At 54.9% G+C, this 41,158-nt stretch carries 26 protein-coding genes; 23 read left to right on the top strand and 3 right to left on the bottom strand.

Annotated features, from left to right (window positions below; genetic code table 11):
• Positions 1-176: 176 nt before the first annotated feature.
• From JS541_RS13295 to JS541_RS13265, 7 genes are all read left to right on the top strand, one after another.
• Positions 177-620, top strand: a complete 444-nt coding sequence (locus JS541_RS13295) for a hypothetical protein (protein ID WP_214374978.1) — start codon at positions 177-179, stop codon at positions 618-620.
• 39 nt (positions 621-659) lie between these two features.
• A complete protein-coding gene (locus JS541_RS13290) occupies positions 660-1,208 on the top strand; it encodes a hypothetical protein (RefSeq protein WP_214374977.1) in 549 nt (182 codons plus the stop codon).
• A gap of 69 nt (positions 1,209-1,277) precedes the next feature.
• Positions 1,278-1,814 carry a hypothetical protein gene (locus tag JS541_RS13285; protein WP_214374976.1) on the top strand — a complete coding sequence of 179 codons (537 nt, stop codon included), beginning with the start codon at positions 1,278-1,280 and terminating at the stop codon, positions 1,812-1,814.
• Position 1,815: 1 nt separating this feature from the next.
• A complete protein-coding gene (locus tag JS541_RS13280) occupies positions 1,816-2,148 on the top strand; it encodes a hypothetical protein (protein ID WP_214374975.1) in 333 nt (110 codons plus the stop codon).
• 70 nt (positions 2,149-2,218) lie between these two features.
• On the top strand, positions 2,219-6,571 hold the full coding sequence (locus tag JS541_RS13275) for a hypothetical protein (protein WP_214374974.1): 4,353 nt from the start codon (positions 2,219-2,221) through the stop codon (positions 6,569-6,571).
• A 22-nt stretch (positions 6,572-6,593) separates the two neighbouring features.
• Entirely contained in the window at positions 6,594-7,364 is a 771-nt protein-coding gene (locus tag JS541_RS13270; protein ID WP_214374973.1) for a hypothetical protein, read from the top strand.
• Positions 7,365-7,488: 124 nt separating this feature from the next.
• The gene (locus tag JS541_RS13265) at positions 7,489-8,784 is read left to right on the top strand and encodes a phage tail tip lysozyme (protein WP_214374972.1); all 1,296 of its coding nucleotides are present in this window, start codon (positions 7,489-7,491) and stop codon (positions 8,782-8,784) included.
• Here the strand turns inward: JS541_RS13265 and JS541_RS13260 are convergent.
• The 3 genes from JS541_RS13260 to JS541_RS13250 all read right to left on the bottom strand — a co-directional run bounded on the left by JS541_RS13260 (position 8,781) and on the right by JS541_RS13250 (position 11,568).
• On the bottom strand, positions 8,781-9,713 hold the full coding sequence (locus JS541_RS13260; protein WP_214374971.1) for a hypothetical protein: 933 nt from the start codon (positions 9,711-9,713) through the stop codon (positions 8,781-8,783). The two genes, JS541_RS13265 and JS541_RS13260, sit on opposite strands and share 4 nt — an antisense overlap.
• Before the next feature lie 114 nt (positions 9,714-9,827).
• On the bottom strand, positions 9,828-10,232 hold the full coding sequence (locus JS541_RS13255) for a hypothetical protein (protein WP_214374970.1): 405 nt from the start codon (positions 10,230-10,232) through the stop codon (positions 9,828-9,830).
• Positions 10,233-10,605: 373 nt separating this feature from the next.
• Positions 10,606-11,568: a replication protein RepA gene (locus JS541_RS13250; protein WP_214374969.1), complete on the bottom strand. Its 963-nt coding sequence runs from the start codon at positions 11,566-11,568 to the stop codon at positions 10,606-10,608.
• A gap of 645 nt (positions 11,569-12,213) precedes the next feature.
• On the opposite strand from JS541_RS13250, the gene JS541_RS13245 reads away from it, so the two are divergent.
• From JS541_RS13245 to JS541_RS13170, 16 genes are all read left to right on the top strand, one after another.
• The gene (locus JS541_RS13245) at positions 12,214-15,657 is read left to right on the top strand and encodes an FtsK/SpoIIIE domain-containing protein (RefSeq protein WP_240539373.1); all 3,444 of its coding nucleotides are present in this window, start codon (positions 12,214-12,216) and stop codon (positions 15,655-15,657) included.
• A 60-nt stretch (positions 15,658-15,717) separates the two neighbouring features.
• Positions 15,718-16,419 carry a hypothetical protein gene (locus JS541_RS13240; protein WP_214374968.1) on the top strand — a complete coding sequence of 234 codons (702 nt, stop codon included), beginning with the start codon at positions 15,718-15,720 and terminating at the stop codon, positions 16,417-16,419.
• A gap of 2 nt (positions 16,420-16,421) precedes the next feature.
• Positions 16,422-18,302 carry a cell division protein FtsK gene (locus JS541_RS13235; RefSeq protein WP_214374967.1) on the top strand — a complete coding sequence of 627 codons (1,881 nt, stop codon included), beginning with the start codon at positions 16,422-16,424 and terminating at the stop codon, positions 18,300-18,302.
• 42 nt (positions 18,303-18,344) lie between these two features.
• Entirely contained in the window at positions 18,345-21,167 is a 2,823-nt protein-coding gene (locus JS541_RS13230; protein WP_214374966.1) for a hypothetical protein, read from the top strand.
• Positions 21,168-21,595: 428 nt separating this feature from the next.
• Positions 21,596-22,048 (top strand): hypothetical protein, encoded by a 453-nt coding sequence (locus JS541_RS13225; RefSeq protein ID WP_240539372.1) that lies wholly within the window; start codon positions 21,596-21,598, stop codon positions 22,046-22,048.
• Between the two features lie 118 nt (positions 22,049-22,166).
• Positions 22,167-23,081 carry a PD-(D/E)XK nuclease-like domain-containing protein gene (locus JS541_RS13220; RefSeq protein ID WP_214374964.1) on the top strand — a complete coding sequence of 305 codons (915 nt, stop codon included), beginning with the start codon at positions 22,167-22,169 and terminating at the stop codon, positions 23,079-23,081.
• Positions 23,082-23,106: 25 nt separating this feature from the next.
• Positions 23,107-23,409 carry a hypothetical protein gene (locus tag JS541_RS13215; RefSeq protein ID WP_214374963.1) on the top strand — a complete coding sequence of 101 codons (303 nt, stop codon included), beginning with the start codon at positions 23,107-23,109 and terminating at the stop codon, positions 23,407-23,409.
• Positions 23,410-23,564: 155 nt separating this feature from the next.
• Positions 23,565-24,584: a hypothetical protein gene (locus JS541_RS13210; RefSeq protein ID WP_240539371.1), complete on the top strand. Its 1,020-nt coding sequence runs from the start codon at positions 23,565-23,567 to the stop codon at positions 24,582-24,584.
• A gap of 359 nt (positions 24,585-24,943) precedes the next feature.
• On the top strand, positions 24,944-26,383 hold the full coding sequence (locus JS541_RS13205) for a hypothetical protein (protein WP_214374962.1): 1,440 nt from the start codon (positions 24,944-24,946) through the stop codon (positions 26,381-26,383).
• Positions 26,384-26,490: 107 nt separating this feature from the next.
• On the top strand, positions 26,491-27,321 hold the full coding sequence (locus tag JS541_RS13200; protein WP_214374961.1) for a hypothetical protein: 831 nt from the start codon (positions 26,491-26,493) through the stop codon (positions 27,319-27,321).
• 167 nt (positions 27,322-27,488) lie between these two features.
• On the top strand, positions 27,489-30,848 hold the full coding sequence (locus JS541_RS13195) for a hypothetical protein (RefSeq protein ID WP_214374960.1): 3,360 nt from the start codon (positions 27,489-27,491) through the stop codon (positions 30,846-30,848).
• A 183-nt stretch (positions 30,849-31,031) separates the two neighbouring features.
• Entirely contained in the window at positions 31,032-33,392 is a 2,361-nt protein-coding gene (locus tag JS541_RS13190) for a SpaA isopeptide-forming pilin-related protein (protein ID WP_214374959.1), read from the top strand.
• 91 nt (positions 33,393-33,483) lie between these two features.
• Positions 33,484-34,368: a sortase gene (locus JS541_RS13185; RefSeq protein WP_214374958.1), complete on the top strand. Its 885-nt coding sequence runs from the start codon at positions 33,484-33,486 to the stop codon at positions 34,366-34,368.
• 179 nt (positions 34,369-34,547) lie between these two features.
• Positions 34,548-37,952, top strand: a complete 3,405-nt coding sequence (locus tag JS541_RS13180; RefSeq protein ID WP_214374957.1) for an FctA domain-containing protein — start codon at positions 34,548-34,550, stop codon at positions 37,950-37,952.
• Positions 37,953-38,098: 146 nt separating this feature from the next.
• Positions 38,099-39,475: a choice-of-anchor A family protein gene (locus tag JS541_RS13175; RefSeq protein WP_214374956.1), complete on the top strand. Its 1,377-nt coding sequence runs from the start codon at positions 38,099-38,101 to the stop codon at positions 39,473-39,475.
• A gap of 63 nt (positions 39,476-39,538) precedes the next feature.
• Positions 39,539-40,891 (top strand): choice-of-anchor A family protein, encoded by a 1,353-nt coding sequence (locus JS541_RS13170; protein WP_214374955.1) that lies wholly within the window; start codon positions 39,539-39,541, stop codon positions 40,889-40,891.
• Positions 40,892-41,158: the final 267 nt, after the last annotated feature.

Genomic DNA, 41,158 nt, shown 5'->3' with positions numbered 1-41,158 from the left:
CAGCTCGCCGAGTTCCTTCCTGACCCTATCGGCTATACGCGCCACCTTGCCCGTTCTCATACCTTCATTGTAGCTACTCGGTAACTACGACGCAAGTCAAAAAGTCAACCTCGGTCTAACAGAGCCTAATGTTAAACTGTTATTGTCCACATAAACTAGTTGTCCAAGGAGACAAAATGAACCAGCAGCAAACCCTCCGCCGCGTCTCCAGCCAGCCACGCGGCATCGAACACCACCCGCAAATGTTCAACCCGGCCGAACGAAGCCTCATCGCCAACGGGCTTCTCTCCTATGATCCGAACCGGAAGAACCTCAAGGTCACGAAGACCGGCTGGAAAGCGTTGGACACCGACAATTTCGAAACCGTCGTCGAATCATTGTTGGATTACCCGTGGAGCGAGGAGGCTCGATATCAGGGTGATTCGACCGAGGATATGGCGCATATTCTCCTGTTGGATTCCGCCCGCAATGAGGTGGCGGCGTTGCTTGTGGAGAATGTTCTGGGTGATGTCACCGTGTATTGGAGCACTCCATCGTCGGATCGGATTGTGGCGTATCATCCGTTTTTCTGTGATTTCGACATGCTGAAGTGGCGTGAGTGGAACAGGCAAATATGCTGATGTTACACTGTTAGCATCCACATATTTTGGAGGCGAAAAATGGCAAGGCGAGCAAAAATCATCGAAGGCAACACCCTCATGATCAGAATCGGATACGCTCCAAGAGCAGGAAGCCCCTACTTCCCACCATTGGACATCCTCACCGAATACGTTAGATTCTCCAACGCGCACGGCGGTCGAATGATGTGGGTCGACTCCCGGCCCGCATGCAGTCCAGACAAGACGAAAACACTCACCAACATCATCTTCTTCTCCAGCAAAGTGGAATTCGCAGTACTAGGGGAAATCGCCGACGCCGGAACCGGAAGCGTGCCGCCGCTCGGAGCCTATCAGGTGCCAGAACCATGGAACCGGTTCAAGGAACGATACTGGTACAAGCTCGACAACCTACGCGTCCTGTCGAACCTGTGCTTCGAAGACTACGAGTCCTTTGCGATCGCCCAGACGAAAACCCCTGACGTGACCGGATACAAGATCGAGGACGTGGTTCCGTTGACGCAGGAACTGGCCTACAAGCGCCGGACCGGGGTCTTTTACATTCGCCCGTTGACCAAGAAAAAGGAAGACTCTGCGGTCGTCGAAGAATAAAAACCCTGTTATGTTAAACTGTGAGCAGCTGCACATTATAGGCTTTGCAAACGAAAAGGAGACAAAACGATGAGCCTCATCAGCAACCGTGCCGTCTTCTGCCGGTTCCGAGGACAATCACTGCCGGTAGGAAGACAGACTATCGGCTTCGACAAGAACACGAGAATACGCTACAACTGGCAGGACGGGGATTCGCCATCCTACTTCGATCTGCTGCTCGACCATGCGAACAAGCATCATGGACGACTGCTGATCCCGTTCAACAATGCGATCAGCATCAAAAACGTCCAATTCTGCTCCTCGTTCATCCTCTGGAGTTCCAACGGACAGTGGATCATGGGCAGGATTCGCAGCGCCGGCCAAGGTTATGTTCCCGGCATGGACGATGGAGACGGATACACTACGCCGGAGAACATCATCGTCTCCCAGGCGAATCTGTGGGTCAAACTGTCCGACGTGACCGGCGGCGACTCCGATTTCCCGTTGGACGACTACACGTATCAGGCGTATGAACCCGGTGTCGGCCCCAAGCCCGTGGTCAGTCTTCGGGAGGCGTTGAAACGGTCTAACTTCAACGTGCTGTTCATCAACAGAAAGGACGACTGACATGCCCACGTCGCAGATACTCGGCATTCGCAACACTGCGGAAGTCACAAGAAAACTCGATGATCCGATCGAAACCGTCAGCCTTGACGGGGAGCCGCTTCTGGCTAGAGCATTATGGATCAGGTTCGAACGCCACATCAACAAAGGTTGGACGCTCAGCGACGCGAAAGTGTCCGTCGCCAAACGCAAAAGCCTGTCGGACGCTTGGCGTGACACCTACTATTACTATCCGTTGGATAAGCTCACGGTCAACGACGCCCTGCAACATCAGATAGACGAACTGCATGACATCATCACCGAGGATTCCAAACGGACGGCCTGCACCAAACCGTGATACTGGACGAATCCTAGGAATTTACCAATCCGAGGCATTCCCCTGCTCCGCGCATTTCTAGCGTGGGAGCATGACCTCCGTAAAAAACGACGAACATCCGGAAAGCTTCATCAGTCCGGCCAGCGAATACGGTTTGCTTCGAGCCGCGACCCCGGACCGAACGGTCTGGTTGTATGCGCGCATCCCTTGGAGCGCCGCACTGTTGGATGGTGCGAACGATAAGAAACGCGAGGAAGCGGCGAACCAGTTCGCATCATTCTTCGACGGTCTGGCCGGACAGGTGTCGGTCGCCGGCATGAGATACCGGTATCTGCTGCAAAGCGAATACCGTGAATTCCACCTGTTGACGGGAAGCATGCCGGTGAACTACATGCCTCCCGCAGGTGAGGGAGATGCGGAACTCCGTCAATATCAGGCTCGATATTACCGCACGTTGAAGGTCCGCAAACAGTTCGCGGTGATCGGCGTACCGTTGAAACTCATCGGAGAAACCGGTCGGCAAGGTCGGAAGAAACCGTTGCTGCAACGGTTCACGACCGGGTTCGACCGGTTGTGCTATTCGATCGCGAACGGGTGTCCGACCTTCGAGGAATATTTGCCGGACGCTCATGTGATAGAACAGATCATGTTGAAAGCCGGTTTGGAACCGTTCACGCTCATGGAGGATCAGGAGCGTGAAAAGCTCGTAGCCATGATGGAATCATGGTGGGTGAGTCGAGCCAACGCGTCCGCTCTGCCGATCATCGCGGAAAACGATCATGTGCATTTCTTCCCCGACTCCAAAGTCTGTCAGGAGGCGAAGAAGAAATACGATGACGGGATCGACTGCGCCGACTGGGGTATTCGCGAGGAGTATCCGGCCACATTATGCTTCGCCCGCACCTCTGAATTCAACAGGGATAAAATCTCCGACCCGTCGAACCTGTGGGTCGCTCGGCTCATGGAAGTTGGCAACGCCGGTGGTGCGAACGCGATCGCCACGTCCATTCGAGGCAAGGTGGAACCGGCGAAGATCACGGCGGACACGATTCGTCGCAACTATCGGACGATCCGCGACTCCATCAACGAACGGTACGACAAGGGGCGGGAAGCCTCCGGGGATATGACCGAATTGGAAGGACGGCTCGAATATAAGCGCAGTCTTTACAATTCACCGGACATGCCTCCCACGTTGATTGATTTGAGTATTGCGACCTGTGTCGCCGGGAACGCGCAAATGGCGATCGACAGCCTGTCCGCGATCCCGAACATCGAGTTCACGAATCTGACCACCGCCAACGAACAACTGTTGGCGTTCAAAAGCATGCAAGCCTGTTCGCCGATCCGTATGACACCGTATGAGATTCACTGGTCGGCAACCTGCGTATCCGGCAGTGGAGTCAGTAGCATGGCTCGAGGCGGCGACAATTGGGGTGCATTATTGGGGTTGAGTGAGGCGAACCGTCAGCCTTTGTATATTGGCACGACCACGGTGCAAGACAAGGACATGAGACCCATATTTGCAATAATCGGTGACACGGGAAGCGGCAAGCACTTAGCTCTTACAACACCCACCCCGATGCCACCTCAGCCCAACTATCCCAACGGTTCCATTATACCATTCGGACAGGTGCAAGAAGGTGATTATCTTTACGGAAGAGACGGAAAACCCTATCAGGTGAAACAGCTTCATCCGATCGTCTCAAAAGACACGTACCTTGTCACACTCAGCGACGGACAAAGCATCATCGCCGGAGGCGACCACCTGTGGACGGTCAGCAGTTTCAAGGACAGAAACGTTCCGAGGAAAACCAAGCATCGTCAATCCGTGGAACGATACGAGACGATTGCAAAACTCGGCGTCACCCTCCGGAAGGAAGGCGAACGGTATCCTGAAGATCAAACCATGACCGCCAAAGAACTGGCTCATATCATCAAACCGATTCTTGGCGAGTGGATGGGTGACAGTCGGCCTGAATCATGGGTGACATCCGCTTTGCAGATGATGAGTTTCCCCAGCAAGAAGGAAGCTCGGGAAATCCAAACGAAGGAAAGCGGGGAAGCGTATTCTCATACCCAAAACCGTCGCAGATATGATCCAAAACAAGCCTTGACAACGCTCATCGAACATTACGATCATGTCGCAAAATACGGTCCGAGATGGCAAGAACAGGCGCGTCAACGTACCCAAATCCTCCATTCGCATCTTGACGACGATTTCCAACAAGGACTCAGTGTCGGCGACATCCGTAAAATGCTCGGAGAAAAAGCCCCAAGTGAGTTTTCAATCAACGCCATCATCGCAAAACTGACGCCCGTATCATTCTGGGACAAAAATATAAGGAAAATGCCTACGAGAACCGGCCAAAGACGGGTGACGGTATACAACGTGAAAGACGCGTTGAACGCGATCTCCTTACGGCTCCTGCAACGATACGGTGAGGAAAAACCGAACACCGATTACATGGAGCAGGTAGTTTCGACCAAGGAGATGCTGGCTGCCGGCCTTGTTGAAAAGCAGGGCGGTCAGGCGAAGTGGGCTATTCATGTTCCGACACCTGTCGAGAATCCGGAGATGAGACTGGCGATTGACCCGTATCTTCTTGGCGCATGGCTGGCTGACGGGTCGAAGGGTGCTCCGACGTTGACTTCGGATGCGACGAAGGGTGATCTGGATTATTTGGCTGATCGTTTTTTGGCTAAGGGTTTTCCGGTTACTTTGCAGTCCGATGGGAAGTCCCTGTATGTCAGGAATTTCGAGGGGAAGCTTCGTTACGCCGGACTGTTGAAGAACAAGCATATTCCGGAGAAGTATTTCTTCGCGAGCGTCGAGCAACGGTTGGAGTTGGTTCGCGGCTTGCTGGATCAGGATGGGGCCATCGACGCTAAGGGGAATATCGAGTTCTCTCAATCGATCGAACATGAGAACATTATTCGCGGCATGGTAAGACTGCTTCGCTCCTTGGGTATCGTGGTGCATGAGCCGAAACGTGCGATAACGACATACACGAGGAATGGCGAACGTCATCAGGCGCAGGATCGTCTGCGTCTCCAGTTCACTACGAATCTTCCGGTGTTCAGTCTTGAACGCAAGCGTATGTTACTCCCCAAAACTTTGCGGGAGACTCAACAATGGTTGTACATCAAAGACATTCAAAAGATCGAAGACAATCCGTGCCGTTGTATCACTGTCGGCAGTCCGGATCATACGTATCTGGTAGGAGATTACATTCCAACCCATAACACGATGGCTGCGTTCAGCTTGTTTTTACAATGGTCGAAGATCATGTCCCGTAACGGGAGCGGCAAAACCCCGTGCATTTACATCAACCCGAAATCCGGAGACGATCTAGAAGACGCGACCGAATCTCAACATGGTGTAGTCATCCGACTCGACCAGGACATTGCAAACGGCACATTCGACCCGCTTCTCGTAATGGAAAACATCGAAGAGGCGAAGGAGATGGCTGCCATCATGCTATCCGACATCCTCAATCCAAAAGGAGAAGACACAAACATGGAATTAGCGATCGCCGCCATGCTAGATTACGGAATCCAGCATGGCGCTCGCTGCTGTGGATTGGCGATCAGTACCGCCGCGCAAGCATATGTGCGGATGCAGCAGGCTGGTAAAAATCCAGCGAATATCGGTTTGCCGGATAACACGGTAGAAGTGTACCGTCATGTTCGTCTTGCATTGAGTCACTATCAGTCGATGCGGTTGATTCTCGGAACAAGCAATGAAACGCAATCGTTGCGTATCAGTCAGAATTTGACGTTGATCAATGCCGGGACTCGTTCGTTGGTTCCTGAACCGAATTCCGAACAGACTGTGCCGGGTCGCATCCAACAGTGGGTGCTTCGCATGGTCGTGTTGGGAGCTGGAGCTGCTGTTCGTGGCCGTGATGGCATGGTCGGTTTGGATGAGGCTTGGGTTGCCATGGGTAAAGGCAAGGGTGCGTCCAAAACGTTGGAACAGTGGGTGCGTATGGCTCGAAGTCAACGGTTCACCCCAGTGTTGGCGTCGCAGAAGGTGCAGGAGTTCATTGATGCTGGTTTGACCGGTGGTATTAGTCGTGCGCTCCTGTTGGCGTTGGATAATCCGGATGAGACGAACGGTACCGTCAGTCCCGCCAAATCCGCGTTGAGATTGTTGAACATCAGTGATCCGAGCGGCCACATGCTGTATCGCATGGGTTTAGGTGATACGAAGGACAACAACGAACCTCAGCCGATGAGTTTGAAACGTCTCAAACGGAAGAATCCGATCACCGGTAAGGAAGAAACCGTTCGTGGTGCGGTCGCGTATTTCAAGGATGGTTCCAAACAGCCGGTGCCGGTTGAGATCATTATTCCTCCGGATTTGTTGAAGGAGATTTCCACTACGGCTACGGACAAGATCGCCCGTGAGAAAAGAAAGGAACAGGCTGATGGCGTACAGTGACATGTTCGAAAGGAATCTGCCCATGTCTCCGACCACTGGGGATACGAGCGTGTTGACACCGTTGGACGAACAGGATGAAGTGTCGGCCGACGTGTCGGATTTCGTGATAGACGGTGATGTGACCCAATCCGACAGTGAGGGGATTCTCGTGTTCGACCGGTTCACGAGCGGCCTCCCCCTGTTGATGGAACGACCCAGCCGGTATACGAACCGATTGCAGGGGGCGGCGTTCAGCATGTTCCGTCCTCCGGCTGATGATAAGAACGGTGGCTTGGAAAACCGGATACTCTGGTCGCCCAGTATCGCGTTCCCGTTCTTTCTCCTGTTCGGTGACGAAAAGTTCAAGGATCAGGACGTGTTGAAATACCCGTTCCTGCATGTCCCGTCGAATCATCAGCCGACCGATGACACGGATTTGACCGTCTACGCGTTGACGTTGTACGCATTGTATACGGCGACCGGCTTGTTGGGCGAAACCAATGATGGGGCTATTCTCACCTACGGGTTGGAGGATCCGTTCGAAGTGACCGACGCTGACGCATGGGATGCTGCCGATGATTGGGCGCGTACCGTGACTCCCCTGTTGTCTGATTTGAACAAGGCACGCTTGTTGGGGTTCGCGTTGAAGGATGTCGAACATGAGGCTGCGGCGTTGAACGTCCTGTTCTACCTGTGGGGTGAGTCTCGTCCTCAAAACGAGTTGATCGACGCAGGCAGACAGGCGGCGGACTTGTTGGCGGGAGAGTATGACGTGTTTTTGGATCAGGAGTTCAAACCGTTTCAGGAGCATTAGAATTTTTCTGCTGTGATTGTTTTCCTCTCTAATCTTCCAATGGAAAAGAGCGGAATCAATTCAAATGTTACGGAATCATACGGGTAAAGTTCCGTAACATTCCAAAGTCGGAAAGGTGAGCGCGTTGAAACATCCCAAAGCGAAAATCGCGATAGCCGCAATCGGCGCGCTCATGACCGTCAACCTGTTGACCATGATCATGACCACCACGATGATCACCACCGTTCTCTCCAGCTACCAGTCGACAGCATCCAACGACGGATCATCCAATACGCAGGAAACCTCCGTCTGCACGTCGAAAACCGATACGAGCCTACCCGACGCGTCCGAAACGGACACGGTGAAAAAAATCGGCACAATGTTCGCAAACAAAGGATATTCCAAAGCTGCCACGGCAGGCGTCTTAGGAAACCTGTATGCGGAAAGCGGGTTGAACCCGTTGTCGGAAAGCCATGACGGCGGATATGGTATCGCGCAATGGACGCCACGGTCGAAAATCAGGGAATGGTTGGACGCGCATCATCATACGGATGTCACCGACTCCGATCTGAACGGTCAGGCGTTGATGCTCGCCGAAACCGTGGAGAACGGGTTCAACACGTATTATGTGCCCACCATTGAAGCCGCCGGATATGAGGTGCCCGGCGGCAGCCTCTACCGCATGTGGACGGAAGCAGCGGACGCGAAAACAGCTGCGATAGCGTTCATGGCCGGATATGAGCGTCCAGCATGGGAATACCGGAACGAGGACACTCGAGTAAGCATGGCCGATAAGTATTATGCGGCGTTAAGCTCGGTCACGTTCAAAACGGCGGACGGTACGGCATCCGGTGCTACGAACAGTGGAACCTCCACGACGATCCCCGCATCATGCAGCGACGGTTCGAATGTGGAAGCCGGCACCGTCGGTGATATTCCTGAAAACCAACGCGACTTCGGTTGGATGTGCTCTTGGGGTGGCATCTGCCAAGACGGCGACGGGTTGGATGGTGAAGGGGCCACGAAAAACTTCTATCATGCGAACGTGGGACGCTATCAGTGCGTCTGGTATGCGTGGAACCGTCTCGCCATGATCCATGGAGGCGGAGGATGGACGTGGGTGACCGGCAACGGTGGAGACGTGCATGTCAACGTGGCTGGCATGTCGAACATCGGATGGCAGGTGTCGGACACTCCGAAAGCCGGTGATGGGGTCAGCCAATACGGTGGCGCGTTAGGCGGCACCGGTACTTACGGGCATATCGCCGTCGTGGAGAAAGTAGAAACCACTAGCTCCGGATGGAAGATTCTGATCAGCGAAGGCAACTACAATACGGACGGCAACGGTCCTTGGAACGGGTTCAACACCAGATGGTTGGATTCAACCCAATTCCAAGGAGCCGGCAACGTGTTCTTCCGCAACACGAAATGGGAGCGTTAATGAGAGAGTAGCGGGCAATCATCCCCGTACTTCTCCTTGCATTCCTGCATCAGCTTGTCACCCTGCTCTTCCGTGGTGGTCATTGAAATACCATTCCACAGACTCCAATCAACCGTCCCGTTCATATCCCCCATCGTGCCGGGAGTGCGGAGAATCTTCGTGATCCCATCATTCTGCAACCCCGTGTAATCCACGGTTCCCTTGACCGGAATGGCAATACGAGTGGAACCGTCCGCCAACGCTTCGATCATGTCACGATTCCAATCATGCAACCACGGGCTGATCCACCAGTAATCCGTATTCCCGTTTTCGATCTTCGTGATCTTCCCCTTGTTGACCGTGATCGTATCCTTGATCTGATAATCCTTCCAAGCGGGAGTGATCGCCGCATACCCGTTGCCGATGAACGAATCGCCACGAGTCAACAGGATGGATCGTACGGTGCCGGTCACTTCAGCCTGATCATCCGACAACTGGTTAACCGTAGGACCGTCACCCCAACGGGAACCATACGCCCACGCCTGCAAATGCCACCATCGGGCGGCGTTCGGAGCCTGCTCGCAAATATACATGCCCTTATTCTGCCCGTCGGGACACACAGGGTTCGGACCGTTCGGACCTTTCACCGTGATCACAGACGGGTCAACGTATTGACTGATCGGATTGGTTTTCTCATCGATATCACCACGCAACTGGGTGAGCACGGTCGAAGCATCCTGTTTCGCATACGAGCCGGCTTCGACTGTCGCGTCACTACCCCAGTCGCGCATGGCATGCTCGAGTTTGATGATGGTTTGCAGATCCTCATCGGTCAGCTTATACGTTGACTCCTCCGCTTTCCCACCGGCATCGGACTGGCTACTCCCCTTATCCGACGTGACGGTCTTCTGCTGTTGAGACTGCTCCTGATGTTCCTGACTGGCAGTCACCGACTTCCGCCAAAAACTCCAACCCAACACAAGAGCCGCCACGAGTACGACACCCGTGACGGCCATGAGAATACGCTTAACCCGACTGTTCACCCGAAACCTCCAGCTCTTCTATCACCACTCATCGGAAGTATACGCGAAACCGAACACGATAATCGCCGTAATCAAATAGACGACCAACGCGGCAAGCAACCCAAGCTTATTCGGATAATTGACATACAAGTCAACCGGAATGAACGCTCCAGCCACAAGCTGCACCATTGCGGCGATCCACGGCTTCTTCTTCAACACCAAGTGGATCAAGTACAGGATGCCGGCTTCCATTCCAATGATCAACGGAATACCGATCAGCAGAACCAGCCCACCGGCGATCCAACCCGGCAGATAGAATCCGATGAAATTAATAGCCCCTACGACTTCGAAACCCGTCGGAGAGGTAAGAAAATCACCCAACAGGATCATAATCGCAAGGAACGTGAACAGAATGAACGTGCCGATCATTCTAAGTAGGGTCTTCATGTGATCACCTCCTGATGGTCTATCTCGTTTGTGACGACTCTACATTTATGTGGACAATCACAGACTATCAGGAAAAGAAACAGAAGAAGATCACGACCGCAAAGAAGAAAAAGTTGGAGGAGTATATCCCCACGAAAGTGGGGTAGCTCACCGGGTCTAAGGAAAAATCCCGCGACTCCTTGGTTCATCCCCACGAAAGTGGGGTCATGTTCGCTCCATCACTAATGACGCAGGGTTCATCCCCACTAGCGTGGGGTGATGTCCAAGGCACGAGGATGTCACGATGCAACGGTTCATCCCCACTAGCGTGGGGTAGTAACTCCTCCAAACATCTTCCCATTCTAGCCTAGAATCTAGACCATCCCATCAACAATCAAAGATCAAAACCAATCGCCCGCGCCGCAGCATTAAAAGCTTCCCGAGCATCCGCCGGAGTTGAAATCTCCTTCAACCCCTCGACGTACGCGCCTTCCGAATCGGTCGTATCGACACGAACCAGCTCATCATCGGACGGGTCCCAGTTGATTTTGTTCTCCTGATATGGGATGGTGACGCCCTTACTGTCGTACCGGATCACATAGGTTGGGCAGATTTCGATAAGCTTGTCGATTGCTACTTTGAACTTCTTCCGGAACGTTTTCATCGGAAGACCCGTACCTTCGAACTGGAGATAAAGCGAGTCCCAAGTAATGAGAATGTCTCTATGAAGTTTTCTCAACGCGTTCAGACGGTAACGGAACCAAAGATACAAGTCGATCGAACGTGGTGACTTCCCAAGTTGCTTGATGACACTGTTGTCCATCGGGACGCTGGTGGAGACCAACTCGTCCCAGAAGTCCTTGGCGAACACGATCATCACCCAACCGCCTGCAACAGGATTGGCAGTAAGCGTGCGTTCGGCGATTTTCTTCGACTCGGAAGCATGGAAGTCAAAATCCGGTCGCGTGACATCCTTTGATACAACCACGAACATCTGACTCAAATTCTTTACCGTACGCTTGATCTCTTCCAAAGTCGGGGGATTACACGTCAAGCCTGTTTGACGACAGAATTCACGGAAACTGGAATCAATGAGAACGGCTCGCGCACCCATTTTGACCTTGGGATCATGTGTTGTGATCATACGCTGGATATACAAAAACAAAACGCGAGGGATCTTTCCGTAAACCCAGCTTTCCGGCTCGGCAGGAGCGATTGTGACGCTAATTGAGCCGTTGGTTCGTCGAATAAAACTTGTGGTTGGCTTAGAGATAGGGAAAAGAGGAATCTGCGTCATCAGCGACGGCGCAAAGGTTAGATTTTCGTCTTCGATACGCTTGGTGATAGAATCAGTCATTGTAATCATCCTCCTAACGATGATTGCCATATGCCCGGCTGGTGGTACAGCGCGGGCATTTTTGTCTGTCATATTGGATTGTATCACCGATTCGTTGTCGTGTATTTTTTGTTTGAAGGATCGGATCGGATCTGACTTTCTGCCACCATCTGACTTACTGCCACCCTGCATAATTCTGTCACCAACTGTTGTTTTACCCCCGAAAAACGAGGGGGTGCAAACCAGCCAAACTAACGTTTTGACATCATGTCAAACATGGTTTTTCCCCCCGCTACCGCCATCTTGGGGTGCATAATTCTGTCACCCTTCTGCATAATTCTGTCACCCTTCTGCATAATTCTGTCACCCTTCTGCATAATTCTGTCACCCTTCTGCATAATTCTGTCACCGGAATACCCTCTCAGCCTTACTGGCAGTAGGGCTTTCAGATCCGCAAGATATAAGCAAGTTATATATCAAGATAAATCAAGTTATATAAACTACGCGCGAGAAAAATTTTTCTCGCTTTGAAGCTCGCCGTTCCGGTCGACCACCCAACCGAACTGATCAACCAAACGCATTAAGAACTTACCCTCTCCTTCAACCACTATCTTTCTTTTTCAATTCAGCCCGCCCGGGGAAAATTCATTCCCTAGCGTGTAAATCATGACCAAATCGAGAACCAGTCGCAGTCGAACCAAGCAGGAGTCGACGCCGATCCCGCCGAGCCTGTGGTTGGGTGTGTTCATCCTGTTGAGTGTCGCCGCATGGTGGATTCGACTGCCGATGATGCCCGTCCTATGGTTGGGCATACTTGTCGCCGGGTTGACGGCTCGTCGTCCTGAAGCGGCGACGAAGCGTAAAAGCGATTCGCCTGATCCTCGAGCGTTGGCCCGATACCACAAGTGGAAGGATATGCTCGCCGGTTTCGCCCCGTCGAAGGATTGGCTGTCGGTTCATCGCATCTCATGGTGGATGGGTATCGCCGTCGGTTTGATGGTCAGTGCGAACGCGCGTGCCGGGTGGATGACCGTAGTGAACATTCTGTTCGGCTGGCTGGTTGCGATGGGTGTCCGGCAGATGGGTGATCGGAAGGTTGATCGCCGGCACGTGTATTCGGGTGTGAGTATTCCCGCCGTGTACGGTGCAAAGACTCCGATCTGGGTGAAACTGGTTGTCACGATCATCCCCATCCTCCTGTTGGTCGTGTTGGCGTTCGCGATGATGGTAGGTTATGCGCCCGCATCCACGATGATCGGACTCCCGTTGCTCGTGTTTCTCCTGCTCGCGTGGAAACTGTGCAAGAACGCTCAAGCCGCGTATTGGCGTGATCTGGTCAAATACCAGCAGTTGTTGGACAAGTGGACTGCCACCGGTGACTTGCAGAAAGCTTGGGAAGGCGTGTGGTTGACGCAGGTCAGCAAGATCGGCGCTGACGGCAACAAGATGATCATTCTGCGCTGCCGGTTCGAGAACAAGCCGGATGACAGCATGATCGAACCGGGTATGGAAACGTTGCATCGTAGCAACGCGCAAGTGTTCAAGCTTGGCGTCGAACCGGTGAGGGCCGTTACGAGTCCGTCCGGTTACAGTTTCGCCATGTTGCTGCCGGCCCGGCAGAAGAAGAAGGGTGAGTTCGCGTTCGACCCGTCGAGTGTGCGTCTCGTGTTGGGGCGTGATGAATCGTGTGTGCCGGAAGCTACATCCCGTCAGGCGGGTGAGAAGCTGGCTTCCCTTGTGGCGGATATCGCGTATGCGCGTACCGCTCAAGTGTGGAACAAGCGCAGTCCGTTGGTGGAAGCGCATGACGTGTCCGATGATCCCGAACAGGCGGCTTGGCTGTTGCAATTGCATTGCCCGCCCGAAGGTGGTGATCCGATCGACAAGATGGATTTCGACTGGTTGGGTCCGGAATGCTCGCCGGAAGAGACGATGAAGCTGCCGATGTTCGCCGACCTGTCCGACGCGTTCGTGTTGGCCGCCGATCCGAACACCCCGTTGTCGGATAAGGGCAACAAGTGGCGTCCGGATGGGGTGACGTTGAAGAAACCGTTCGCCGACTATATCGCGATCTCTCGCCGGTATAAGGCTGAGCAGAGCGTGTGGGCGGATATTCTGCCGACGAAACTTGGGGTGCCGGTCGCGATCTACGACGGTGAGAAGACCGTGGAATGCGATGGTTGGGAGTTGACCACGCTCCCCCTGATCCTGTCCGCGCCGGCTACGGCTGATGATTATGCGCGTTTCGATTTGAGTCCGTTGGATTACGAGGCGAAGTTTATCGGCGTGATCCGTGACGGTGAGAACGCGCTGCTCGTCACGGCGACCGGTCCTGCACCATCCCGGCTCGACCGGTTGACCGGACAATACCGCAAGTATGCGGAGGCGATCATCTTCAAAGCCTTGTTGGACGTGCTACCGGCGAAGGCGATCGTCTACATCGATTCGTGCACACAGGAAGGCAAGGATGTTGCGATCTGGCGTGTCAAATTCCATTTGGAAGGCGGCGCGACCGTCGCCGACGTGAGGAAGAAAAGCGCGAACCTACAAGCGGCCGTCGGCGCGAACCGGATTTTCTGGAATTGGAAGAACGCGGACAGTGCGGAAATCTGGTTGTGCGATCAACCGTATCTCGCGTTGGATGATCTCAAGCATTGGAAGCGTCGCTTCGCGCAAAAGGAGCTGATCCAACTCGCTTTGTCGGATGCGTGGGGTGTGGCGGGTATCACCGACGATTCCGGTCGAACCCCGCAAGTCGTCTCCCTTGGCGTACTCCCCCAGAATCATGACGTGCTGTTGGCCCGCTTCCAGATTCCAGCCGGATTGGACGTGGACAAGCCCGAACGAAACATCGGCAAGTTCATGACCAGCGCCAACTACGGGTACGGGCGCATTCTTCCCCGAGGCGAAGAGCATGGGGCGACCATGTACGACATGGTGCTCGCCAAGCACAGTCCGTTCCCGACGAAGATCCTCGCCGACTGGGATTACGCGAAACAGGCGAAACCACGCATGTTCCCGATCGGCGTGGACGATATGGGCGAACCCGTGTGTTGGAACGTGAAGGAAACCTTCCACCTGCTGTTGTGCGGCAAATCCGGTACGGGCAAATCGTCGTTGGCGCAGATCGTCGTCGCCGAAGCCCTGATGAAAGGGCATGCGATCATCCTCGTAGACCCGTCGAAGGGTTGCATCGACTTCACCCAATGGGCGAAACGCCTATCGTTGGCGTTCATCGGCTTGGGACAGATGCGAGAAACCGAAGCCGTCATCGCATGGCTGCGCAACGAAATGGCCGAACGGGTCAAACTGTTCAGCCGTTACGGGGTCGGCAGCATCTACGACTTGGACACCAGCCGACTGTCGGAAGACGAGTTGAAGCACGTGCAGCCGATCGACCTGATCTTCGACGAGTTCAACTCGTATTTGCAGGAAGCCGGCAAAACCACGCAGAACCCGAACAGGGACATTCAGCTCGCCAACGACAATGCGGCCGTGTCCGCGATCAACAATTCGATCCGACGCACCATGAGCGCGTTGGGCAAGATCGTCGTGCAGGGTCGTACCGCCGGTATCAGCGTGATCCTCGGCGCTCAACGTTTGACGATGGACGATATGAAACCGTACAATGCGACGGCTTTCTTCCGCTCCTTGGGGCGTGTACTGCTCGGCATGGATTCTCCCGCCGGGGTCGTCAGCCAGCAGAATCTTCATGAAGCGAACCGTTTGCAACAGTCGTTGAAAGGCGAAGGCGGGAAGATTCCGCAAGGTCGAGGCATTTTCGAAACCGCTCAAGGTGAACTGTTGGCCGTCCAAACATGGTATTCGGGCGGACAGGAGAAGCTGGCGGAACTGTTCAAAGACAATACGCCGCCCGAACCGATCGACTATTCAATGTTCATGCCGGCCGAAGCCGAGAAATACGGCGAAATGTCCGAAGAGGAACTGTCCAAGCTCATCAACCAAGACAAGGACAGTGCGTCCGGCGGCGAGGAAATCAACGACCTGGCCGAACTGCAGGACATGCTCAGCCAAAGCGAACAGACGGAACCCTACGAAAACGGCGACGAAGACGACCCGTATGCGGATGTCGAGGAAGTCGACTGGTAGCCGCCGCCCCTGCGAAAACAATTTTTCCCACGCAAACCACAATTAAGGAAGGGAACCATAGTGGAATTCAATCTGGGAGAAGATCAGAAGAAGAACCCGATCAACTGGGATACGACGGCAACACCGTTGCTGACGATCACCGGCCGGACGGCAGCGGGCAAAAGCATCCTGTTGGATCGGATTCTTCAGAATGCGGCCGATGCTGGCATGACCATCACCTACATGGGTTTGCCACGGCCTCTCCCCTCCCCGACCATCATGACCGGAAGCTACGAGAAGGTTCAGGAAACCATCGACCTGTTGGAACGCGCCGTCGCGGAACAGCAGCGTCGCATCCACGGCACCCCCTCCGACCTGCGTCCGCTCCTGTTCGCCTTCGATGATTTCGATCTGATCTTCAACGGTCGAATCGAACACGACGAACCGGTCGGAGACTATCAGACCATCAGCCGTCTCATCGAACAGTTGATCCGCAACGCCTCCACGTCGAATACGATCATCGTGATCGTCGGCCAATGCCTCAACAACCACACCATCGGACACGGGTTGAAGACCCTGTTCCGCAAGAACGGTGCGCACGCCCATCTGAGCATCGGACCGGTCACCTCCCTGATCGACAGCACGGGACACGAGTACGCGTCCATGCTCATCAACCAGGAACAGTTCGACATGCCGCACATGTTCGGCTGGGGCGTGTTCGAATCCGCATCCGGTGCCATCAGCCAGCTTCGCTGCCCGATCCAAGTCCGGAAGGCGGCGTGACCATGACCGTCAGCTCGAAAGACAAGCCGATCCGGAAAATCCCGTTGACGAAACTGTTCCCCAATGGTTTCGACAAAACCAATCCGGAAGACATGATGAAGCTCACGGTGCTCATTCAGGAGAAAGCCGCGAAGGATCATTCGTTCGACGGGTACAGCGTGCTGAACGTTGACAAGAACAACCGGTATGCGATCATCGCGCCGATGAGCACGTTCGGCAAGAGCGGACTCGAAGTGGACGCTCGCGCCATCCTCAACAAGGAGATCAAATCCATTCGGCTCAATGTCAGCGAATGCGTTGACTCGGCTCAGAAGAAAACCGTCGCCAATCTGGAAAGCCAGCCGCAGAACGAAGGCTGGTCGGTGATCGACTTCATGCGCGTCACCGCTTCCGAATGCGTGGTGCTGTTGCAGCAGTTGGATGAGAAAACCCTGTCTTCGCGACGGATTTTCGCGAACGTGCTCGGCGTGCAACCGTGGAACATTCGACTCGACCGGACGCAGGAGAACGGTTGGCGTATCCGCATCAAGGAAGGAACCGTCACCTATCAGGCGAGCCGTTTCGACACGAAGATGCAGGAGGCCGTGGAAACCGTCGGCAAGAAAGGCTGGTTCTTCAAAGCCGATCCTGAAACCGGCGTGATCATGGTGTATCCGGGCACGCCCCCAACATTCCCGAAGATCGTGTCCTGTCCGAAACAACTGATCGGCAAGAACGATCTGCGTCACGCCTACTTGGGTATGAAACTCCCCGACCGTGGACGGGAAACCGGCGACTGGCTGGCATTGGATTGGAAGTCAGGGCCGGGCATCATGGTCGCCGCCGCCGCTAACAGTGGCAAGAGCGTCGTCATCAACACGCTGATCGGAGCCGCATTGGAAGCCGGCTTCGATCTGGCTGTCTGCGATGACGAGGATAAGAGCGTCGACTTCCAATGGTGCCGCCCGTGGGTCATCGACCATGGTTGGGGTTGCGACGGGATCGAATCATCCGCCGCCACGTTGGCTCACATTCTTGAAATCTGCTCCTACCGGTCGAAACTGATCAAGAAATACGGGGTGGAGAACTGGTGGGGGTTGCCAGATGATGAGAAGGAGAAGAACCCGCTACTTCTCCTCGTGTGCGATGAGGTCGCCCAATGGGCTGGAAACGTGAACATTCCGAAAGTCCAGAAAGACAATCCGATGCGAATCCGCGCCGAATACGAGGCGAGCATCCACGCCGCCAACATCACGTATTCGATGAAGATCACCCAGAAGGCACGATTCAGCGGCATCTGCTTCCTGTTCTGCGGCCAATCAGTCCGCTTGCAGGACGGTTTCGACCCCGGTCTGCGCGTCAACCTGACCACGGTCATCTCCCCCACTTTGCAACCATCCACCGCCGTCGAAGACCTGCTGGGCGGAGCGAAGGACATTCCCGAGATTCCGGAGAACATCATGCAGCCGGGCATCTCCCGTGGAGCCGGCCTGATCCGTTTACCGGGCATGAAACCCGTCATTTATAAGGGCTTCTACGATGAGAAACCCGGCCAATCATACAGTGACCTGTTGTGCGAACGGTTGACGAAGATCCGCCCGCCGAAAGGCAACATGAACTCCGGACACTGGGGTTGGGGCGACATCGTGAACACGGTGCCAGCCGCCGCCGAGAAACCGGATGACGGCAGCATGTACACGGACGACGATACGGACAATGGGTTCCCCACCGACGGATTCGGTGAGGACGGTCGTGATGTCGCCGACCGTGACAAGCCGTTGAGGGGAGCGGCCGCCGCAGCGCACGCGAGCAAACTGTATGCGGCCGGCGTGGACGTCCCCCATATGAGCGGAGCCGATGCGGCTCTACGAATCGCACGTGACCTGTCCGCCAAGGACATGTGAACGGTAGATTAGATGCTAATGGTTTTCCGAACGAGGTAGGTTATGGGAGCTGATGACGATTGGCTGACCGGAGGCAATCAAATTGATTTGTCTCTGCTGATGGACGACGATGACGATATCGCCGTCCCGGCGAAGCCTCCCGTTCGGAAACCCTCGAAACAGTCCAATGTGAAAACTTCCAAGAGGAGCAGTTCTAGTCGGGTAGAACGTTCCAAGTCTTCGGCTTCACAGAACGGTAGTTCTCCGTTTTCCGAAAGTTCCGGTACTCGAGTTTCCAAGGAGTCAAGTGCTGTACCTTCACAGTTTTCCGATGCTGGAGCCGAACAGTCTTTAGGTTCTGTATCTTCGTGGAACCGTAAAGTCAAAGAATCGAAGTCTCCGAATGTTGAAATTGCACAAAGGGGAGGTGCTGCAAATCCGAAGAGCTACGATTCGAAGGATTCACAGCATCAGACTTCTGAAGATTCTGAGTTCTCCGATGTACAGACGGAACTACTCTTGGATGATCCGTGGGGAGAGACCACTGATTTTCCAGAACCGAACAATCGTGAATCTTCCGCATTCGAGCATTCCGATGTTACAGTTCCGGAAAACCGTACTGTGGGAACTTCCGACATCTCCGATAGTGGAGTGCTGGAACATTCCAATACCGTAGCCTCCGAACGCTCTTCTTTCGTGAAGGAGCGGATTTCCGAAACCGAACCCTCAAACCCCTCTGATTCGACAACGCCGGCAGTCGCCGGATCCGGAATGGAAAAGAACCGCAATACCCCGCTTTTCGGAAGGAGCGAGTCTGCACCTTCCGAAAATTACGGTACTTCAACTTCAAAACGGGCGGAAGCCACGGTTTCAGAGAATCGAGGCATCATACCATCAGGAAACTACCCCTCAACCCCAAGAATCAACTCCGGGAACCAGCCGGTCGAAAACGTGGCCGGAACCGTCGATCCAACCCCGGCAGGAGAGAATGTTCCCACTTCGTATGAAAACCCGTCTACGGACGATTTTTGGGACGTTTTGGACGGGTTTGAGGAACAATCCTCTCTCGAGACTGCAAAAAACGATCCGGATGGTCAGAGCCGGCGTCAAACGGAACCCGAAAACAGCCAATTAGCGGAACTGCAACCTTACGAATCTACAGAACCGGAACATCACACTGTTAGAAATCCCGGAACCCGAGTTCAAGTCGTGGACGACGGGTTCTGGGACGACATGTTTCCGGAACCGCCACAGAACAACGTTACAGAAGAACGGAATCAAAACTCTTCCAATGCTTCGGCTTCGGAATCTCAAAACGTTACACCGTTTCAGAATCACGGTTCTACGGTTCCACAGATTCCCAGAACCGACAACAACGGCACGAGGGAAAACAGTCGCGAGTCTGAAGAAGAACGAAACAACTCAGGAAAAACGGAACAGCCTCACGCTGCCCAACCTCTACACCCTTACGGAACTGTAGATTCAAACTCTCATACTTCCGAAAATGATTTCTGGGCGGACGATAACACAGTCGTAGACTCACAGAATAAAAGTTCCGTAACAGAAAACATCTCAAACGGCGAAAGTGAACAACAGTCCGATTTCTGGGATGACCAATGGGATGATGCTCCAACATCGGAAAACCCGAACGCCGTGCCTTCACAGAGTTACGGTTCCCAAAATCCGCAATATTCGGAAGCTGATACAGACGAGGACTTCTGGGACGACGATTGGAATCGGGATTCCGGTAAAGAACAGTCCTCTAACAGTGCGGTATCCGAACATTCCAACACATCACCTTCCCAATTTTCCGAAACCATTCCGGTGGAGCATAAAAATATCGTAGCTTCGCAGAATCCGGATGTAAAAGAGGAATCACTCTGGAATGAATGGTACGGTACGGAAGAACCACATTCCGATCCCACACCTTCGGAAAACTACGGTTCCTCAACACCGCAACATCCGGATTCCTTTACCTCCATACTCTCCGAAGGAACGGAAGAGAAAAAGTCCTCCTTCGGGAAACAATTCCTCCGTTTCCTCGCCATAACCATTGCGGCACTGCTCGCGATCATACTCATCATCGCCGGGGGAGCATACGCATGGCATTCCTACCAGAACAGCCAACAGCAGCATCAGGCGCAGATCGAACGGCAGAAGAAGGAAGACGAACTCACCAAAGCGCAAGCCGACTGGGATAAGCAGACCGCGAAAGCCAAAACCCTCATCCAGAAAATCAGTCAAAGCCCCGTAGCCAAAGACCAGACGGTAGTAGGGGAGCGGACGAAACTGGAACAGGTCGCCAACCTGAAACCCATGACCGTAGCAGCCATCACCAAAACCGGCAAACAATTGGACGAGCAATATGAGAAGACCAGTACTGCATATTCGACGGCCATCAATACTCTCACCCATGACACGTCGTCCAAACTCGCCGATCTCATCAGTCAAGCGGACAAGTTGAACACCGCGCCGGATTCTACCAACAAGAAAACCATGCAGACCTTGGCCGCCGAATGGAGGGGGAAGAGAGTATCCGAAGAGAATCTGTCCGGCGCCGTAAACGCGGAAACGAAGCTACGGCAACTCGTAGCCTCCGTCACCAAGGAGAAGTCCGATGCGGAGAAGAAGGCAAAAGAGGAGGCTGACAGGAAGAAACGCGAAGAGGAGGCCCAGCAGCAAGCCCAACAACAGGCGCAGCAACAGCAACAGTCGACGCCGCAATACGAGTACACGTATACCCCGCAACAGCAGACGACTCCCTCAACTCCCCCGACTCCGACGACCCCAAGCACGCCATCCACCCCGAGTACCCCGTCCGCGCCTTCGACGCCGACGACGCCAAGCACCCCGTCCACTCCGACTTCACCGGGAGTGAACCTCTAAACAGGATGCCGGAACGACAGGGAAGAGGTGAACCTGTCCTCTGCACGCGAGGCAAATACCAATTTTTGCACGTATGAGTAAAAACAGCGTGTCGCCTTATATTCCAACATGTTCAACTGACTGTTCTCACCTCGAAAAACAAAGTTTTGAACATGTCATATACTGAAAACGTCAAACAAAACGAAACAAGCCAAATGCAAAGGCGCTGATCGAGCGAAAGGAACGGGCATACACACATGTACCAGTTGTCGATCAAAAACCTCCGCAAACAGGCAAGACGCACGCAAAAGGAAGTCGCGGAAATCTGCGACGTAAGCCTGACCACATATCAGAAATGGGAGAAGAACCCAGCCGATATTCCTCACGGCCTCTACTTGCAGATCATCGACTTCTTGGAACGAGCGGTGCAGATACGAAAGGAAATGAACATGGCAAAGGACATGGGCAAGGTCAAGGTCGAATACCAGTCGATCGAAGATTCCGAGCGCGAGGCTCGAGAACATCCGTACACCGTTCCGATTCCGGAAGGTCTGACCGAGGAGTTCTTCCCGTCGAAGCCGGTCACCGATGAGCAGATGATGCGTTGGATGACCCGCCACATCGAACCGTATCCGGGATACGCCGACGAGGAAGCCGCTTGGGAGCGCGCATGGCAGGAGGTCGAGATCGCACAGCTCAAAGCGGATGGCGAACCGGTGTTGGAACTGGATCCGGTGCATGTCGATCCGGAGTTCGACCCGTCCACCGGCAAGCCGATCGTCTACGATGAGCCGCACATCGTGCAGAACCCTGACAACGGTGAGGCCGATCTGTTCATTGATACGGCTGATCTGACCGAGGATGAGCTGAAGCACGATGATTCGCAGGATTCGGAGAAGTGATCTCAGTTCGGAACCTCGCTTTCGCTGTCGCGGCGTTGGCGGGGTTCTTTTTTTATCCACACCATTTGTTAAACTGTTTGCGTCCACATAAAAGAGGTTGTTTTCAAAGGAGCACACCATGACAGCAAAACTCTACGACTACGACGATCCGGAATACTTCGCCCACCCGGCACTCGACCAAAGCCAGCTCAAGGCGTTCCTCCACAACCCCGCCGACTGGGGATACAACCGCCTCCAAGGCGACCACACCCCGACCCCGGCCATGAAATTCGGCACCGCATTCCACGCCTACCTCATGAACACCGCCACCGTCGTCAGCTTGGACGAAGGCGAAACCTTCCAGAAGAAAGCCAACCAGCAGTGGCGAGACGAACAGATCGCGGAGGGCAACATCGTCGTCACCTACCCGGACATGCAGAAGCTGCTTCGCATGAAGCGAAACATCGAACTCACCAGCCTTCAGGAAGGCATGCCCGACTACATCAGCTTGATCGAAAACGGCACCTGCGAACAGTGCATCATCTGGACCGACAAGGAAACCGGCTTGGAATTGAAGGCCAAGCCTGATCTGATCCCGACCGGCACCGATTACCTCGTTGATTTGAAGACAGCCCAAAGCGCCGACCGGAAGGACTTCGCCAAGGAAGTGCTCAACTACGGGTATCACATCCAAGCCGTGTTCTACCGTCAGGCCGTTTCCGAACTGCCCGCCCACATGTTCGACCGGTTGGCTAAGACTCCGAAGGCCATGCAGTTTTGGGTGTTCGAGAAGGACGAGGCGTGCGACTGGCAGCCGTTCATCATCGGCCCGAAGAACAAGGCGATCAACGAGAGCGCCGGTCAGAGCATTCGTCAGGCGTTGCTCGGCATCGCGGAAATGGTGAAACGAGGCGAGGACGCCGGTCTCGGCACGGGTGTCGACGCCGCCGCCCGGTGGGCGATCCGAACCGGCTACGACAAGCATCCGAAGGAGGTCGAGTTCAGCGATTGGCAGCTGATCGCCGCCGAAAACATGATCGGCCAAGCCGCCTAACCTCGTTCCTCTAAAGGAGCCGTCCTTGCAGAACAGCTTGGACGGCTCCTTCTTGCGCGCCGGTTTTCCCTCTCAAACCCCTCCCTCCCATTTTATTAGTTATTCTGGTTTTATTCACACACAAATTCAACCGGAGTCGGCGACGATGAACAACAGGATGCGGACACGAATCAGAATCCTACTCATCACAGGCGGATTCACAGCCAGTCTGGTACTGGGAATACTCATACCGGAACTCACACCGCTTCTCGTGGCCGGAGGCTTCACCATGCTCGCCATCCTCATCGACTCCATCTGCGACTCCGAACCAGACGAGGACAAATCTTGAAATTCATGGCATTCTTCTTCACCCACAAAAACAAAAACAGCACATGCCGCGAATGCGGGGCACCCATCACCCCAACCACCGGCAGCGGCATGGAACATCTCTGCTTCCGCTGCCTCGGCGTCTACCCGCACTTCACCCGATAGGATTCACCGACCTTGGCATCACGCAGAAAACTCAGCGTAGAACAGGAACGAGGCGGCTACTATCACACGTTCACCATTCCAATCGAATGGTGGAGCGGCACCGACACTCTGCAAACCGAAACATTACGGGCCAGACGACGCAAATGGCTTCGGGACTATGCGAAAGCCGAATGGAAAACCATGAAAAAAGAAGGCCGCGCATGGATGGTCGAACGGTTCGTCGCGTTGATCGTCGTCTCCTATCCCATTCCAGGCGACGTGTTCCCCGCTCGAGCCGCCGAAACCGTCAAACCGATCATCGACGGGGGATCAGACGCGAAACTCTGGCCCGACGACGACAGTGCGCACAGGTGCAGCACCGTATACATTCAATCCGCTGAAACCGCTCCATCCGAATACTACCGGCTTCAAGTGATCATCATCCCCGTCTCCGACAAGAATCCCCGCTATCAGATAGCAGGCGGACTCAGCAAGGAAATCATCAAGGAATGGGCTCAACAGGCTAACAAGCCCCTATGGTCGGATGGATACATGGTGTCGTTCACCGTCACAGACAAGCATTGGATCACCAGCAATTACACGGACAGTGATCTCGTAGCCCGACAGCGGGGCGCGAAACGCGCGGCGACATGGGGGATGGGACGATCGTTCGGCATTCGCGAACGGGTCGGCAAGGCGTTGGAGGACACAGCGCTCACCCAATGGAAGATGCAACCGTACTGCGGGTATGAGAAGTTCATCGTGATCGCCTGCGTCGCTTACCCGTACGGGGTTGACCGTGCCGATCCCGACAATGCGGCCGAAACCGTGAACTGCATTCTCAAATCCGGAATACGAGCCGGCGCATGGCATGATCTCACATCAAAACATTGCAAGGGCGTCGCGTTCATCCGACTGCCGAACCTGCGCATGGGAGGACGGCACGTGGTCAAACTCATGGTCATGCCGGTGCCCGACTCGTTTCAGATCGCGGCGGCGATCCCACAATCCGCATCGGATGCGTGGGCTGAGCATGATCGGAGACTGTTGTGACGTTACGGCAAGCGTTGACCCGTACCCTGATATCGGTTCTGGTCGCCGTGTTCGCCGTCATCTACATGGTGTTCTTCGTCCCATTGGACGGTTGGCTTACTCCACAAGAATCGTTGATCACGCTCGGCTGTCTGGCATTCTCCCTCATACTGTTCGTTTCGGCTTGGCTCCGGTTCCTCTGGCATTGGATCCGACGATCGAAACATCCCAGAAAACAGGCGGTCGAACCGGATGAGCGGAAAACGCCAGAAGTTCCGAAAAACAATCACCGGTTTTCCAATCCGAACGGGAATCCACGCTCCAGCTCAATACGCTAAAACCGTTAATTTTCGCCTTCCCCCAACGGAAAGGAGCCAGTGATGGCAGATATACCATGGGATCCGAAGAAACACTTGCGCGCCCCGAACGGCCAGTTCCGTAAGATGAACCTCAAGCCCGGCTGGTACGAGTATTCGGCCGGCGGGCAGATCAAAAAGTACTACATCAACGAGATGGGCCAAATGGAGTCCGGCAGCACGATTCTGCACATGAGCGCCCAAGGTTCGGTGTTCAACCAGTTGAAGCATTACGACACGATGTCCCGAATCCACCTGCTCGGCAACGACGAAGGAGAACAGTTCGCCATCGCCGCATCAGGCCAGTCCACTTTCGGCGTCATCAACCACGACAAGGGCGCTCCGCCGGAAACGTTCTCGTTCAACCGTGGACACGACTTCCAGCCGGTCAGCGACAAGCTGCTTGAAGGCGAAACCTCCTTCGGCGGCCGCGCCGCGCAAACCTCCGGCCGCAAGGACGGCAAAACCTACGGGGTGGTGAACGCGCAATTGGCGGAAAAAGTCAATGAGAGCGCGTTCAACAGTCCCGACGCGAAGGTATACACCGCCAATCCGGAGGATTTCGCCGAAGCGGTAGTCAAAGCACGTCACGAATGCGTGAAGCTCGGCATGAGCGAATCCCAAGCCCGTAAAGCTGACGTGTACGTGTATGCCGACAAGAAAGGCAATCTGAAGGTCATCTCGGCATGGTATCGCGGCAGCGACGGAAAACTCAAAAAGCGCAAGTCCCCAAACACTCATGGCGGCTCCCCGTCCGTCATGCTGCCCGGCGATGAAGTCACCCGTATGACCCGAGCCATGCAGCAGGAAGGACTTACCGACGTCCAGTATTCGATCGCGGCCGGCACGTCCGACCCGTACGGCCGTTCACCGCGTCAGAACGCATTGCATTTCCGCAAGGAATACTATGAGAACCCGTCCAGCGGCGACCGTCAGACCATGTGGGGCACGATCGAACGCACGAATTACGGAACCATTTGGGATGATCCGAACGATCACCGTCCTGACGCGGAGAAACGCAAGGAGATCCGCAAGGTCAATGAACGTTCCGCCAGCCGCTTCTACGAACCTGTGGACACGACCGGCGCGGCAAGACTGCTTCGCAGGAAGAACGGCGACCCGTACGGGTACAACGTCGAAGACATCGCCATGTACAAGCCGACCGACAAGGATGATCCACGCCGGTTCACATGGGAGGATCAGGATCAGAGCATCAAGTTCGAATGCGATGGTCACGGCAACAAGATCGGTTTGGCGGATGAGGATTCCTTCCGTAACGCAATCTCCCGAGCCGACAGCAAGTTCCCATTGGATTGGGTGTCTTCCCTGAAGAAACGAAACGCGCCTCTTGCCGGCAAGGACGGGAAGAAGCTTTACGGGTGCTTCGACATGACCCTTGAGAATCCGAAGACCGGTTCCCGCCAGACGAGAATCTATGATGCGTTGGGGCATCGTCTCGCCTGATCTACCGATGTCCTGACAAAACCGGCGGTTGGTTTCCCTAATCGCCGGTTTTTGTTATACTGATAGCGTCCACATAAACAAGGTTTGGAAAGGACCACCAACACATCATGACCATCCCCCAGTTCGAAACCCGCATGCGCGGCTACGACATCCAGCAGGTAGACGATTGCATCACCCAGCTGCAGGGCAAGAACCAGCAGCTCGTCGAACAGTACAACAAGCTCGTCAACGACAGCAACCAGAAGATCAACGGACTCAACCAGACGTTGAAGCAGGTGTCCGAAATCCGTGAATCCAGTGAGGAAAAGCTTAAGGCCGCGGACGAAACCCGACACCAGTTGGAGGCGGACAACAAGAGCCTCAAAGAGCAGATCGCCGAACTTCAGGTCAAGATGAACACCGCCAGCAAGCGTTCGTCCGCGTGGGAAACCGGCCAGCAGATCGTGGAACTCGCCGAAAAGACCAAGGCCGATCTCATCGCCCAGGCGACCGAACAGGCCAACGACCTGCGCGACACGAGCCGCAAGCAGGCCGAGGAGCTGATGCAGAACACGAAGGACGCCGCCGCCCAGCATTTAGAGGAGGCACAGGAGAAGGCGAAGCGCATCCTCGCTGAGGCGAACAGTCAGGCCGCCAGCATTCGGGCCGCCGCATCCGCATACGCGCAGAAGCAGGACGAGATCGCCCGCAAGGCCATCGGCATGCAGGACAACGTGCGCGAACAGTTGAAGCAGGCGATCAGCAGCGTCGAAGATCTAGTCGACCGTAAGCCGGAGCATGCTACTGCGGGGATCGCCAACCCCGAGCATCCGTCCATGTATCGCACGCCCGTCGAACAGAAGGTGAAGGCCCAGCCGGAGTCCACGTCGGATTCCAAGACCCCGGATGAGGGGAGCGACGAAACCCAGTTGATTCCCGTGGTCAAGCGGAACAACTGACCGAAGGTTTTCTCTTACGGCCGCGCATCCCTCGTAAAAAAACGGGTAGGCGCGGCCTTCCCATGTTTTTGGGAAAATAAACCGGGATTTTTCAAACCGAATCAAGACCATTTCAAAACATGGTTAGCGTGGAGACTGTTTGATCAGACAGCAAGGAGACTCCACCTATGACCAACAGTACAGGGAAGAAGACAGGCATCGACACGTTGAACCGTATCGGCACGGCCGGATTGGCGGCCACATTGAGCTTGGCGACCATGGGAGGCGCGACCATCACCGCGAACGCGGTCACCCCCGACGGCGACAAGAACACGCCAAGCGCCAAAACCGTGGAAAATTCAACCACCTCCTATATAGCGACAGTCGGCTCCAAGACCGTCACACTCGAAAAGAACGAAAACAACACCTACACCGGAAGCATTGACGACTATGAAGGCATCCCCAAGGATGCTGTCGTCTACGCCAACAACACCACCGGCAATCCGGTCGCCACGTTGAAAATGGTCAACAAGCCAGCGGACGACGACAAGAACATGACCGGCATAGTCATCAAATCCGGAACCGCGCTCTACGCAGGCACCCATACGGCGGATGACGGCACCCAAACCAACTTCACCCTCACCGTCAACTACAAGCAGACCTACGGCAGCGAAGTCACCGTCAAAGACGGAAGCAAAAACGTGAGCTTCGACCACGGCAAGGCGGAACTGTCCGACATCACGTTGGACAACGACGACAACCCGGCAGCCAACAAAGTCACGTTGAGCAACGGTCAGACGTTCGACATCACTTGGGACAAGGACACGTCCACCCGATACGTGAACGACCACACCGAAACCTACAAGAACGGCGTCGCCACCGGCGTCGTCAACCTTCCAGACGGACTACAAGGCGACGGGTGGAAGGTCACCGTCACTTTGAAAGCCGTCCGATCCGACACGTGGACGACCATCGTCAACGGCAAGACCCTCAGCTTCACGACCGAACAGAACGGCTCCCAACAGTTGTCCGTCGACAAGATCGACAGCCTGCCACCGGAAACCCTGACCGTGACCGGCACCAACGGGAAGAAGATCACGTTGAACCGTGATCTGACAGCCATGCAGGCCGTGAAAACCGATTTCATCGGCCAAGTCCACGTGTACGGCACCGCAACCTACCGGCGTGATGCCGAAGGGAAAACCCCATCGTTCAACGTGACCATCCCCTACGACTACGTGTCCAGTCAGACCATCAGCCTCAGCGGCGGATTGTCCGGCAACGTGGACAAGAAGGACGGGGATGCTTGGACCGCAGACATTCCACAGCAGAAACTCGACAATGACGGCACCGTCCCGTTCAACGACATCACTCTGTCCACCGGCGACAAGCTCAAAGTTGATTGGAGCAAGCTCACGGCCGACAGTTCCACCGGCAAAACCATCATCTCCACCACCGGCGTCGCATCCGGCACTGTCGTCGTTACCGATCCGGCCAGCAAGAAGCAGGCGTCCTATCCTGTCAAGTTCACCGTCACGGCGGCGCGTCAGGACACGTGGAAGGCATCGTTCAACGGCAAATCCTATGATCTGACCACCAACAAGGACGGTTCCCAAACGTTGACGGCCGACCCGTTGACCGTCTACCCGGACACGCAATCCTCCTATACAGGAAGCAACGGACTGACCGGCAAGCTCGATCTCACGACAAGCAACCTCGATGCGAAGGACACCGGCACGTTGGGCAAAGCCGAATTCTCCGGCATCGGCCACTACCAGCAGGACGCCAAAGGCGATCTCACCAACGGCGGCACCCCATCGTTCGACCTCAACGCGAAGTTCGACTACACGCTCGGCAATGAGATCAAACTGAAAACCACGAAGGGCGAAACCTCGTTCGAGAAAACCACCGACGATCAGGGCAACACCGTGTACAAGGCGACCGCGCCGAACGCGACCCTCACCACGAAAAACCAGCCGGTAGACGCCGACGGCAACCCCGTGACCAGTGTGAAACTCTCCGACGGGGAAGTCAATATCACATGGGACAAGCAGCCCACCGTCGTGGACAAGCAGACCGACACGGGAACCGTGAAATTCGTGACCCTGCACGGCGTCGCCACCGGTGAGGCGACCATCACCGATCCGAACACCAAGCAGACCATCCTCCAAAAGTACACGATCGAAGTAAGCGCCGACCGAACCCAAGACACGAGCTTCAGCAAACTGTTCATCGAACAAACCACGCCGAAAGGGGAGAAGAAGACCATCGACTTGGACGGGTTCACCCCGGACAAGCACGAGTACACGATCACCCTGCCCAACACGGCAGTCGGCGACTCCTATTCGCTCGCCACCACCAACGGCGTGGACGCCACCGTCAGCAAGCAGAACCTCACGCTCGGAGACGATGCCAGCCGAATCATGAAGATCACCGTGAACAACGTCGAATACACCGTTCACGTGAACTTCGAACCGGCCGACATCAAAGCTGACTCCCCAGCCAAGCTCACCGGCATCTATGTGAACATGAGCGGCAAGCATGAGCAGGGAACGCTGATCGACAATTGGAATCCGAACCGGTTGGATTACGTGGTCGCGTTGAACGATACGACCACCAGCCCGTATATTCTGCCGGTCGCCCCGGAAGGCGTGACCATCAAGGCCGGCAACGTCACCCAATCTGCCCAATCCTCCCGTCAGGAGTGGACGGTTATCGATGATGCGACCGGTGCGAGCCGCGTGTATTCCGTGACCGTGACCCGACCGGTCAAAACCGCCGTCACCGAGTTCACGCCGAACGAGCCGGTCAAACAGGAGCAGACCGTCACCCCGGACAGTCAGCAGGACACGAACCTCGCCTCTCACGGGTACATCGACAAGAACGGCAAATACGTGAAGGTCGACAAGGATTCGTATGAAATCCCCGAAGGCGGTACCTTCTCCTATGAGGCGAAAGCTAACCAGTCCGCGTCCGTGTCCATCAACAACGTCGGCATGGCCTACACGTACACGGTCAACGTGCTCGCGCCGGACGGCATGACGTTCGGCCAGCACAAGTACACCGTCACGTACATCACCACAGACACGCATAAGGCGGAACTGACCGGCATCGTCGTGGACGGCAAGAAAGTGGACGGGTTCAAACCCGACAAGCTTGAATACAAGGTGTCCGTCAACGATCCGGATCAGTGGACCATCGTTCCCCAATACGACAAGACCACCGGCATGGGCGTCACCGTCACGAAGAACGGCAGCAATGCGACGATCACCGTCACTTCCGGCGACAATCTGAAAAAAACCACATACAAAATTCAAGTCGTCAAGAAACTCCTCGGCGGCAATGGCAATGTGGGAGTCGGAGGTTTGGCCGAAACCGGCAGCAACGTCATGATCCTCGCCGTTTCGATCATCGTCTGCGCCGTCATCGGCGGACTCGCCTACATGGCGAGCCGAATGGCATGGCGTAAGGAACACAAGCCGGAAGGACGACACTCCGAAAACCAGCCGGAGGAAACCCTGGACAAGGAACCGGAACCCCGGCAATAACAGAAGACTTCCCCCACAGTCACCGACCGTGAGGGAACACAGAGGGGAACAGGCCGAATGGAACCCTCCTGCAAAAGATTCCAACCACCAACCTGTTCCCCTCATCCAAAACTTAACACCACCAACAACAAATGAAAATCCAATCAGACCGGCAAGGGTCTGATGTTAGAGAAGGAAGAACAAATGGATAGTAAGAAATCCGTTCTCCTGCGAGGACTGACAGCCACCGCAGTCAGCCTCGCCATGCTCGGAGCATTCGCCATGGCGGGAACCACCGCCAACGCGGCGGATGATTACACGATCACCATCCACGCCGCCTCCGCCGACAGGGGTGGCTCGTATACTCTTGCCGGCCGAAAGTTCACCGCCTATAAGCTGGCCGACTATGTGGATGGCACCTACGTGTCCATCGGCAGTCAGGACAAGGCAGCCGGTCAGAAGCTCGACGGCGTGTCCGTTGACACTCCGACAGCGATCCGCGCCGATCTGAACCGTGTCCTTGCCAAGACCACCGGGGTCACCGACGTGACCAAGCTGCCCGGCTGGGCCGAAAGCGGCAAGGACCCGATCAGTTGGATGGGCGGTTTCAAGCAGGATAAGAAGGATGCCACCCACACCGGAAACAATCAGGCTTCCGGAAGCTTCGGTTTCGGCTGGAACGAATCCGGTCCGCAGGGCAACGGCAACATTTCACCTGATAAGGCGTACACGGGTAGCGTGCGCGAGTTCGCCGACAATCTCGTCAAGGATGCGGCCGCATTGGCTAAGGTGAAAACCCAGCCGAGCGTTTCCGTTGACTGCAAGGTCGCAGACACTTGCGTGGTTCCGTTGACCGCGACCCAAGGATCCGGCATCTACCTGATCCTCGACTCAGGCAGTACTACCGAATGGAAGAAGGGCGAAGTCACCTACACGACCGGCACCACGCAACCGATGATCGTCCCCACCAAGGCCGATACGGCAGACCTCGCCACCGTCGACGGTTACAAGCCATCAGATCCGGCGAATCTCGGCACCACCGGCAAGCTCGGTGAAATCACCGTGAAGAACGTCGCAGATCAGGAAGTCCTCCCAACCAACCCGCCGAACGGCGATCAGGACAATCCGCCGTCCCCGAAGCAGCGTGACGAAAACCAGACCACCGGTAAGGATGCCTCCGACAACGCCAGTGATCTCGGCGACACCATCCCCTACGTCGTCAACTATCGCGTCCCGGATCTGAGCGCCTACCGTAACGCCAAGGACAATGGCCGCGCATGGACCTACCTGTACCGGATCATCGATAACACCGCCAACGGTTTGAAGATCACCGGCACACCGACCGTCAAACTGTATCCGGCTGGCGTGACCCTGTACGATGCGAACGGCAAGGCCCTTCCTGAAGACAAGATCGTTGACTCGAAGGGGCAGAAGGTCACTCCGACCGTCATCACACCGACTCAGGAAACCACCGAACCGGCCATGCCAACATCGGACGCTCAGGCTTCCGCCACCGGTCAGACCACCGAAACCCATGACGCATGGTATTCGCTGACCAACGATGCGAACGATCACAGCCGTCTCGTCATCGGACTTGGCAAGTGGCTCGTCAACAACTACGGTGATCTCGCGTTGAACGACAAGACCAAGACCCTGTACGGCTCCCAGATCCAGATCCGATACAACGCGACTGTCACCAGCAAGATCCTCGCCAACGGCAACAAGACCAACAACGCTAACTGGCTCAACTACTCCGATAAGCCGAGCGACGTGACCAGCGCCAGCAGCCACGACACCCCGCACGTCACCGTCAAGCAGTGGACGTACGACATCGACCTGCACAAGCGTTCCTCCACCAGCACCAATGTCGGGTTGGAGGATGCGAAGTTCACGCTCACCGTCAAGGACAACAAGAACACCGCCGATGCCAAGAAGAACGGCACCGTGTTGAAGTTCGTGTCCGCCAGTCAAACCAAGGGCGATTACCGTCTCGCCGTCACCGGTGAAACCGGTAGCACCGAACTCGTCACCGGAAAGGATGGTCTGCTGCGTCTTCGTGGCTTGGATCTCGGCACCTACACGCTGACGGAAACCGAACCGCCGACTCACTATCAGAAGTTGACTCAAAGCGAGGACGTGACCATCTCCGCCGTGTTCGAGGACACTCCGGGCGACTATGTGATCCCGAACTATCAGACCGAGCTCAAGTACACGATCAGCCAGAACAACCGTATTCCGGTTTGGAACCAGCCGATGTTCAACTTCGCGACAGTAGCCAACAAGGCTCCGGCAGGTCTGACCATCAATGGCAACACCGCCACTTGGGGTCAGAAGGATCAGTCCGGCAAGTGGTATGCGGACGACAAGACCAACGTCGTCGCCTCCGACCTGACCTTGTGGAACCGGCCAATCAACGTGATGCTCGCCAAGACCGGCGGGTACGTCGGCATCACCATGATCAGCATCGTCGGCACGCTGCTCGTGCTGATCGGCGCGGCTTCGATGATCCGCAAGCGTCACGACACCAAGCCGGAAAACGATCTGTTCGCCGGTCTGGCAAAGTGACCAATCTGAGGAGATAAGGGAACAGTAGAGAATGAGATCGGCTGCGACAGTCGCATCAGACTATTGTGGCAACGCCACATGGGATATGATCATGACCATTCCCAAATGGCGTGTCACCAGATTCGTCGAACGACTGTCCACAACCGGTCTCATTCTCGTTATTCTGGGGACACTCCTGTTAAGTTGGCCTACGGCGCTCATGCTCATGGACAAGCCGACACGGGTTTCCAGAACAGCCGAAAACACCGTCAGTCAGAACGATCAAACACAACTCGAACGAGCCGCCGAATATGATCGGAACATTCTGACGGACGGCCAAGTCGTCATGGGGGAAGCCGTGGATCCGTTCAGTGGAAACGAACAACCCGCCTATGATTCCGACAGTGAATATCAACGCCAGCTGGGAACCGGAGCTAACATGGCCGTTATCCGGATTCCATCCATCAGCGTCAACATGGCGATCGGACACGGCACCGGAGAGACCACGTTGGAAACCCAAGCCGGACACGTATACGGAACCACACTACCGGTAGGCGATCCCGGAAACAGTGTCATCGCAGCTCATCGAGGATTGGGATTACGCTACCTGTTCTACCGTCTTGGAGAACTCGACTTAGGAAGCATGATCTACACTGATGCGGCAGGGAAAACCGTCGCCTGGCAGGTGGACAAGATCAGTCGCGTGGAGCCCGGTTCCGACGCCGAAAACAAAGCCATCCAAGCTGATCCGCATCACACGTATCTCACGTTGTACACGTGCGATCCACCGGGATTGAACACCAGACGTTTGATCATCCGAGCGCATCGCATCCCATACCATGATGTGCAATGGGTGGAAACGGCGATGGCCGATCCGAAGAAAATACTGTACTACAGCACAGGCGTCGCATTGGCGATGATGACGGTCATGCTGATCTTCAGCCCCCGTCGTCCGGTCATGCGACATGCCGCATCGGATGCGCGCACAACCCGGTGATGCGCAAAAACGTTTCCTCGTCTCCTCGAAAAACCCTTCTCACACATAGAAAACCATCAGCTTTCTGCATTCGACCATAAAACCCATGATCCACATGGATACGTTGGAACAGTTGAACAAGATCATCCAAAAAACGATCTCGTTCGGAAGAAAGCAGAAGAAACCATAGGGGATCGAGCATGACAGGAAAAAAGCCTTTCAACCTCAAGACACAACCAATCCGGTTGATGCTCATCGTGTTCTCCGCGATCATAGCCGCCATCACCATCATCGCGGTCATGTTCGGCTCAACCCAAGGACACGAAGAGCCGATCGCACTCAACGACACTCCAATCAAACAAGTCGCGGATCATCAGAAACCCGGCGTTTACAATGCGGCCAACGGGAAAAAGCTCACCGATCTAACGGCAGCCGACGGGGACTCCGTTTATGATGCGATCACACTGACTTCGAACAGCAAGCTTTACAAGCTGAAGGTCAGCGGATTGACCGCACGATTGAACTTCAAACCTGATGGGGGAGGAAACGCTTTGCACGCGGATCAAACCGTTCCTGATCTCGTCATCCCGAAAAACGGTTCCGCATCCGTGAACTCTCCGAACTTCAGTCCGGCAAACTTCGGATTCACGAACGGCAAGTGGAAAGCCGGAACCTACTATTTCGACATCATCACCACCGACAAAACCAAGTGGACGAACGCGGATGATGGGACAGCCGCGCAGATGAGCGTCGACCTGAATCTGATGGGCGAAGGCGTCGCCTCGGAAACGTTCACCGTCAAACCGGCTCCGATCACTGTCGGATACAAAGCCAAGAAGGTGTGGAACAAAGGCACCAACAAGGCTAATATCACCGACTTCAAAGTCAACTTCTATCTGAAGGGCAACGGCACCGGTGACGTGAAGGAAACCAAGAACTTCGACGCGAACGGTAACGTCACGTTCGCCTATACGGACACGTTCACCGCCGATGACATCGGCAAGACGTTCAACCGTAGCGCGAAAGAGGTCGATACCGGTTTGCCGGGCGTCCAATACGACACCGATGTTCAAATGTATTCCGTGACGATCAGCAACGATCACGGTGTGCTGAAAGCTACAATGACCCCTTCGGATGCGACCGTCACGTTCACGAACGATAACGTCGTCAACGATGCGTCCGCGACGATCACCGCGTCGAAGAGTTTCATCGGAGCGCAAACCTCCACGACGAAGATCACCGACTTCGAGTTCAAACTGTATGACAGCAACGACAAAGTGTTGCAAACAACGCATCCAGCCGAGAACGGTAAGGTCACGTTCCAGCCGATCAAGTATACGGCTGCAGACATGGGCGGAGCCTTGACGAAGCAGTTTAAGTACTATGTGATGGAAACCAAGGGTACTGCGGATAATGGTATTACCTATGACACGCATAAGGCCGGATATGTGGTGACCGTCACGGATAACCGGGATGGTACGTTGACAGCTGTGGCGAAGTCCGATGGTTCGAGCAGTACCACCTTCGTCAACCGGTATCGGCCGATCCATGATCGAACGGCTACCGTGTTGAAGGTGAAGAAGGTGTTCCAGAACGCCGATCGTTCGAACGCGAAGATCACCGACTTCCAGTTCCAGCTAAGGGAAACCACTGATGGCAAGAATGCTCTGAAGGAAACAAAGAACGCCGATGCTAATGGGAATGTGGCTTTTAAGACCATTAGTTATCCTGACAGCGCTTTGGTTGATGCGGATGGTAACCGGGTCAAGTCCAAGACGTTCACCTACACAGTCAACGAAGTCCAACAGACAGCAGGAGGCGTCACCTACGACAAGACCGTAAAAAACTTCTCCGTCACCGTAACCGACGACGGGCAAGGAAACCTGAACGCCGTCACCACGCCGAATCCGGACACCGCCACGCCGACGTTCACGAACACGTACACTCCAGCCCCGGTCGAAGTTACCTTCGGAGCAAAGAAAGTGTTCACCAACGCGGCAATGAGCACCACACCAATCACATCGTTCGAATTCAAACTTTACGATGCGAACGGAACCGTCCTGCAAACCGCTCATCCGGCAGAAGACGGAACCATCGGCTTCCAGCCGATCCAGTACACGATGGCAGACATGGGCACAGCCAAGTCGAAGACATGGAACTATACGGTCAAGGAAACCGCTGGCAATGCGCCCGGCGTCACCTACGACACTCACACGGCGAAATACAGTGTGACTGTCACCGATCCGGGTGACGGTCAGCTCGTAGCCACCCAATCAAGCACCGACGCGGATACGACGTTCACGAACACGTATAAGCCGAAGGACGCTTCCGTCACGTTGAAAGCCAAGAAAACGTTCGAAAACGCGAACATGAGCGGCGTGAAGATCACAGACTTCGAATTCGTGTTGACCGACGATACGGGCAAGACCCTGCAGACGAAGCATCCGGCTGCTAGCGGTCTCGTCACGTTCGATCCGATCAAGTACACGCAGGCTGAGCTCGCCGGAGCCAAGTCGAAGACCTTCGCCTACAAGGTGAAGGAAACCCAAGGCAACGCCGGAGGCGTCACCTATGATACGAGCGTGAAAACCTATACGGTGACCGTCACCGACAACGGGCAAGGCGCGTTGAACATCACCACAACCCCGAACCCGGATACGGCCACCCCGTCGTTCAAGAACAGTTTCACTGTTTCCCCCGCCCACGTGACTCCTAAAGCCACCAAGGTGTTCGAAAACAAGGATCTGTCCAAGACCGATATCACCACGTTCGAATTCAGCCTATACTCGGGCGACAAGGCGCAAGGCACCGCGTTGCAAACCGCGCACCCGGCTGCGGATGGTTCCATCACGTTCCAACAGTTGAACTATACGATGGTTGATCTCGGAGGCAGGAACACGCTCGACAAGACGTATAGTATCAAGGAAACCAAGGGCAAGGCCGGAGGCGTCACCTATACGGATAAGATCGGCGTGTTCACCGTCCACTTGGTCAACAACATGGATGGTACGATGAGCGCGACACTCACCCAGCCGACGGGACAGAACATGACGTTCACGAACGAATATCATGCGACCCCAACCTCATTCACGCCGTCAGCCGTCAAATCCTATACGTTCGGCGGGAACAAGGTCGTCATGACCGACAACATGTTCCAATTCGAATTGAAGGATGACAAGGGCAAACTGTTGGAGACAGTAGGCAACAAGGCGGATGGTTCCATCACGTTCTCCAAGCTCGACTATACGAAGGCGGGAACCTACTCGTATACGATCACGGAGAAGGCCGGTGATGATAAGCGTATCCAATACGATCCGTCGAAGCATACGCTGACCGTCACCGTCACCGATGATGGTTTTGGTAAACTGTCCGCCACGGCGAAATACGATAACACCACTACGAAGCCCACGTTCAATAACGGAACTCGTTCCGCAGTGAGCATGCCGTTGACCGGCTCCTACGTGGATACGGGCACGTTGACTCGTAGCGTGTTCACCGCCATGTCGATCGGCGTGCTGATCACGGGTGGTATTATCCTGCTGAGTCGTCGTCGTGAGATGCGCAAGTCGGATGCAAATGGTCGGAAGCGTCATGGACGTGGATGATCGTCGGTAGTCTGACGGTATAGGGGTGTGGCGGGCATGTAGGGTGTCCGTCACACCCCTTTTTTCTGTATTGTTCTCTCAAACCATGGGAGCTTCTATACGACGATTACCCGTTCGACTATGAAAGACCAACTCAAAGACCTACCGTGGAAAACACGGTCAACGATCACTCCCCAGAAAAAGGAAGACACCATGATCAGAACAAAAACCAAACTGCAGGCAGCTGCGATCACACTGCTTGCCGCATTAATCATCACCCCCCCCCCGCATATGGTGACAATTCCAAAGGATGCATCACCGCCTCGGTAAACGCAACGGAAGACCCAGCCGTCAGCATCTACACCGGAGGAAACCTCACCATCAACGGACTCGCCGAAAGCGAAGGCAGTATGGTCGTGGACGGGAATGTAACCGGAGCTCTCAACGGCTTGGCTGGCAAAGTCATGTGGGGGATGGGATATAATCCACCCGCCAATGCGACAATGCTTGCCGTCGGAGGCAAAATCTCCACCAAAGCGGACGCTTGGACCAGCGGTAACGTTCGAGTCGGAGGAACCGCATCCAACCAATTGTTCATCGCCAACGAAGCCAACATGCGGGCTTTCCTCAAACGGCAAGGATACAATCCCGACGCCGACGCCGGTGGAATGACCTATTTGGAGTCGTACATGCGGTTCGCGTATGCGGGGCAGAAGAACGCGAAAATCCTCCAAAACCTTGGTAAAACAAACGCGTTGAAAGTAGACATGGATGGGGACGGCACGTTGGAATCCGATTTCAACAATCACGTCACCAAGAATCTCATTCCCCTCTCGGACAAGCTGAATTCGATGCAGGCAACCGGAACCATCACCTATGAGAAAGCCCCGGATGTCGCCAACTACGGGTTCGAATCAATCAGAGGCAACCAGTGGATGACCATCACCGGGGAAGGACGCATCGTATTCACCGGCGACAATCAGAAGCATGCGCAAGTGTTTCGCTTGGATTTGAACGCTTTGGACGCGGCAAGAAACACACTCAAAAATGTGCAATGGTCATTGGATTTCCGGAACATTCCAACCGGACAAGCCATCGTCATCAACGTCACCGGGAAAACATCCTATAATTGGGTGCCCGGTTGGCGAGTCTGGGTCAACGGCGTGGATCACACATCCAAGGTCAACGGGAACGGAGCCGATCTCAACCGGTTCAAAGACATCGCAAGCCGTATCATGTGGAATTTCCCGAACATGACAAACCTCACGCTTTCGGGCGCTCACTATACGGCGGTGAAAGGCAATAGCGGCTGGGCGAACACAGGTATCGATCAGACCACAAAAACCAGTAAAGGCGTGTTGTTCCCCGGTAGCATCCTCATTCCACGAGGCAGTTTCTCGGATATCGCGGATACGAACGGGAGACTCCTGATCGGCAAGAACCTCACGCTCACCATTTGGGAGCATCACAACATCGCGTGGACGGGTTTCGATGAACCTCAGTGTTTCGCGGTGAACGGTGCGACGAAGGCGAACATCGCCTAGTTTTCTTTCTCAACAAGAATCATGGTTCCTTGGATCGTATTGTGAGAAACGTCAGCTTCAGTTTTGCACGTTAAGGATTCGAGGAACCATGACCATCACAATGAAAAGAACAGCCATCGTGATATCCACGTTATTGGCTTTAACCATCACCCCCCCCCCAGCGCGTTAGCGAGTGATTCAACTGGTTGCATCACCGCCGCCGTCCAAGCCATCGAAGATCCAGCCGTCAGCGTGTACGCGGGTGGAAACATGAAAATCAACGGACTATGGGAGTCCGAAGGGTCGATGATCATCGGCGGCAACCTCGTCAACGAGGGTGGAATCTCCCTAGCCGGAAAAGTCATGTGGGGGATGGGATATCAGCCGCCGGCGAATGCGACCATGCTCGCAGTTGGAGGGAACATCACCTCAGCCGTCGACTCGTTCGCCAGCGGTAATATCCGGGTCGGCGGAACCGTGACCGGGAACCTGCAATTGGCGAATGAGAAAACCATTCGCGCTCTACTGGTCAAATGGGGGATCAACCCTGATGCCTCGTCCGATGGTGGCATGACCCCATTGCAAAGCTACATGCGATGGGCGTATGAGAATCAGAAAAACGCGAAGACCCTCACCAAACTCGGTAAAACCAATGCTCTCAAAGTCGACATGGACGGTGATGGAACATTGGAATCCGATTTCAACGATCACGTGAACAAAAGCCTCAAACCCTTATCCAATCAACTACGAGCGACACCGACGACAGGTCGGATCACCTATGAGAAAGCGCCGGACATCCCCAACTATGGTTTCGTCTCCATGGCGGCCGGCGAACAATATATGAGCATCACCAAGGAAGGGAAAATCGTCTTCACCGGAGACGGACAGAAACACCGGCAAGTGTTCAACTTGAACACGACCGAATTGGATGCGGCAAAAACCCGGTTGGGTGTCAGACAATGGTCGTTGGACTTCGAAAACATTCCGGACGGTCAGGCTATCGTCGTGAACGTCACCACACCGGACTCATACGCGTGGATTCCCGGTTGGCGGATTTGGATCAACGGCGTCAACCGGACAACCTACGTGAACTCGTCAGGAGACAGTCTGAACCGTTACCGTGACGCCGCCTCCCGCATCATGTGGAATTTCCCGAACACCAAGAATCTCACGCTCAAAAACGCCTACTATGATGCGGTCAAAGGAAGCACCAGTGGTCTGGACCAGCAGGAGAAATCCAGTAGCGGTGTCCTCTTCCCCGGTAGTATTCTCCTCCCGAACGGGAAGCTGACCGTGTTCGCGGATACGAACGGACGCTTGTTGGTCGGCGGTGATATGGAGTGGAAGGTGTGGGAGCATCATAATCTCGCATGGATCGGGTTTGACGAACCGCAATGCTTCGCGATCTCCGGCCGGACGGCCGCATTGTTACGCTGATTTACCATTCGAAAGCTCTTTGTTGGAAGGTTCTCTCTACTCTAGAAAAGAGCAGAACGAACCTTCCAATAAGGAGCAAAGCAATATGATCAAATCATCAACCAAGAGGGAGTTGACAGTCTTCGCCCTTCTCGCCGCATTGGCGGGTTCCAGTGATCGTTGCAACGCCTGATGATCCGAGAGGAGAGATCAGGTGGGCAAGTGGGTGTTCGACGGTGTCAAGTACGCGACCCGGAGCCTGATGTGCGAGGCGCGCCGCGAGCGGTA

The organism is Bifidobacterium sp. SO1 (assembly GCF_018555335.1).
In the GTDB taxonomy this organism is placed as follows: domain Bacteria; phylum Actinomycetota; class Actinomycetes; order Actinomycetales; family Bifidobacteriaceae; genus Bifidobacterium; species Bifidobacterium simiiventris.
This window is presented reverse-complemented; position numbering and strand designations above follow the sequence as displayed.

Bases quoted from the DNA above. Each gene is read 5' to 3' on its own strand.
- JS541_RS13295 (WP_214374978.1), top strand. From the start codon at position 177: ATGAACCAGCAGCAAACCCTCCGCCGCGTCTCCAGCCAGCCACGCGGC.
- JS541_RS13290 (WP_214374977.1), top strand. From the start codon at position 660: ATGGCAAGGCGAGCAAAAATCATCGAAGGCAACACCCTCATGATCAGA.
- JS541_RS13285 (WP_214374976.1), top strand. From the start codon at position 1,278: ATGAGCCTCATCAGCAACCGTGCCGTCTTCTGCCGGTTCCGAGGACAA.
- JS541_RS13280 (WP_214374975.1), top strand. From the start codon at position 1,816: ATGCCCACGTCGCAGATACTCGGCATTCGCAACACTGCGGAAGTCACA.
- JS541_RS13275 (WP_214374974.1), top strand. From the start codon at position 2,219: ATGACCTCCGTAAAAAACGACGAACATCCGGAAAGCTTCATCAGTCCG.
- JS541_RS13270 (WP_214374973.1), top strand. From the start codon at position 6,594: ATGTCTCCGACCACTGGGGATACGAGCGTGTTGACACCGTTGGACGAA.
- JS541_RS13255 (WP_214374970.1), bottom strand. From the start codon at position 10,232: ATGAAGACCCTACTTAGAATGATCGGCACGTTCATTCTGTTCACGTTC.
- JS541_RS13250 (WP_214374969.1), bottom strand. From the start codon at position 11,568: ATGACTGATTCTATCACCAAGCGTATCGAAGACGAAAATCTAACCTTT.
- JS541_RS13245 (WP_240539373.1), top strand. From the start codon at position 12,214: ATGACCAAATCGAGAACCAGTCGCAGTCGAACCAAGCAGGAGTCGACG.
- JS541_RS13235 (WP_214374967.1), top strand. From the start codon at position 16,422: ATGACCGTCAGCTCGAAAGACAAGCCGATCCGGAAAATCCCGTTGACG.
- JS541_RS13230 (WP_214374966.1), top strand. From the start codon at position 18,345: ATGGGAGCTGATGACGATTGGCTGACCGGAGGCAATCAAATTGATTTG.
- JS541_RS13225 (WP_240539372.1), top strand. From the start codon at position 21,596: ATGGCAAAGGACATGGGCAAGGTCAAGGTCGAATACCAGTCGATCGAA.
- JS541_RS13220 (WP_214374964.1), top strand. From the start codon at position 22,167: ATGACAGCAAAACTCTACGACTACGACGATCCGGAATACTTCGCCCAC.
- JS541_RS13205 (WP_214374962.1), top strand. From the start codon at position 24,944: ATGGCAGATATACCATGGGATCCGAAGAAACACTTGCGCGCCCCGAAC.
- JS541_RS13200 (WP_214374961.1), top strand. From the start codon at position 26,491: ATGACCATCCCCCAGTTCGAAACCCGCATGCGCGGCTACGACATCCAG.
- JS541_RS13195 (WP_214374960.1), top strand. From the start codon at position 27,489: ATGACCAACAGTACAGGGAAGAAGACAGGCATCGACACGTTGAACCGT.
- JS541_RS13190 (WP_214374959.1), top strand. From the start codon at position 31,032: ATGGATAGTAAGAAATCCGTTCTCCTGCGAGGACTGACAGCCACCGCA.
- JS541_RS13185 (WP_214374958.1), top strand. From the start codon at position 33,484: ATGACCATTCCCAAATGGCGTGTCACCAGATTCGTCGAACGACTGTCC.
- JS541_RS13180 (WP_214374957.1), top strand. From the start codon at position 34,548: ATGACAGGAAAAAAGCCTTTCAACCTCAAGACACAACCAATCCGGTTG.